This is a genomic window from Neobacillus sp. BP17 (assembly GCF_059579525.1).
Genome location: NZ_CM184198.1, coordinates 2,194,639 through 2,252,309, shown reverse-complemented (window position 1 = coordinate 2,252,309; position 57,671 = coordinate 2,194,639). Strand labels below are relative to the sequence as shown.

52 protein-coding genes are annotated in these 57,671 nt (G+C 37.8%); 11 read left to right on the top strand and 41 right to left on the bottom strand.

Going from position 1 to position 57,671, the window contains the following annotated elements; translation table 11 throughout:
* Positions 1–129: 129 nt before the first annotated feature.
* Entirely contained in the window at positions 130–924 is a 795-nt protein-coding gene (locus AC4QJR_RS10790) for a TIGR00266 family protein (RefSeq protein ID WP_098575250.1), read from the top strand.
* A 133-nt stretch (positions 925–1,057) separates the two neighbouring features.
* Here AC4QJR_RS10790 and AC4QJR_RS10785 read toward each other — a convergent pair whose 3' ends face one another.
* From AC4QJR_RS10785 to AC4QJR_RS10755, 7 genes are all read right to left on the bottom strand, one after another.
* Positions 1,058–2,047, bottom strand: a complete 990-nt coding sequence (locus AC4QJR_RS10785; protein ID WP_496526160.1) for an ABC transporter permease subunit — start codon at positions 2,045–2,047, stop codon at positions 1,058–1,060.
* Positions 2,044–2,919, bottom strand: a complete 876-nt coding sequence (locus AC4QJR_RS10780; protein WP_496526159.1) for an ABC transporter permease subunit — start codon at positions 2,917–2,919, stop codon at positions 2,044–2,046. Before AC4QJR_RS10780 ends, AC4QJR_RS10785 begins: the two co-directional genes overlap by 4 nt.
* Before the next feature lie 135 nt (positions 2,920–3,054).
* Positions 3,055–4,527 carry a DUF4153 domain-containing protein gene (locus AC4QJR_RS10775; RefSeq protein ID WP_496526158.1) on the bottom strand — a complete coding sequence of 491 codons (1,473 nt, stop codon included), beginning with the start codon at positions 4,525–4,527 and terminating at the stop codon, positions 3,055–3,057.
* 69 nt (positions 4,528–4,596) lie between these two features.
* On the bottom strand, positions 4,597–5,232 hold the full coding sequence (locus AC4QJR_RS10770) for an HAAS signaling domain-containing protein (protein WP_496526157.1): 636 nt from the start codon (positions 5,230–5,232) through the stop codon (positions 4,597–4,599).
* A complete protein-coding gene (locus tag AC4QJR_RS10765) occupies positions 5,213–5,560 on the bottom strand; it encodes a PadR family transcriptional regulator (RefSeq protein ID WP_496526156.1) in 348 nt (115 codons plus the stop codon). The genes AC4QJR_RS10770 and AC4QJR_RS10765 overlap by 20 nt, the downstream gene beginning before the upstream one ends.
* 110 nt (positions 5,561–5,670) lie before the next feature.
* Positions 5,671–5,844: a hypothetical protein gene (locus tag AC4QJR_RS10760; RefSeq protein WP_180230173.1), complete on the bottom strand. Its 174-nt coding sequence runs from the start codon at positions 5,842–5,844 to the stop codon at positions 5,671–5,673.
* A 93-nt stretch (positions 5,845–5,937) separates the two neighbouring features.
* Positions 5,938–7,380 (bottom strand): amino acid permease, encoded by a 1,443-nt coding sequence (locus tag AC4QJR_RS10755; RefSeq protein ID WP_098575246.1) that lies wholly within the window; start codon positions 7,378–7,380, stop codon positions 5,938–5,940.
* A 481-nt stretch (positions 7,381–7,861) separates the two neighbouring features.
* On the opposite strand from AC4QJR_RS10755, the gene AC4QJR_RS10750 reads away from it, so the two are divergent.
* Together AC4QJR_RS10750 and AC4QJR_RS10745 are read left to right on the top strand one after the other, a co-directional pair.
* The gene (locus tag AC4QJR_RS10750) at positions 7,862–9,280 is read left to right on the top strand and encodes a sigma-54 interaction domain-containing protein (protein WP_496526155.1); all 1,419 of its coding nucleotides are present in this window, start codon (positions 7,862–7,864) and stop codon (positions 9,278–9,280) included.
* A 303-nt stretch (positions 9,281–9,583) separates the two neighbouring features.
* Positions 9,584–9,790, top strand: coding sequence for a DnaJ-like cysteine-rich domain-containing protein (locus tag AC4QJR_RS10745; RefSeq protein ID WP_098575244.1), 207 nt, complete (start codon positions 9,584–9,586; stop codon positions 9,788–9,790).
* Between the two features lie 87 nt (positions 9,791–9,877).
* Here AC4QJR_RS10745 and AC4QJR_RS10740 read toward each other — a convergent pair whose 3' ends face one another.
* Positions 9,878–10,909, bottom strand: coding sequence for a VanW family protein (locus tag AC4QJR_RS10740; RefSeq protein WP_496526154.1), 1,032 nt, complete (start codon positions 10,907–10,909; stop codon positions 9,878–9,880).
* A 356-nt stretch (positions 10,910–11,265) separates the two neighbouring features.
* On the opposite strand from AC4QJR_RS10740, the gene AC4QJR_RS10735 reads away from it, so the two are divergent.
* Positions 11,266–12,408, top strand: a complete 1,143-nt coding sequence (locus tag AC4QJR_RS10735) for a polysaccharide deacetylase family protein (protein WP_496526153.1) — start codon at positions 11,266–11,268, stop codon at positions 12,406–12,408.
* A 58-nt stretch (positions 12,409–12,466) separates the two neighbouring features.
* Here the strand turns inward: AC4QJR_RS10735 and aspA are convergent, their stop codons facing one another.
* Together aspA and AC4QJR_RS10725 are read right to left on the bottom strand one after the other, a co-directional pair.
* The gene (aspA, locus tag AC4QJR_RS10730) at positions 12,467–13,885 is read right to left on the bottom strand and encodes an aspartate ammonia-lyase (protein WP_098575241.1); all 1,419 of its coding nucleotides are present in this window, start codon (positions 13,883–13,885) and stop codon (positions 12,467–12,469) included.
* A 208-nt stretch (positions 13,886–14,093) separates the two neighbouring features.
* Positions 14,094–14,516: a MarR family winged helix-turn-helix transcriptional regulator gene (locus tag AC4QJR_RS10725; protein WP_496526152.1), complete on the bottom strand. Its 423-nt coding sequence runs from the start codon at positions 14,514–14,516 to the stop codon at positions 14,094–14,096.
* A 198-nt stretch (positions 14,517–14,714) separates the two neighbouring features.
* On the opposite strand from AC4QJR_RS10725, the gene AC4QJR_RS10720 reads away from it, so the two are divergent.
* Positions 14,715–15,959: an MFS transporter gene (locus AC4QJR_RS10720; RefSeq protein ID WP_496526151.1), complete on the top strand. Its 1,245-nt coding sequence runs from the start codon at positions 14,715–14,717 to the stop codon at positions 15,957–15,959.
* 43 nt (positions 15,960–16,002) lie between these two features.
* On the opposite strand, the gene AC4QJR_RS10715 is transcribed toward AC4QJR_RS10720, so the two are convergent.
* The 8 genes from AC4QJR_RS10715 to AC4QJR_RS10680 form a co-directional block, all read right to left on the bottom strand.
* Positions 16,003–16,887 carry a YitT family protein gene (locus AC4QJR_RS10715; RefSeq protein WP_098575502.1) on the bottom strand — a complete coding sequence of 295 codons (885 nt, stop codon included), beginning with the start codon at positions 16,885–16,887 and terminating at the stop codon, positions 16,003–16,005.
* A 197-nt stretch (positions 16,888–17,084) separates the two neighbouring features.
* Positions 17,085–17,813 (bottom strand): sirohydrochlorin chelatase, encoded by a 729-nt coding sequence (locus tag AC4QJR_RS10710; RefSeq protein ID WP_496526150.1) that lies wholly within the window; start codon positions 17,811–17,813, stop codon positions 17,085–17,087.
* Between the two features lie 95 nt (positions 17,814–17,908).
* Positions 17,909–18,508 carry an adenylyl-sulfate kinase gene (gene cysC / locus AC4QJR_RS10705; RefSeq protein ID WP_375375727.1) on the bottom strand — a complete coding sequence of 200 codons (600 nt, stop codon included), beginning with the start codon at positions 18,506–18,508 and terminating at the stop codon, positions 17,909–17,911.
* Positions 18,509–18,523: 15 nt separating this feature from the next.
* Positions 18,524–19,672: a sulfate adenylyltransferase gene (gene sat / locus AC4QJR_RS10700; protein ID WP_251460540.1), complete on the bottom strand. Its 1,149-nt coding sequence runs from the start codon at positions 19,670–19,672 to the stop codon at positions 18,524–18,526.
* A gap of 111 nt (positions 19,673–19,783) precedes the next feature.
* A complete protein-coding gene (locus AC4QJR_RS10695; protein ID WP_251460538.1) occupies positions 19,784–20,497 on the bottom strand; it encodes a phosphoadenylyl-sulfate reductase in 714 nt (237 codons plus the stop codon).
* Positions 20,498–20,750: 253 nt separating this feature from the next.
* Complete coding sequence (locus AC4QJR_RS10690) at positions 20,751–22,787, bottom strand: YhgE/Pip domain-containing protein (RefSeq protein ID WP_496526149.1); 2,037 nt, start codon at positions 22,785–22,787, stop codon at positions 20,751–20,753.
* Between the two features lie 125 nt (positions 22,788–22,912).
* A complete protein-coding gene (ltaS, locus tag AC4QJR_RS10685; RefSeq protein WP_496526148.1) occupies positions 22,913–24,862 on the bottom strand; it encodes a lipoteichoic acid synthase in 1,950 nt (649 codons plus the stop codon).
* A gap of 260 nt (positions 24,863–25,122) precedes the next feature.
* Complete coding sequence (locus tag AC4QJR_RS10680) at positions 25,123–28,281, bottom strand: efflux RND transporter permease subunit (protein WP_496526147.1); 3,159 nt, start codon at positions 28,279–28,281, stop codon at positions 25,123–25,125.
* 153 nt (positions 28,282–28,434) lie between these two features.
* On the opposite strand from AC4QJR_RS10680, the gene AC4QJR_RS10675 reads away from it, so the two are divergent.
* Positions 28,435–29,295: a TetR/AcrR family transcriptional regulator gene (locus AC4QJR_RS10675; RefSeq protein WP_496526146.1), complete on the top strand. Its 861-nt coding sequence runs from the start codon at positions 28,435–28,437 to the stop codon at positions 29,293–29,295.
* Between the two features lie 110 nt (positions 29,296–29,405).
* A complete protein-coding gene (locus AC4QJR_RS10670) occupies positions 29,406–31,010 on the top strand; it encodes an MDR family MFS transporter (protein ID WP_496526145.1) in 1,605 nt (534 codons plus the stop codon).
* Between the two features lie 42 nt (positions 31,011–31,052).
* Here the strand turns inward: AC4QJR_RS10670 and splB are convergent, their stop codons facing one another.
* Positions 31,053–32,081 carry a spore photoproduct lyase gene (splB, locus tag AC4QJR_RS10665; RefSeq protein WP_496526144.1) on the bottom strand — a complete coding sequence of 343 codons (1,029 nt, stop codon included), beginning with the start codon at positions 32,079–32,081 and terminating at the stop codon, positions 31,053–31,055.
* Positions 32,074–32,322, bottom strand: coding sequence for a transcriptional regulator SplA domain-containing protein (locus AC4QJR_RS10660; protein ID WP_251460523.1), 249 nt, complete (start codon positions 32,320–32,322; stop codon positions 32,074–32,076). Before AC4QJR_RS10660 ends, splB begins: the two co-directional genes overlap by 8 nt.
* Before the next feature lie 190 nt (positions 32,323–32,512).
* Between AC4QJR_RS10660 and AC4QJR_RS10655 the strand changes: the two genes are divergently transcribed.
* The gene (locus AC4QJR_RS10655) at positions 32,513–32,848 is read left to right on the top strand and encodes a hypothetical protein (protein WP_496526143.1); all 336 of its coding nucleotides are present in this window, start codon (positions 32,513–32,515) and stop codon (positions 32,846–32,848) included.
* Between the two features lie 63 nt (positions 32,849–32,911).
* On the opposite strand, the gene brnQ is transcribed toward AC4QJR_RS10655, so the two are convergent.
* From brnQ to AC4QJR_RS10640, 3 genes are all read right to left on the bottom strand, one after another.
* The gene (gene brnQ / locus AC4QJR_RS10650) at positions 32,912–34,225 is read right to left on the bottom strand and encodes a branched-chain amino acid transport system II carrier protein (RefSeq protein ID WP_496526142.1); all 1,314 of its coding nucleotides are present in this window, start codon (positions 34,223–34,225) and stop codon (positions 32,912–32,914) included.
* 133 nt (positions 34,226–34,358) lie between these two features.
* Positions 34,359–35,570, bottom strand: a complete 1,212-nt coding sequence (locus tag AC4QJR_RS10645) for a GNAT family N-acetyltransferase (RefSeq protein WP_496526141.1) — start codon at positions 35,568–35,570, stop codon at positions 34,359–34,361.
* Between the two features lie 141 nt (positions 35,571–35,711).
* A complete protein-coding gene (locus AC4QJR_RS10640) occupies positions 35,712–36,482 on the bottom strand; it encodes a L,D-transpeptidase family protein (RefSeq protein ID WP_496526140.1) in 771 nt (256 codons plus the stop codon).
* Between the two features lie 43 nt (positions 36,483–36,525).
* Here AC4QJR_RS10640 and AC4QJR_RS10635 point away from each other — a divergent pair, with 43 nt between their 5' ends.
* Positions 36,526–36,858, top strand: coding sequence for a YczF family membrane protein (locus AC4QJR_RS10635; RefSeq protein ID WP_496526139.1), 333 nt, complete (start codon positions 36,526–36,528; stop codon positions 36,856–36,858).
* Between the two features lie 2 nt (positions 36,859–36,860).
* On the opposite strand, the gene AC4QJR_RS10630 is transcribed toward AC4QJR_RS10635, so the two are convergent.
* The 16 genes from AC4QJR_RS10630 to AC4QJR_RS10555 form a co-directional block, all read right to left on the bottom strand.
* On the bottom strand, positions 36,861–37,961 hold the full coding sequence (locus AC4QJR_RS10630; protein ID WP_496526138.1) for a GerAB/ArcD/ProY family transporter: 1,101 nt from the start codon (positions 37,959–37,961) through the stop codon (positions 36,861–36,863).
* Between the two features lie 17 nt (positions 37,962–37,978).
* On the bottom strand, positions 37,979–39,163 hold the full coding sequence (locus AC4QJR_RS10625) for a Ger(x)C family spore germination protein (RefSeq protein WP_496526137.1): 1,185 nt from the start codon (positions 39,161–39,163) through the stop codon (positions 37,979–37,981).
* Between the two features lies 1 nt (position 39,164).
* A complete protein-coding gene (locus AC4QJR_RS10620; RefSeq protein WP_496526136.1) occupies positions 39,165–40,697 on the bottom strand; it encodes a spore germination protein in 1,533 nt (510 codons plus the stop codon).
* A gap of 456 nt (positions 40,698–41,153) precedes the next feature.
* Complete coding sequence (kynA, locus tag AC4QJR_RS10615; RefSeq protein ID WP_496526135.1) at positions 41,154–42,002, bottom strand: tryptophan 2,3-dioxygenase; 849 nt, start codon at positions 42,000–42,002, stop codon at positions 41,154–41,156.
* A 44-nt stretch (positions 42,003–42,046) separates the two neighbouring features.
* Positions 42,047–43,459, bottom strand: a complete 1,413-nt coding sequence (locus AC4QJR_RS10610) for an amino acid permease (RefSeq protein ID WP_496526134.1) — start codon at positions 43,457–43,459, stop codon at positions 42,047–42,049.
* Between the two features lie 23 nt (positions 43,460–43,482).
* Complete coding sequence (gene kynU / locus AC4QJR_RS10605; RefSeq protein ID WP_496526133.1) at positions 43,483–44,754, bottom strand: kynureninase; 1,272 nt, start codon at positions 44,752–44,754, stop codon at positions 43,483–43,485.
* Positions 44,755–44,808: 54 nt separating this feature from the next.
* Positions 44,809–45,597 carry a 2-keto-4-pentenoate hydratase gene (locus AC4QJR_RS10600; RefSeq protein ID WP_496526132.1) on the bottom strand — a complete coding sequence of 263 codons (789 nt, stop codon included), beginning with the start codon at positions 45,595–45,597 and terminating at the stop codon, positions 44,809–44,811.
* Positions 45,598–45,641: 44 nt separating this feature from the next.
* Entirely contained in the window at positions 45,642–46,421 is a 780-nt protein-coding gene (locus tag AC4QJR_RS10595; RefSeq protein ID WP_496526131.1) for a 2-keto-4-pentenoate hydratase, read from the bottom strand.
* Positions 46,422–46,490: 69 nt separating this feature from the next.
* Positions 46,491–47,957, bottom strand: a complete 1,467-nt coding sequence (locus AC4QJR_RS10590) for an aldehyde dehydrogenase (RefSeq protein WP_496526130.1) — start codon at positions 47,955–47,957, stop codon at positions 46,491–46,493.
* Positions 47,950–48,426 carry a RidA family protein gene (locus tag AC4QJR_RS10585; RefSeq protein ID WP_496526129.1) on the bottom strand — a complete coding sequence of 159 codons (477 nt, stop codon included), beginning with the start codon at positions 48,424–48,426 and terminating at the stop codon, positions 47,950–47,952. The genes AC4QJR_RS10590 and AC4QJR_RS10585 overlap by 8 nt, the downstream gene beginning before the upstream one ends.
* Positions 48,427–48,446: 20 nt before the next feature.
* Positions 48,447–49,457, bottom strand: a complete 1,011-nt coding sequence (locus AC4QJR_RS10580; RefSeq protein WP_496526128.1) for an amidohydrolase family protein — start codon at positions 49,455–49,457, stop codon at positions 48,447–48,449.
* On the bottom strand, positions 49,442–49,981 hold the full coding sequence (locus AC4QJR_RS10575; protein ID WP_496526127.1) for a 3-hydroxyanthranilate 3,4-dioxygenase: 540 nt from the start codon (positions 49,979–49,981) through the stop codon (positions 49,442–49,444). Before AC4QJR_RS10575 ends, AC4QJR_RS10580 begins: the two co-directional genes overlap by 16 nt.
* A 35-nt stretch (positions 49,982–50,016) precedes the next feature.
* Positions 50,017–50,583, bottom strand: a complete 567-nt coding sequence (locus AC4QJR_RS10570) for an NADPH-dependent FMN reductase (protein ID WP_496526126.1) — start codon at positions 50,581–50,583, stop codon at positions 50,017–50,019.
* Positions 50,584–50,643: 60 nt separating this feature from the next.
* A complete protein-coding gene (locus AC4QJR_RS10565; RefSeq protein WP_496526125.1) occupies positions 50,644–51,168 on the bottom strand; it encodes an FAD synthetase in 525 nt (174 codons plus the stop codon).
* A gap of 32 nt (positions 51,169–51,200) precedes the next feature.
* A complete protein-coding gene (locus tag AC4QJR_RS10560; RefSeq protein WP_496526124.1) occupies positions 51,201–52,679 on the bottom strand; it encodes a 4-hydroxyphenylacetate 3-hydroxylase family protein in 1,479 nt (492 codons plus the stop codon).
* 173 nt (positions 52,680–52,852) lie between these two features.
* Positions 52,853–54,124: an MFS transporter gene (locus AC4QJR_RS10555; protein ID WP_496526656.1), complete on the bottom strand. Its 1,272-nt coding sequence runs from the start codon at positions 54,122–54,124 to the stop codon at positions 52,853–52,855.
* A 465-nt stretch (positions 54,125–54,589) separates the two neighbouring features.
* Here AC4QJR_RS10555 and AC4QJR_RS10550 point away from each other — a divergent pair, with 465 nt between their 5' ends.
* The gene (locus AC4QJR_RS10550) at positions 54,590–55,222 is read left to right on the top strand and encodes a Crp/Fnr family transcriptional regulator (protein ID WP_496526123.1); all 633 of its coding nucleotides are present in this window, start codon (positions 54,590–54,592) and stop codon (positions 55,220–55,222) included.
* Positions 55,222–55,878: a Crp/Fnr family transcriptional regulator gene (locus AC4QJR_RS10545; RefSeq protein WP_496526122.1), complete on the top strand. Its 657-nt coding sequence runs from the start codon at positions 55,222–55,224 to the stop codon at positions 55,876–55,878. Before AC4QJR_RS10550 ends, AC4QJR_RS10545 begins: the two co-directional genes overlap by 1 nt.
* 55 nt (positions 55,879–55,933) lie before the next feature.
* Here the strand turns inward: AC4QJR_RS10545 and AC4QJR_RS10540 are convergent, their stop codons facing one another.
* Complete coding sequence (locus AC4QJR_RS10540; protein ID WP_496526121.1) at positions 55,934–56,674, bottom strand: hypothetical protein; 741 nt, start codon at positions 56,672–56,674, stop codon at positions 55,934–55,936.
* A gap of 24 nt (positions 56,675–56,698) precedes the next feature.
* Positions 56,699–57,409 (bottom strand): rhamnogalacturonan acetylesterase, encoded by a 711-nt coding sequence (locus AC4QJR_RS10535; RefSeq protein ID WP_496526655.1) that lies wholly within the window; start codon positions 57,407–57,409, stop codon positions 56,699–56,701.
* Between the last annotated feature and the right edge of the window lie 262 nt (positions 57,410–57,671).

Below are 57,671 nucleotides of genomic sequence, written 5' to 3'. Positions count from 1 at the left end.
TTTCGCCTCAATACGCGAAGGACGTCTGTGTAAACAGGCGTCCTTTTTTATTGGCTAAAATTAGCACTTTATTCCTAAATTCCTTATAATATAAATAGATTTGCCATTTTAAAAAGTGGAGGGAATAGTATGAATAACCACGAAATTGATTTTAAAATCTTTGGAGATGACATGCAATTTGTTGAGGTTGAGCTAGATCCGCAAGAGACTGTAGTTGCTGAAGCGGGCAGCTTTATGATGATGGATGATGACATACATATGGAGACTATTTTTGGTGATGGCAGTGCTTCTGGGGGTGGTAGTGGCCTCATGGGAAAATTATTTAGTGCCGGAAAACGCGTCCTTACTGGTGAAAGCTTATTTATGACAACCTTTACCAATAATGGCATGGGCAAAAAGCACGTTTCGTTTGCTTCTCCGTACCCTGGAAAGATCATTCCAATGGACTTAAGCCAACTGGGAGGGAAAATTATCTGCCAAAAAGATGCTTTCCTTGCTGCAGCTAAAGGAGTTCAAGTTGGGATTGAATTCCAACGTAAAATCGGGGCAGGCTTCTTTGGCGGTGAAGGGTTTATCATGCAAAAGTTAGAAGGCGACGGGCTCGCTTTTGTCCATGCGGGCGGAACAATTATTAAAAAAGACCTTTTGCCTGGCCAGTCATTAAGAGTAGATACTGGTTGTTTAGTGGCAATGACCAGCAGCGTTAATTATGATATTGAATTTGTAAAAGGGGTTAAAACAGCGTTGTTTGGTGGTGAAGGGTTGTTTTTTGCTACCCTAAGAGGCCCAGGTTCGGTATGGATTCAATCCTTGCCATTCAGCCGTCTGGCAAGCCGGGTATTTGCGGCAGCCCCTTCACGCGGCGGTGCAAAGGATGAAGGTAGTATTGCACGGGGCATTTTCGATATGTTTAATGGTGACTGATTTAAGAGAGCGGGACCAATGGGTCCTGCTTTTTTTTATACTACAAAAAACCGAGCATCCGCCCGGTTTCCATAGAAAAATCTATTAATTAAAATCCCGATCATATCCCATGATCTTTGATTTTTACGAATGGCTATTTTTGAACAAACTCAAATTGTTCAGCAGAATAAGCGGCAACTTTTGAACTTAGATCTTTTTTCTTTTTCCTCTTAACCAACTTTACACCATTTAAATTACCTTCTAGTTCATTCTTCATCATATTTACGATGACGATCACTATAAAAAATCCGAACACTGGAGTTAAGATGGCCCATGGCGCACGTACAAATTCACTAAAATTTTGACCGATCAAACCTGCCCATTCATTTGTTATGGTTGCTGGCTTCTCTGGTTCCTCATACCCCATGACACCTGCCCTATTTCTTCCTCCAAGAAACATTCCAAACAGACCGAGCTGCATGGTAATATGGAGGGCACTTATAAATTGCTGGACTGAAAACAGAATTCCGTAAGAACGGATATATGGCATCAACTGTTTTCTGACAATATGTAATTTCCCAGCCCCCATCAACTTTGAGCTTTGTACAAATGAAGTTTGTAATAATTGATCCGTTACATCAGAGGCGAAAATAGTGACTGATGGAAATCCGATAAATACAAGAATAATAATTTGATAGGTTACGATTGATGAAATAGCAACATCATTAAAATCGCCCACAATCGGAATCATCAACAGTATCGCAATGAGAATTGATGGGATGTAACGGAAAGTTAGGAAAAAGTCTTTCACATAACCTTTTAAAAATGGAGCCCACATGGATAGAAAAATACCGAAAATCCCCCCGAGAAAAACTCTTAATAATGCAACTCCAAAAGCTGAAATTAAGGTGAATTTTGCACCATATAGTAATAACCAATGCATGTCTTCACCATTTCGGTTCGTTCCTAATAAATGTTGTTCAGAAGGTGGAAATGGCGCCCTTCCGATGATATCACCCTGTTCATTTTTAACAAGCACCTGATGATTAAAATCCTTTGGTCCATAATAAGGATATAAAAGACTCATGATCAATAGAAGAAGCAGTAAGGTTGATCCAATAATCGTCTTTTTGTATTTTCTCATATACTAACCGCCCCCTTCCCTTTGATTAACTTAGAAATAAACCAGCCTGCAGTTTCGATTATCACCAATGGAATGGATAACATAAGCAAACACATAACAAGGATAAAAAATTCTCCATCCATAAAAATGATTTTAAACAATTTTTGATTAAACCCGCTAATATTAAATAAAATTTCGACCAAATAAATATTGGATAGTAATATCCATACGATTGTTCTTAACTGCAATATTAAAAGTGGAAAAATGTTTCTCAGCATATGGACAAGTAATGTCCAAATTCTGTCCATTCCCTTTGCCTTCGCATAGAGAACATATTGTTGTTCCTGTTCCTCATCAATAATCTTAATGAGAAATTGTAGTAATAAGAAAAATGGTAGAAAAGAAACGGTCATAATTGGAACAAAATAAGGCTTATGACCAAATAATCCATACAGTTGTAAAAATTTTAATCCTGTTGATTTATATAGAGTGATAACAAAAAACTGGAATAATAAAATAATAAGTAAATCCGGAATACCTTCGAAGAAATTAAGTCCATTTTTCAATTTATTTTTTACTTTTTCTGGTGAGAGGAAAATCAATAAAGCCGAAATCATTGCAAGGAAAATGATAAATAAAAGACTGCATAATAGAATTGTCATCGTATACTGATAGCTCTCAGCAATATGTAATTTTTTAAGAATTTCTATGTATTTATCTTGATTTGCTTGAAGTAACAATTGAAAATCGGATTTAAGATTTACCCAAAAACTTTCGAAGTTAACTTCTATATGATCCTTTCCAATCCCTAATAATGAGGGAAGATTAAAAATAAAAAGAAATCCTCCTATTATTAATACAATTCTGACAAGTCCCCGAAAAAATCGCTTCATTTTATCCCACCCTAATATTTTTGTAAAAAAATTACAGTCCCTTTCCTTTTTACCATTTTATTATTATTTTTGCAATATTCCTAATTTATTTTAATAAAAAGACGCTTCGGCCCTCCCTCCGAAACGTCTTTTTATTCATTGGATATCTAAGTTCCTAAGTTCAGATTCTAGCTGCTCTCGTTTTAGATTATACGACTGCCAGGGGAGGTCTTCAGCAAGGACATCCTGTTTTCGTTCTAAGAGAACTGTTTTTAATTCCGGAAAATCCTGGTCTTTTTCATAGAGTTCGATTAATCCTAAAACTCCTGTAAAGGATAAGTTATTAAGGTAGCGAACATCAATTTTCCCGCTGAACTCGTACCGATCCAGATTCTCACTCACTACAATTTTATCTAAATCAATCATTGTAATAGCCGTGTAATAGATTAATGATGAAATAAAGTAAAAATGAAATAATGATAGCTTATCCACCCATATTTTCACAAGTGTATATGTAAAAATAATAACAAGATAAATCATAAACGAATGGACAAGAACCCTTGTGAACGTAAATCCATACGCATCTTCATACATACTTAACCGCATATAGGCAGAAGTAAGCATAACAGAGCTCGTGAGGACAAGGATGGTTAACATTATTTGTGTGGCTCTTTGCAAAAACCCTGTTGCCCTCTTTACGTACGTTACTACGATGACTGTTATTGATAAATTGATCAGTGTAACAAACAGGAGCTCAAAAAAACCCTTTCGAGCGTATTCTGCATAGGTAAAGTCTTCCGATAAAGACCCGCTAAAGAAATACCGAAATTGAACGAGTATAAACAAAAGATACACTAAATTAATGATCACAAGAACTGTAATGGTGATTATCCCATCTAGTTTAAGGGGGTTCTCATTTGTTGGCTGTCTCATTACATTGATACGTCGGGTATAAAGGATCTGCATGAAACCAAAGAAGGCAAACGCGCAAAATAAAATCACAATAAGTCTAAAGATTCGTTCCCCATTGATGACTTGAAACCATTGGGGGATGCCGCCAATTAATTGTTCGAATTGTGAATCTGCCGATATTAGTAAGTTCAATACAACAAATAAGATTGGCAGTGAGATCGCAATCCCGAGAAATACCTTTTTCCATACTATCAGTTTGTCATCATGACCGTTTTGTTTTAAGATCTTCCCAATCAATGATACAAAACCGATATTAAATTTTACTGATTGGATTAAGCGTATAAATATCAACGTAATAAAAGCAGGTTTATTCCATTGAAAATTTTTCGGACTAGTTATTAACACCAAATGAAAGATTACCAACCCAGGGATCACCAAGATATTTAAGCCATAAAAGAGAAAGTTATTAGTTAGGAAGTAGTTGGCCGACATCAGCCAAACACAACAAAGAATTAAGTATCCTAACCGTTGATGGGAAAATTGATAGCGTCGGTACCGCCAAAGAAACACTGAATAAAATGCGGAAATAAACACGAAATAGGATATCCCTATCTCACTACGAAAAAATGCTTCTTCTGCTAAAATACCAAGCAATAAACATAATAATAAGAAGATCCAAGCAGGCTTACCTATTTTTGTTTCTATTTTCGTTTCCATCTTCATCCCTCATTTTGTATAGATTTTCTATATATATAGTTTTACTAGGTATGTATCCAAAAAAAATGCTTATACCGAAGCTTTTCTTCCCCACTTATATCCAATCCAACTGATTGGATATAAGATGATGGTAAAAAGGATACAAGCAAAAATAAACGTTTTCGTTAACAATGGGGCAAACCATGAATGCGGAATAATTTGAAACACAGTAAGGATCATTAGAATTAAATTTGGAATAAGAGAAAGTAAAAACGTTTTATTTAGAAGCACCCTTCCATTATGGCCAAACCCCTTTCCTATTTCGTATCCTAATAAGGCCCAAAAAAATAGATACAAAATAGCAATCAAGGTGGGAATCGCTGTCAGGTGGTTCCAAGCAGCTGTGATCCATTTCCATTGATAGACATTGTGAGCAAGGGTAAGTAAACTCCCCCCTCCGAAAAAAAGTACATTTAAAAGGATAAACAACCACTTCATATTGCTGGGAGTAACAGAAAACTCATCTCTCCAAATTTGGATAATTTCCTCTGGAGTGCCTAGGCGGGATACAATTAAATCATAAACTATATCCACATCCTGAACTCCTAATTCAAACAGAATTTCATCGATATGTGACTCATATTCACGGAGAATTTCTTCTTTATCTAAATGGTCTCCTAATCCCTTTGCCAATTCATTCAAAAACCTATTCTTCGGCCGTTCCATGCTTCGATCTCCCTATCACCTTGTTCATCACTTTAACAAAGTCCTGCCATTCACGTGTTTTTTCACCCAATAATTCTTTTCCTGCTTTTGTGATCTTGTAGTACTTCCGTGCCGGCCCCTTTTCCTGTTCCTGCCAGTAACATTCAATGTAATCTTGCTTCTCAAGTTTATGTAGTGCAGGATACAAGGTTCCCTCTTTTACACTCAGATCATTATCACTTCGTTGTTCCAGCTCTTTCACGAGTTCATAGCCATACATATCTCGTTCGTTTAATAGCTGAAGCAGGATTAAGGACGTACTGCCCTTTACTAATTCGCGGTTAAACATCTTCTCACCTACCTAGATATTTTAGGTACATAGATATTCTATATTGAATCCTTCTAAATGTAAATAGCTTAAAAAAAAGTGACGATGCTTTCATCGCCACTTCACTTTGCTCATTTTACTCTTCCGTTATTTCTAAGCACCTTAATGTTTTGGTCACGCTCGCCTCCATCAGATAATTCCTCTGAAAACTCGTGTTTCGCTTCAGCTCCAACTACTTCACCATGCTTGATAGTCCTTGGTGGCAAATTATTATTTGGCGCCGCTTGTTCATTCCAATCTCCCATTACTATCACCTCGATACATAGTATTTAAAGTTTGGGTTTATCCTATGCAAAAAAACAAAACGCTTGGATTTTTCCAAGCGTTTTTCAAAGTAATTAGATCACCATTTTTTTATTTTCGATCAGTTCAATTTCGTGTTCATCAATCATATCCTGTTCACGAAGCTTTTTAATTCTAAAATGGTAAATCAAGTAACATGCACCCACAAATGGAACTCCTAAATATAGAGCTAAGCGTTGTGCTGGGTCAAATGCTAAACTTACTAAAACCGAAACGTTTAATACTAAGGCGATTAGTGGTAAAACCGGGTAAAGTGGTGTTTTGAACTTAAGGTCTGCGACTTTTCCACCTTCGCGGATAAATCTTCTGCGGAAGGCAATTTGTGAAGCAGTAATGGAAATCCAGCCAACTTGAGCACCCAAACCAGCGACGGAAAGAAGCCACATAAATACCGTTTCTTCTGCAAAGAAACCTGAAAGTAATGATAATAAAGCAATACCAATTGTGAAAAGTAGTGCGTTAATCGGTACGCCTCGTTTATTTACTTTTGTGAGAATAGGACTCGCCATTTTTTCTTTTGACATCGCATACAACATCCGGGTTCCCGCATATAATCCAGAGTTTCCAACAGAAAGCAGTGCTGTAAGGATAACAAAATTCATAATATCTGCAGCGTAAGGAATACCAATACTATCAAATACGACAACAAATGGGCTTTCAACAACCCCTGCTTTGTCCATTGGAATTAAACTAGATACAACAAATATAGCTAATACAAAGAACACAAGGGTACGCCATACAGTTTGTTTAATTGATTTTGGGATGGTCTTTTCTGGATTTTCGCTTTCCCCTGCAGCTATCCCAATCAATTCTGTTCCTTGGAAAGAAAAATTAACCGCGATCATGGTAACAATTAGTGCTGAAAATCCGTTGGGTAAAAGACCGTGTGCAGTAAAATTAGATAAATATGGTGCAGCTTGACCGCCATTCATGTCAATTAATCCAAACATGGCAGCGCCGCCTAATGCGATAAAAAGAATAATTGCTAAAATTTTTATACTTGAAAACCAAAATTCTGCTTCACCAAATGCTCTTGCAGATAGAGCATTCAGTAAGAATAAAATGACCGCAAAAATGCCACTCCAAATCCATACTTGAACATCAGGAAACCATCTTTGCATAAGTTGACCAGCAGATAAAAACTCTAAGGCAACTGTAACGGACCAGCCTAACCAGTATAGCCAGCCGAGTGCAAATCCTGTTCCTGGTCCAATAAATTTTGTCGTGTACGTTTGAAACGAGCCTGAAACAGGCATGGCTACAGACAATTCTCCGAGACAAAGCATGGTTAGAAACATGATAAAACCGCCAACTATATAGGCGAGGATGGCACCTATTGGGCCAGCCTGACTGATTGTGTAGCCAGAACCCAAGAATAAACCTGAACCGATTACCCCACCCAAAGAGATCATAAATAAATGTCTCGTCTTCATCGTCCGTTTTAATTCATGATTCGAATTGTTTTCCTGCAAATTCATTAAATTTCCCCCTTCTCCCCAAACTAAAGAATACGCTTCCAACTCTCAATATCCAAAAAAGTAGGATAATTTTTTGCTAAAGGCAATAATTAAACCTTTACCATTAGAAATTATAGAGAAATAGTAGTCTATTAACAACAGATAATAATTTCTAAATTATCACTATATTTTTATAAATGTAGAATGCAAATTTTGTGCCAAAATTAAAATCATCTAAAATGTGTATATTCTTTGAACAGACAAGCAAAATATTTTTGCATCTCAATAAAAATTTTGCACTTATGCCGCAAAAATAATTTTTCCATTAAAAAGGAAAACAATTTATCTACAAATAGCGAAAAATAAAGGAAATACCTAACTAATGCCAATATTCTTTGCAAATTTAACACTTTTTCAATAAAACTGCAAAACTATTTTGCATTATTAAGTTTTATTTGATTAAATAGTTGCATAAAGGATTAATCAAAGGGAATGAATCTAAATGGAGAAAAATAATCATACCGTCAATTATTTGCATTACCTAAATCGGATTTATAAACGGATCTTAGACGAGGTAGATGTGGGTGTCCATGCAGTAGATGAAACGGGGAAAACAATTATTTATAATAAAAAAATGATGCAAATGGAGTCCATGGACCTTCAAGATGTTATAGACAAAAACCTGCTTGATGTATTTATGTTTAAAGACGACCAATCTAGTACACTAGTAAAAGCGCTCCAGGAGGGCAAAGAAACAAGAAACGTCAAACAAACTTATTTTAATAATAAAGGTAGCGAAATTACGACCATTAACAATACCATTCCTATTTTTAACAACGAAAAACTACAGGGTGCTGTCGAAATCGCCAAGGATGTAACAAAGTTGGAACGTCTCATTAAAGGCAACCTGAATAAGGGGCAGACCAGATACACTTTCGATAAAATCATCGGAAACAGTCCAGCTATTAAAGAAGTTATTGAATCTGCCAAACGTGCAACTAGGACCTCTTCCTATGTTTTAATTGTTGGAGATACTGGTACAGGGAAAGAACTTTTTGCTCAGAGCATCCACAATGGGAGCACTCGGCTTTCTGGCCCGTTCATTTCACAAAACTGCGCTGCCCTGCCTGATAATCTAATCGAAAGTCTTCTGTTTGGAACAAAACGCGGTGCCTTTACGGGGGCGGTCGACACCCCTGGGTTATTCGAACAAGCCAATGGAGGTACCCTGCTTCTCGATGAGATTAACTCATTGAATCTAAATTTACAGGCAAAATTACTACGTGTTTTACAGGAAAAAACGATAAGACGAATTGGGGATACGAAGGATACGCCTGTGGATGTTCGAGTCATTGCCAATATGAATGAAGATCCGATTGATGCGATTGCTAATAATCGGATGCGCAAAGACTTATATTATCGTCTTGGAGTTGTCACTATTTTTATCCCTGCGTTAAAGGAGCGTAAAGAGGATATTCCATTATTAGTGGAGAGTTTTATTCAAAAATACAATGAACTGTTTCAGATGAATGTAAAAGGTTTATCAGAGGAAGTTAAACAGTCATTTTTCGAGTATGACTGGCTGGGGAATGTCCGCGAACTTGAGCATATCATTGAAGCTGCGATGAACATAATGATTGATGAGGAATGGATTTCCTACTCTCATTTACCCTACCAATATCGAAGCAAAATGCAGATGAAAGAGAGAATGATTCCCCTTTCCACGGTGGACACCTTTATTAAGGAACATTCAGATGCAGCAGTACCACTAAAATATCAAATGGAGCTATTTGAAAAATCTTATATTGATCATGTATTATCCAAAAATGATTTTAATATATCCCGGACTGCTAACCTTCTCGGACTAAGCCGTCAAAGCCTGCAGTATCGGATGAAGAAATTAAATATTACAGGAAAATGAGATTTTATTAATTGCTGTGTTAAAGGTTAATGCTGATTTTGGCACTCTGTTGATTGGAGCGGAAATCAACAGACTAGTCTAACACAGCCTATTAAATACGTCGGAAAGCTAGTATGCTTTCCGCTTTTTTTATACTGATCCAGCACAAAACTACCTTTTTTCACATAAAATTATTATAGAAAAGTAAATTAGTTTGATAAATGGAATCTTTATTCCACTGAATTCCCTATAGGCAATAAACTAATACAAGCATAAATATTCCATTTATTCTCCATACTAAGAAGAAAAGATGAGGTGAATAAAATGGGACTACTCAACTCGTTTAACCAATGGAAAGAGACTAAATATCAAAATCATGTCTCAAATATGAAAGAGCAAGGCAAATGTCCTGACTGTCACGGCCGTGGCTATACCGTATATCCTTATAATGAATTTGCTTACTTTAATTCATTTGAATGCCCAGGCTGCCAAGGTACAGGTCAATATACTGATTGGGAAGAAATGCAGTAAATTGAGAATAAATACAAATCCCTCCATTAATTCCTTTTGGATTAATGAAGGGATTTTTTTGATTTCATACCTTTATCATTTGGCTACTTAGATTCGTTTCTTAAGTTGACTTTGATACGTTTTTGACGTCCTAACTTCAACAGTTAGTGAACCTCCATTTACTGTCGCTTTTAAAATTAAAGGCACACCCGTAGTATTTTTAAATCTAAAATCTTTACCCCCATAAGAAACTGTCGCATCTCTTCCTTTTGGCACGTAACCTACCGTTAAAGAATGGTGGTGTTTTTCGATGTACTGGACGGCCAATTGATCGATCGCATTATATAAAGTAGAAGAAGTTTGACATATTCCCCCGCCATACCCTTCAACCAACTTACCGTAATTTATTTCCGGTGCTTTTTGGTAACCGTGTTCAGCATCACTCGGGCCAACTGTTGTATTATATGAAAAAGAATCATTAGTCCCAAGGATGACGTTATTTATTGCCTCTGCTGAGAGTTTAATATTTTCAGTTCGTCCCACCGTCCCACTATTAAAATGGGTCGTATATGAGGCGACTACTACGTCATCTAATTGGGAAGCCTCATCAGCCTGATACCCGCTTGCATTCACATATAATGGCAATTCCACATTGCCGCCTTTTTCTGAAACCAACATGATCTTATCCGCCAATTCTTCTTCATCAAGAATTTGTTGAGGGGTCCCTTTGATGATATTCCCTTCTTCATCAAGTTTATCAAGAATCATTCGTTTGTCGTAGCCAGGCTTTGATTGGGTTCCTCGAGCTAGTTCTCTTGTCAATTTTGATATTTCGACTTTATAATTGTCAGGATTCGTTATGTATCCTAAATCCTTTGTATTAAAAGTTTTTACGATGTCTTTTGTGTTTGGATCCACAATATTTACATATACAGGTCTTGCTTCTTCCCTTTTTCGTTCTTCTTCCCGTTTCTTTGCTTCAGCCAGCTTCTTTTCTTCTTGTAACTTCTTCTCTTTTTCAATTTGTTGTTGCTTTTCCGCTGCCTTTGCCTCTTTTACTTTTGCGGTTTGTCCAGAACACCCAGCGCCAATTAAACACACCGCTGCCAATAGTGATATTACCCAATTACGCTTCGCCATTTTCTCCCACTTTACTCCTTTTTGTATAGCCTTATGCCCTTTTATATTGTTAGACGATATTCAAGGGGATATGTTTCATATGACTCTCCTATTCTATTCCATTTTTTATGCCAATGTCCTGCTAAAAAATTGGAAATCCTTATATAAAAAAGGAGATTAAATTGATGTTCGGGATTTGTTAAGCTTTTTTTAAAAGGTACGTAGCAACTAAGCCCAAATTCTCATATGGTATTATTAAAGCAGAAATTAATTTAATATCAATACTCCTTTAGTCCTCAATTTACTCCATCAAATGATTCCTTGCAAACAAAATGATTCTGCTCCCTAGCCATAATGGAAATTAAGGGGGACATACCATGAGAGAAATCTTAATTTTAGTTAGCATTTTATTATTTGCTGTATCTCTAGTTTTAGGCTTAGTATCTCAGGTCCATCGAAAAAGCGGAAAAGGAATTTATTATTCTCTAGCCACAATCTGTCTAGTATGCGTTTTTTTCTTATTGTTTTTTCAAAACTGGAACATTGCTGGCCTTTGGAGTGGTGAACCTGTCGATCCCCCTAAAACGGAGTCACCTATATGGCCTGGACAAAATAATGATGGTAAGGACCCTGCTGATGAGGAACACTCCCCATCCGTGGAGCCTGAGGAAGAAGAACCAAATGACCCTCAACCCACTACTCCTGAACAAATTATTCTGGGTGATAATGAAATAGTTGAATACAAAGTGGTTAGGGGAGATACTTTATTTTCCATTGCCACTAGGGCCGAAGTGACGGTGGAAAAAATAAAGCAATGGAATAATCTATCCTCCGATGCCATCTTTGTAGATCAAATCTTAAAGCTTTATGGAAAGAATGTGGAGCCGGCTCCACCTAAGCAGGACCCTCCACCGACAACAGCTTCCTCTGTTATTATTTCAGAGGGAAGCCCTCAGCAAAAACAGATCTCATTTACCTTTGATGCTGGGAGTGATGCCGCAGGGATAAGAATATTGGATGTCCTTAAAAAGCATAAGGTCAAAGCTACGTTCTTCCTTACAGGTAAGTGGGTTGAGAAGTATCCTAGCCTTGCCAAGAAAATTGTCGAAGAAGGACATGAAATTGGTAACCATTCCTACTCTCATCCTGATGCCGTAAAAACAACTGCCAATGCGTTAAAACAGGATATCATCAAAGCAGAGGAAGCTATTATGGAGGCAACAGGAAAATCTCCACAGCCCTATTTTCGTTTTCCTTTCGGGTCGTACAATTCTACCGCTCTCAAAACTGTTGGTGCAGCGGGATATCCCTTTAGCATCCAGTGGTCACTTGATACAATTGATTGGAAACAGCCAGCCACTGAAGTCATCATTTCCCGTATAAAAAGTGGAACAAGCAACGGTGATATCGTCCTTATGCATATCGGAGGAATAAATACACCGGAAGCCGTCGACCAAGTCATTCCATGGCTAAAGGCCCAAGGCTACCAACTCGTCCCGTTAAGCGTTCTATTAAAATAAAAAATGGTGCCTGACACCCCAATGGGTGTCAGGCACCAAATAGATTTAAATCTAAATATTAATCTCTATCTAGGAGGGCTGCCCCAGATATTCCAGGCTTGGTCATTTCATATATGTTTAAAATCAGATCTAATTCTTCTTCAGTAAGGACATCATATTTTAAGCATAGTTCACGAACCGATTTCCCAGTTACAGTTGCCTCTCTGGCGATTCTTGCTGCAACTTCATAGCCGAGATGCGGGTTTACTGCCGTTATTATGCCGACACTCTTTTCGACATTCTCTCTTAAGCGTGCCTCATTAGCCTCGATACCTACTAAACAATGGTCGGTAAATGAACGAAAGCCGTTGTTCATAATGCTAATTGATTGAAGTAAATTAAATACCAATACCGGTTCCATTACGTTCAATTCAAGTTGCCCTGCTTCTGACGCAAGACAAATGGTATGGTCATTCCCAATCACTTGGAAGGCAATCTGATTAATTAACTCTGGCATGACAGGATTCACTTTTCCTGGCATAATCGATGAACCTGGCTGACGTGCGGGCAGTGAGATCTCACCTAAGCCAGCACGGGGACCCGAAGCCATTAACCGGAGGTCATTGGCGATTTTTGACATATTCATCATACATACTTTAAGGGCAGCTGAAACTTCAGTATATGCATCCGTATTCTGCGTGGCGTCAACTAAATGTTCAGCATTGACCAATGGAAGCCCACTAATGTCCGCCAGTTCTTTAACAACATCTTCGATATATTGAGGGTCTGCATTTAAACCTGTTCCAACCGCAGTAGCTCCCATGTTCACTTCATACAAATTTTCACGGGATTGGTTAATTCGCTTTATATCCCGTTCTAGCACACGAGAATATGCTTCAAACTCTTGGCCAAGGCGAATAGGAACAGCATCTTGGAGATGGGTACGACCCATTTTAATTACCGTTTCAAATTGCTTTGCTTTTTCTTTAAATACCTTATGCATATCTTTCATCGTCATAATTAACTTTTCTAATACTCTTAGTGTGGCAATATGAATGGCAGTTGGAAAAACATCATTTGTGGATTGCGACATATTGACATGCGTATTGGGACTTAAATGTAAATAAGCACCTTTTTCATATCCAAGCAACTCAAGTCCACGGTTGGCAATCACTTCGTTTGCATTCATATTCATGGAGGTCCCAGCCCCACCTTGGATTGGGTCTACAATGAACTGATTGTTCCATTTCCCTGCAATAATTTCATCTGCTGCTTGGCAAATTACATCCCCAAGTCCACTATACAAACGCTTCGTTCTCGTGTTTGCAATCGCTGCAGCTTTTTTAATCATCGCAAGAGCAATAATTAATTCTTCATGAATTCGATAACCTGTGATTGGAAAATTTTCAACTGCCCTTAGTGTCTGAATACCGTAGTAAGCATTTACTGGTATTTCCTTTTCTCCTAAGAAGTCTTTTTCGGTTCTTGTAGTTTCCATGATTACCTCTCCCACCCTTTATAAAAAACTCTTGATGTGTAAGTGTTACTCACACCAAAATAATAACAGTTAAAACAACCTTTGTCTCTCTTTTCACTGTAATTACTCTGTTAATATAAAAATATCCGTAAAAAAAAGAGGTTGATCAAAAAAAGTCTATCATAACTTTTGAGATCAACCTCTTTTTTCAATTAACTCGAAATAACTATTATTTAAAAGACCGATTGAATTTTTCCAAAAGTACCCCGAATAATTCACGTTCCTCATCCGACCAATCTTCTAGTAGTTCAGCAACTCTCTTCAAGCGTGCCTGTTGATAATCAAATAATTCCGTTGCACCCAGTTCAGTTAATTGAAGAGAATAAGCTCGACCATCCAATGGATCGGGAATTCGATATAAATATTCTTTATGTTCTAGAGCGGCTGCCTGTCTACTGACTGTAGAAATATCCAGATTAAATTCATCTGCTAATACTTTTACTCCGACAGCACCCTTTTCATTAATTCTTCGTAGGATTAAATAGGCCGATCGATCAAGATTCCCCAATTTCTTATTACTCGAAATTGACGTGGTTCGGCGGATCAGAATGGCTAATTCAAGCTCGATTAATTCTAAAGAATGTTCATGCATTTACTTTTCTACCTCACTGTTATTTCCTCATATAAATTATGATAACATACTCACATTCTCATTTGTAAGGAAACACTATTTGACTGATATGGCAAAAGCACTATTGACGTAGTGGAAATTGATTGTATAATACAATCATATACTTTCATCATACAACTAATTCAAGAAGATCGAAAGAATCACATAGGGGGAAATTTAATGGCATCAGCACCAAAAACTAATACCGCACCACCTCAACAGAGACAGTTGAAACCCAATGAAAAGGCAGGTTTACTTAGCCAGCCAAAAGCAGTTTGGGCCGTTTTTTTTGCAAGCATTATAGCGTTCATGGGGTTGGGTTTGGTTGATCCTATTTTGCCGGCAATTGCCGAACAACTTCATGCCTCACATAGTGAAGTTACCTTGCTGTTCACTAGTTATAATGCAGTTATGGCGGTTGCCATGCTTATTACTGGGGTGATTTCTACAAGGCTTGGCATCAAATGGACGTTATTGTCAGGAATTGTGATCATTGCAGTTTTTTCAGCACTCGGAGGATTTTCAAACGGGATTTGGACCCTGGTTGGACTTCGAGGTGGATGGGGACTCGGAAATGCACTTTTTGTAGCAACAGCTTTATCAGCCATTGTTTCACTATCAAATAGTGGAACTGCAAAAGCGATTATCTTATATGAAGCAGCAATCGGTCTTGGTATTTCTGTTGGCCCCTTACTTGGCGGATGGCTTGGTGGAATGTCTTGGCGAGGCCCATTTCTTGGAGTAGCCGCATTAATGATTATTGCCTTTTTTGGTCTCTTTATTTTAATGCCAAAGTCTACCACACCAACTGGCGTAAAATCACGTTCTTCGTTAATGGATCCATTCCGCGCCTTAAAACATCGTTCACTTTTAGTCTTCGGTATTGCAGCGGCACTTTATAACTTCGGCTTCTTCACTTTGCTTGCATATGCACCATTTGTTATGGGCTTGGATGAGCACGGATTAGGATTTGTCTTCCTTGGCTGGGGAGTTTTACTAGCTATTACATCAGTTTTTATGGCTCCAAAAATGACTGAATGGTTTGGAACCATAAAATCAATGTGTTTGATGTTAATATTATTCGCCCTGCTTTTGGTGGTTATGGGAATATGGACATCCACTCAATGGGTCATCATTGCAGCTGTTATTTTAGCCGGCGCCTTATTAGGTAATAACAATACTCTAATTACCACAGCCGTAATGAATGCCGCTCCAGTTGAACGATCAACGGCTTCTGCTGCCTATAGCTTCCTTCGATTTATTGGAGGCGCGATAGCCCCATTTACGGCAGGTAAACTTTCCGAAATCTATAACCCAAGTGTACCATTTATAGTTGGAGGCGGGTTTGTGGTTGTTTCGGTCCTATTTATTTGGGCTAATAAAAAACATATTAATCATGTAGATAATATCGGAATTGGCCATTAATATATAAAAGGATCTGTGAAAGAATCGCAGATCCTTATTTTCATTAGTGAATATCTTTTTTCTTAAATCGGCCTCCACGAACTTCTGAAATGTCACCAATCGCTAAAAATGCGTTCGGGTCAATATCCTGAACAATCGTATTTAATTTTGACTCTTCCAACCTCGTAATAATACTGAAGATGACCTTCTTACTATCACCAGTGAAAGCACCTTGCCCATTAATATAGGTTACTCCCCTTCCAAGTCTTGCATTGATTGCATTTCCAATTTCTTCTGCATCGTCACTGATAATCCACACTGATTTGGATTCTTCCAGACCGGCTACAACGGTATCAATAGCTTTGGATGCAATTACATAAGCTAGCAAGGAATACATGGCACGGTCCCAACTAAACACAAAACCTGCTGCACCTAATATAAAAATATTAATAAACATGATAATTTGCCCAACAGAAAATGGAACTTTTTTGGTAATCAAAAGTGCAAGTATTTCTGTTCCATCTAAGGCCCCACCATTGCGGATGACGACCCCTACCCCTGTCCCAAGAATCATACCGCCAAAAACGGTGGCGAGGAGAATGTCATCTGTAAATGCCGGAATGGGATGAAAAAATGAAGTGAAAATTGATAAAACAATAATTCCATACACGGTTGATATAGCGAAGGTTTTTCCCATCTGCTTATATCCCATATAAACAAATGGCAGGTTTAAGATGAGGAGGAAAATCCCTAATTTCCATCCTGTGATATGCGCAAGCATAATTGAAATACCTGTAATTCCACCATCAATAACATGATTTGGAACTAGAAATATTTCTAACCCTGTTGCCATTAATATTGCTCCTATGGTGATGGCGATTGCTCGGAGTACGATTTTCCTTAAAGGTAACTTTCGGTGTTGAACTTTTTCTTGTATAAGTTCTGTCACATCATCACATCTTTTCATAAAAATTTTCCATTAATTATTTCAATAATATGTGAAAAATCTATATCTATTGGTTAATTATATCACTTTTTCACAAAAAGATGAACTCGGGTTCATCTTTTAATAATTTACTTTGTTAATCTACCCTTTTTTTCCAAAAAAATAGCTAAAATCCTAAGATTTTAGCAAAGTAAATAAATTTACGACCCTTCTGTTGCACGTTCAGTGATAATATCTTCAATGACACGATGTTTACTTAGTTTACCGGTGTGAATGATCTGCTGACCTAATTTACGTTTCATCGATACCATTTGGTCCACTTCCTTTAAAAGAAGGCCGGAAAATAATAAATAAGGAATCACAATGATTTTTCCAGTCGCATTTTTTGAAATGGTCTCAAGACCTTCTGGAAGTCTCGGCTCAGTTGCTGCTAAATAACAAACTTGAATATTCTCTATTCCAAGTCGTTTACTAATCCCTCTAGCAATGTCGGCAAAGGCTGTGTGAATACTCTTGTCACTACTTCCCCTACCGACAATTAGAATCGAATCTTTAGGTGTTAGATCGGTGACCGTTTCCTTAACCATCTCAGCAATCCCATCGAGAATTTTTCCTTGAACCCCAAATGGATCTCTTATCTTTACATTGATGGTAGGATAGCGCTCGCTAAGAGAGGAAAGAGCTTGTGGAATATCTTCTTTAATATGACCAGCAGCCAATAAAAATAAGGGAACGACAGTTATCTCTGTCGCTCCCCTTTCTACACAGTGCAGAAAGCCCTCTTCAATACCTGGCTTGGTCAACTCGAGAAAACAGACTTCCTGAATTTCAACATTTATTCGTTCCATCACTCTATGAATAAAAGATTTGGCTTCTTCAGCTCCCTCTTTTGAACGTGTACCATGACCAATGTATAGAATTGCTTTCACCCTCACTGCTCCTTCCTTGCTTCCCTTACTATCCTTTACCATTTAAGACATGACCATACTTTCCCCTTAAACGAGAGAAGGAACCACTGAATCTTTTAGAGAATGTTCTTCTCTTTTAGATAAGCAAATACTTGTTCCACCGCTTCTTCAACTGTTACTTGATCTGAATGAAGAGTAATCTCTGGTTGTTCTGGTGCTTCGTACGGTGAGTCAATTCCGGTGAAATCCTTAATCTCCCCGCGGCGAGCTTTCGCATACAGCTGCTTTGGATCTCTACGTTCACATTCTTCAATCGGGCATTGCACAAAGACTTCAATAAATTCACCGTCTTCGAACAAAGCACGGACTTGGTCACGATCAGAACGGAATGGAGAAATAAAAGCAGTTGTCACTACTTTGCCACTGTCGACAAACAATTTGGCCACTTCGCCAATTCTTCTTATATTTTCAGTACGATCATAATCGGAAAAGCCAAGATCTTTATTTAATCCGTGGCGAATATTATCCCCATCTAGAACATATTCACTGATTCCCTGGCGGAATAATTCGTTAGATACCGCATTAGCGATTGTTGATTTCCCAGACCCTGAGAGTCCAGTAAACCAAAGAGCACAGCTTCCATGCCCATTTCTTTCACGTCGATTTTCTTTTGAAATAGATGTTTCATGCCATGTAATATTTGTTGGTTTAGCCATAGATTTAATTCCTCCTTACACGGTAGCTGTTTCTTTCATTCCTTCAATCAGTACTTCAACAACCTCTTTACGGCTAAAGGTTGATGGTGGCAATACGCCTGCGCGAAGCATCTCTCTTACTTTTGTTCCGGAAAGGATTACTCTGTCTTCCTTGCTATGCGGGCAAGTTTTATCAGAAGCCATTCCTTCACATTTGTTGCAATAGAAGCTATGTTCAAAGAACAATGGCTTAATACCAAGCTCTTCTTCTGTAAAATTACTAAAAATGTGTTGGGCATCGTATGTTCCGTAATAGTTACCAACACCAGCATGGTCACGGCCAACAATAAAGTGAGTGCAGCCAAAATTCTTACGAGCAAGTGCATGGAAAATAGCTTCCCTTGGACCTGCATATCTCATTGCTGCTGGGTACACACCTAACTGTGCGCGCTCCTTAGGATAATAATTATCTAGTAACACGCGGTAGCTTTTTAGACGAACATCTGCTGGGACGTCATCTGACTTCGTTTCACCAACTAGAGGGTTTACAAACAATCCATCAACAGTCTCAAGAGCCGCTTTTTGAATGTATTCATGGGCGCGATGAATCGGATTTCTTGTTTGGAATCCTACAACTGTCTTCCAGCCTTTTTCTTCGAAAATTGCACGTGTTTCCTTTGGTTCAAACCATACGTCACCAAATACACCTTTTTCTGATTTCTTAACTAAGACGATTTCACCTGCCACATAGACTGGACCTCTTTCATAAAGGCGTTTCACACCTGGGTGGGCAGTTTCTCCCGTTTTATATACTTCAACTGCTTCTTTATCTAGGTCAGGTTCATACCATTCTGAAACCTTAATCACTCCATAAACTTCGTTATTATAAGTAAGTTTGAATTCCTCACCTACAACGAGTGATCCAGCTACCTCGTAAGAAACTGGAAGTGTAACAGGGATGGACCATATGGTATTGTCTGCTAAACGCATATTGTTAACAACAGATTCATAATCCGCTTTTCCTAGAAAACCTTTTAAAGGACTAAATAAACCAATTCCGATTAATTCGAGGTCACTTAAGGCAATCGCATCAATTTCTAATTCTTTTATTACTGAAGTTAGATCGTAATTAGGGTCAAACGCTTGAATAAGTTTTCCTCCATGAGGTTTTGGTAAGTATGACATTTTTAATCAACCTTTCATTAAAGTTTTAGATTCTTGTTAGTATCGATTAACTTGAAGATGATTTCCCATTCCTCCCCAATGATCTCAGGTAATGGGAAGTGACTCTCTTTATTACGAGTGCAATCCACACTCGGTTTTACTGCTGCCTGACCAACGTCCAGCACGAGAATCACCATTGGTTCCTACCGCTTGGGTGCAAGGGAAGCAGCCAATACTTGGATAGTTTTGGTCATGCAATTGGTTATAAGGGAGGTCCTTTTCCTTGATGTACTCCCAAACCTCATCCCAGGTCCAATGAATGAGCGGGCAAATTTTAATATTTTGGAATTTTTCATCCTTATTTAAGAATTGAGTATCCTTTCTTGTTGGAGACTGCTCCCTGCGCAGACCTGAAATCCATGCCTCTCTTGGGGTTAGCGCCTCACGTAAAGGAATAACCTTTCTGATTTGGCAGCATTGATTAGGTTCCCTTTTCCATAAGGCAGAACCGTATTCCGCTGCTTGTTCATCTAAACTCAATTTAGGAGTTTTCCGCTCAATTTGAAGCTCCGGAAAACGTGCTTCTATTTTATCGATTACCTCATACGTCTCGGGAAAGTGAAGTCCTGTATCTAAAAAAACGATGTGCGCATCTTTTTTAACTTGATAAATTAAATCAATTAATACAATGGCTTCAGCACCAAAACTGGAGGCATAGACAATTTTTTCTTCAGGATACTGGCTGTATGCCCATTCTAAAACAGCACGTGCACCCTTTGTCTGGTCCTCTACGGAAAAAGTATCCGAAATTTGATTCCAGTTTTCATATGTCACTGCTTTTGTCATTCCTGTGGACCTCCTTGTTGAATTACTAGAATAATAGATCCATATTTTAATGGATCGAGTATGAGCTTAAAATGTCCTTGTATTTATTATTTAAATTTAATCCTACCATACGCATAGGAATTGTCAAGTTGATTTATTACAATATTTTAAAAAGTATTAACGAAGGCTAAGGGATACATTTGTTTACTCGATAAATAAACAAAGCAGACATAATTACATGTCTGCGAAATCCTACTTATTCCCTAGAAACTCCCTATGGAATAATCCTCGTCGTCCTTGCCTTTTCAGCTGTTCTTTGAATCTGTTTACTTAATGGTTTCTTTAACATCAATGCTAAAAGTAAGCTCAATGCAATAAAGATAACAAGCGCGAACAAATCTTTTATCACGACCTCGACAATCATGCCGCCTACTGTTTCACGAAGCATACTCACGGCATAGGTAAATGGCATATAAGGGTTGATCGCTTGAAAAAATGATGAGGTCAAGCTCACAGGAAATGTTGCACCAGAACTTGAGATTTGCAGAACCAAGAAAATAATCGCTAATCCTTTTCCAATATTGCCAAACACCGAACATAAGGAATAAGTGATTGTAACAAATACCATGCTGATAAACATACAAAATACCACAAACCAGAGTTTGTCAACCGCATATGTATGAATGAAAAACAAGTCACCAAGGGACACAATCACAGCCTGGAAGATTCCGATAGTAAGAAAGGTAATAAGCCTTCCTAAAAAAAGCTGGTACCCTTTAAAGCTATGGCCAGGATTATCAACATCTACTTTTAGTGAGGCAATTAATAATGTCGCACCAACCCAAAGAGCTAGCATCGTATAAAATGGTGTCATCGCCGAACCATAGTTTGGAATTGGAAAAAGCCGCTTTGTTTTTAATAAGATCGGATTCGAAAGGAAATTACTTTCTTTTTGCGGATCGTGCTTTAGAAATTCGATTAAGTCATACATATTTACACTGCTTTCAAAGCTTCTAATTTTATCGGCAGCACTCCTTATGCTTGACTCAAATCCCGGTAAATCGTTGCGTGCTAAGTCAGCTGCTTTGTGGACATACTTCACAAAGGCATAAAACCTCGTTCTAAATAAATCAGCCGCTTTTCGAATGTCATTTTCTAAAGATGGTAAATCCGTTCGCACAAAATCAGCAGCGCGATGGATTTTTTGCTCACTATTCGCAAAATCACTTTTAAAAAAATTAGCAGCTGTATTAGTCGCTTTTGTCAATTTATCAACTTTCTCAAGCAGCTCTTCCTGTGTTTGCACTATATTTCCATGAATTTTTACAAGTTCTTTGTAAATTCTGTTAACCTCTTCTTGTTCTCCTTTGGACTCAGTCTGCGATACAGAAGCTCCCTTCATTTGTTCAAGTGATTGAAGAAGCATGTTTTCTATTTCTGATAGATTGGTTGCAGTATCAGTAATGAGTTCCTTTGCTCTCTGTAAACTAGAAATTTTCTCTTGAAGGGTAATCACTTTAGCTCCTGTTTCTTTGATAAGCGGTAACCGGTCCTCAATCTTTAAAATACTGTCTGCTGCCTTTTCTATCTCTGGGATCCTCTGCTCCAATTCAATTACTTTCTGTCCCTTTGCTTGGATTTCTGGTAACTTCTTTTCTAGTTCAATCGCCGCTTTCCCCATCTTTTCTATTTCAGGCAAAGCTTTTTCTAATGCAAAGATCTGCTTTTCCACATTATGTATGGATGGCAATTCTTGCTCCAATTCAATGCCGGCTCTATAAAACCCCTTGAAAATAGCTTCACTTACTATTTTTATAAAAGCTTGGCTAATTTGAGCGGTTACGCTTGAGGCTCCTGAACTTACGATTTTCGGAGCTACAGCATTTATTTTTTCATTTACCGTAAACTCGATTTCTGGTTTTTGGGGATTTACCTCTAAAATACTGGATAACTTTCTCGAAAAATCCTTAGGAATGATGAGATAGGCATAATAAAGTCCCCTCTCCACTCCACTTTCTGCTTCAGTGCGATTAACAAAGACCCAGCCAAGTTGATGATTCTTTTTAAGATTCTTGACGGTATCGTTACCGACATTTATTTTTTTTCCGCGTATTTCGGTTCCTTCATCTTCGTTACTAACAGCCACACGAATCCCAGATGTATTACTATACGGGTCCCACATTGACTTTATGTTCACCCAAGCATAAGCCGACGGCAGAACGATAAGTGCGCCTATTAACAACACTACAGTAGGCACGCGAAAGATATTTTTCCAATCAGTTTTATATATGCGCCAAACCTTCCCGATCATAATCCCCCCTTACAGACTTCCTACTGCCTATATCTTTTCACCTTTTGAAAATAATGATGCAAGCGGAATGTGTTTGTCCAAATTGAAGGACAAAAAACTGCCTGAGGATTTCCTCAGGCAGTTTACTATTTAGAGTCGACATTTTCATCTTTATTATAGTTATATTGTGATCGGTCGACTGAAGTAAAGTTTGCAGGTTTGTAAAAACGTAATAAATCTCCATTTACCACTTTATCTGATAGCTTTAATTTATATTCGACGATCTTTTGATCTTTTTTGGCTTCTTCCGTTTTTGTTTCATCCAATTTCAGTCCCGTTTTAGAATCATAGAACTTTCCATCAATAGAAGTGATAGTTGAACTTACAAAATCACCATTTCTGAACGGCACTAAATCATCATGCTGTTTAGATAATAAGTCGGTTCCAAATTGGACATACTCTTTTGTGTCTGTACCTAGCAAGTGAAGTAGGGTTGGAAGAAGATCGATTTGGCCGCCATATTCGTGGTTTACTCCACCTTCCATTCCAGGGACACGAATGAATAATGGTACACGCTGTAAACCAGTACTTTCAAATGGGGTGATTTCCTTTCCAATTACCTGCTCCATAGCTTTATTATGATTTTCAGAAATTCCATAATGGTCGCCATACATTACAATGATCGAACGATCATATAAACCTGATTTTTTGAGATAATCAAAGAATTGCTTTAAGGCTTCGTCCGCATATCGTGCGGTTTGAAAATATCCATCGACAGATTTATCGCCTGTTGTACCTGGTGCAATCGTAGCATCCTCTTGATTAATTGGATACGGATAATGATTCGATACAGTAATAAATTTTGTATAGAATGGCTCTGGCAATGATTCCAAAAGTGGAATCGATTGTTCATAAAATGGTTTATCCATTAGCCCGTATTCAGCTAGATCTTTAGAATTGATTTGATAATAGTTTGAATCAAAGAACTTGTTGTAGCCAAATGATTTATAAATTTCATTACGATTCCAGAAGCTTCCTGAATTCCCATGGAACACCGCTGAAGTGTAACCTTGCTGACCTAAAATGGCAGGAGCTGCCTCATAGGTATTTAGCCCTTTTGTTGTATAAGCTGAACCTTGTGATAATCCATATAATGAATTTTCTAACATAAATTCAGCATCCGATGTTTTACCTTGTCCTGTTTGATGGAAGAAGTTATCAAAGTAAAGGGTATTTTGATCCTTCGTTAAAGAATTTAAAAATGGAGTGACTTCTTCCCCGTGCAACTTATAATTAATTAAGAAATTTTGCGTTGATTCAAGATGTAAATAAATTACATTCATTCCTTTTCCAGCCCCAAAGTAAGCTGGATTTGGCTCTGCATAATTAGACTTTGTATAGTTTACAACTTCAGTAGTATCATCGCTGCTGGCCATAACTCTTTGAGCGGATGCTTTCGTACTTTGAACAGCATCATAAATAGTGTAATTGTACATTCCTAAATATTTTACGATATAGTTTCTATCGAATCCTCTTGTAAGTAATTGAGGACGGTCCGTTTCAGCTAATGCTAAGTTCACACTTGAAATCGCAAGTGCCATTGAAAATAGTGCTGCAACTTTCCCGCGATTCATATCCTTGACTTCTATTTTCACAAATCGTAAAACAAGTAAACCAAATAACACTATGACATCAAGAAAGAATAATAAATCGTATGGCTTCAATAAGGAAGTGACACTGCCGCTTACATCGCCAAAGTTTTGAGTCTGCGTTAAGGTTGGTAAGGTAATAAAATCACTAAAGAATCGGTAAAATAAAACATTTGCATATAAAAGAAATGATAAAAGAAAATCTATAACCATTAGCCCTATATACTTTTTTCTACCTTTTAAAAAGAATGATACGCCCAAGAATAGTAAAGCAGATCCGAGCGGATTGATAAATAATAGAAACTTCTGAAGAGAATTTTCAATTCCTAAATCAAATTGCGTTAATTGAACAATATATGTTTTTATCCATAAGAAAAACACTGTCAAAAAGAAAAAGCCAACATATTTATTAAAAATACTTTGACCTCTTTGCAATAAGTTAATCATAAAGCACCTACCTTGTTATCTATGATTATAAACTTTTAGTTATTATTTTTATATTAATGAGAGACTACTGCCCTCAATGATCTAGCATCTATGTTAACAGCTAAATATGAACAATCCATGAACATTTAATAAAAAAACAAAATGACCAGCACAAGAACATTACTATACTCTCTTTTTTTGAAATGTCAAGGCTCTAAAAAAAATAACAGCAGCTGAATGTTATTTTAACATAAAATCAGCTGCTGTTTATTTTCGTTCCTTTATACTGCTTTCTCTTCTAGGTTACTCTCTTTTCGCTTCATTTTCATAAGCGTTTCATAAACAATCGGTACAATAACTAAGGTAAGAAGCGTCGAACTTGTTAATCCGCCGATGACTGTCACACCTAATCCTTTTGAAATAAGCCCGCTTCCTTCCATTCCGAAAGCTAATGGAATCAGTGCACCAATGGTCGCAATGGCTGTCATCAGAATCGGACGGAGGCGTGTCCCAGCAGCCTCAAGAATCGCTTCTCTTGTTGATAACCCATCATTCTCTTTATGAATGACACGGTCAATTAATACAATCGCGTTCGTTACAACAATACCAATTAACATCAACGCACCGATCATTGCAGATACACTTAATGTTTCTCCAGAGATCAACAAACCTAATAATCCTCCGATGATGGTAAACGGTAATGAGAATAGGATCGCTAATGGAGCTAATCCTCCTCCAAATGTAATAACAAGTACTAAATAAACTATCGCAATCGCTGCAAGCATGGCTAATCCTAACTGTGTAAAGGATTCTGCAATATCTTCTGATACCCCGCCAATCGAAACATCAACCGTTGAAGGAAGTTTTAGTTTATCTACCTCCTTTTGAACCGCAGCAGAAACTTTTGAAACATCTTTTGTCGTAATTTCAGCACTTACACTTGCATAAATACGGCCATCACGTCTGGTGATTGTATCCGATGTATGCCCCTTCTTAATATCAATAACATCCTTTATTGGGACTGCCATACCCATCGGAGATTGAATCTTTTTATCGGTTAAATCATTAATATTTTCAAAATCATCTTTTTCTACATCTAAATAGACATTCAATTCTTTGCCATCATTTTCAATGGTTGTCAGTACTTGACGCTGACCATTTCCTGCAAGTTCCATCCCTAGTTGCGCTGCGGTAAGTCCGAGTTGGCTTAACTTTTTCTGATCAGCGACAAGGGTATATTCTTCATAGGTATCAGCAATACTGGTTTTCACATTTTTAAGGGTGTCTTTACTTTTAAAAATTTTCTCTATCTTATTTACAACAGGTTCAATTTCATCCATATTGTCACCATACACATTAAATGAAAGTGCATTTGATGATCCCATACCTGAAAAGTCCTGACTTGCCCATTCTCCCTTGTCATTTCGTTGGTTTAGATCGTTAATTACATTTTCAGTTTCTTTTGAGAAGTTTTTGGTGTCTTTATCATATTCAACAAAAAACATGGCCGAATTGCTTTGTCCTGGATTCATTGGGTTTTCTCCGCCCACGGAAAACTGAATCGTTTTTACTCCGTCTCTGTTCCCAAAAAATTCCTCCGCATCGGTTGCAATCCGTTCCACTTCATCCAAGGTTTCTCCTGGTGCTGGTTTATAAGTGGCCACAACCATTTTTTGTTCATCAGATGGAAGGAAACTTACCCCAATTACAGGTACAAGGAACAAGCTCCCCACTAATAATAAAAGTGCCAGCCCGAAGGTAATGATTTTATGATTTAAGGACCAATTGAGAACCTTCTTATAGCCCAAAGCTAATTTACCTGGTTTATTTTCAACATGTACTTGTTTAGTGGAAATCCCTTTTTTAAATAAAGAATGCGCCATCATCGGAACAATTGTAATCGCTACTAAAAGAGATGCTAATAAAGCAAAAACAATGGTTAATGCGAATGGTAGAAACATCTCGCCTACTGGTCCTTTAACTAAACCTAATGGAAGAAACACAGCAATCGTTACCACAGTGGATGAAAAAATCGGCATGAACATTTCTCTCGTGGCAGCAACAATTAAGTCTTTCCCACTTAAGGTTTCATTATTAAGAGACATCCTTCTAAAGATGTTTTCGATGACAACAATCGAATCATCAATTACACGGCCTATTGCAACAGTCATTGCGCCAAGGGTCATCATATTAAGAGTAATATTCATTTGTTTTAAAAGTAACATCGCAATTAATATGGATAATGGGATAGAAATTACCGATATGATGGTAGTCCGGAAATTTCTTAAGAAAAGCAAGATGATAATCATGGCAAATATTGCACCGAAAATGGCTTTATTCAGCATGGTTGCAACCGATTCTTCGATCGGTTTTCCCTGATCAAAAATCGTAGTAACCTTTAACCCATCAATCTTATCTTCAAAATCACCTAATTTATCTTTAACAGCGTTCACCACATCCACTGTATTTGCGTCCTGTGTGCTTGTAATCTGTACTCCGATGGACTCTTTGCCATTTGTTCTTGAAATTGATTCTGCCTTCCCTACTACCTTAATGGTGGCAATATCTTTTAGTTCAACACTAGGAATCGCAGGAGAAGCTTGAGCCGATTGGGTGGCTTGGCCAGCAGGAATACCGGTTTGTTGGCCCTGGTTTTGTTGGCTGGCTGCTGTACCTTGCTGCGCTGTGCCTGCTGATGGAGTAACGGGAATTTTGATCGCTTTTAAGTCTTTTATTGTAGAAACATTCCCATCAATGACAACGGACTTTTGCGTATCTTTAAATGTGTACAATCCTAGTGGAATGGTAACATCCGATGCTTTGATTATATTCTTTACCGTATCTTCTGATAAGTTATATTGCTTTAATTTAGACTCATTAAATTTCAATTGAACTTCGTCAACCTGCTGCCCTGAAATTTGAACGGTTGATACTCCTTCAATACCTTCAAGTTCTGGAATAATATCCTCTTCGGCTGTTTTAGTTAATTCTGCCAAAGATTGTTTAGTATTTGTAATACTTAATGACATAACCGGGAAGGCAGAAAAACTCAATCGTGAGACTTCTGGCTCCTCTACCCCTTCAGGAAGTTCAAGATTTCTTAAGGCTTCCTTTACTTCATTTTGAGCCTTTTCCATATCCTTATCAAAATTATATTCTATTTGGATAGACGAAGCATTTTGAAAGGAAGAGGAACTAACAACTGAAACCCCATCTAAATTTTCGACTCGTTTTTCAATCGGTTCCGAAACTTTCTCAGCTACCTGCTCAGGCGTTGCCCCAGGATACACTGCCAAAACTGAAACAAGCGGTGTATTAATATTTGGAATGGTTTCTAGTTTCATGTTCATTCCTGAATACAATCCAGCAATTGTAATAATAATGGTTAATAGCCATACAGCAAACTTGTTCTTCAATGAAAACTGAATGATTTTCTTCATTTTTCTCTCCTTCTTATACCATGTTGACATTTCAATTTGATTCGAATAGGATTGACTATGCGGTCATAATAAATTCAATCATACTGACCGGCCAGTCATAAGTCAAGAATTATACGTTTCTACTTAGGAACAGCTATTAATGGAGGGTTTTTTTTGACAGAAAAGGAGAAAGTAATTATTCAATCAGGGATGAAGCTTTTTGCTCAAAAAGGTTTTTCATCGACATCGATCCAAGAGATTGCTACTGAAAGTAATATTTCTAAAGGGGCTTTCTATTTACATTTTAAGTCAAAAGATGATTTATTACTCTCGATACTGGAATATATTTTTGAGACAATAGAATCTAGCAGGTTAGTTTTTGAAAACCAGGATATATCCCCGCGAGAAAAATTCATCAAACAAATCACTGCATTTTTCAGAACATTTATTAGTCATAAAGAATTTATGATAATGCTCTCCAAAGAACAAGCAATCCCAAGGAATGAAGAAATCAAAAAACTTTTATTCAAAAAACGTTTTGACTCTCATTTATTACATCGCAAAGGATTAGTTTCAATCTATGGTCAAAAGATTGAGCCTTATTCGATTGATTTAGCCCTGATTCTAGAAGGATTGTTTCAAACATATGTGGGATTAATGATGCTTGAGCCTGCTGAGTTTGAGATTGAGAAACTATCCCATTATTTAATGAAAAGGATGGATAGTATCGTAAAAGACATTTCAAGTGATGAACCCTTCTTGACCGAAGAAAAGATGGAGAATATTATAAAAAATTCTAAACAATTTTTCGAATCCGCCAATGTAAATAATATTATCAAAAACATAAGAAAAAAAATTAATCTGATGGAAAATAGAGAAGTATTAGAAATCTCATTAGACGTTCTTGAAGAGGAAGTACACAAAAAAAGTCCTCGTATTCCAGTCATCAAAGGAATGCTTTCCAATTTTAAAGGAATAGAAACACTAGACCCATTCACTAAGGAAATGGCTGATTTTTATGGATTTGAATTATAAAGGAAATCTTTAGTAGCTTTCCTTTTCTACGTAAATATTGACTGACCGGACAGTAATATTATATATTTTATGACGGAACTTTTTTAATAACATCTAGATAGGAGAAAAATATGGCGATAGAAGATAAACGGATTAATACCAGATTAGTTATAACCGGTTTAATTATCGGGATGTTTTTCAGTGCATTAGAACAAACAATTGTCGGAACGGCCATGCCGACGATTATTTCAGAATTAAATGGCTTTACTATTTTTGCATGGGTTACGACGGCCTATATGATTACATCGACAACAATTGTACCCATTGTTGGAAAACTGTCCGACTTGTATGGGAGAAGATTCCTTTATTTACTTGGAACAATCATCTTTATTGTTGGTTCTGGATTGTGTGCAACTGCCACATCTATGGAACACTTAGTAATCTATCGAGGGCTTCAAGGGATTGGCGGCGGGATGATTATGCCACTGTCTCAAACCATTATTGGGGACATCTTTACAGCTGAGCAACGAGCTAAATGGCAAGGTATTTTTGGCGGACTCTTTGGGTTAAGTTCAGTCATTGGCCCTTTCTTAGGTGGAATAATTGTTGATAGTATAAGCTGGCACTGGATTTTCTTGATCAACGTACCTTTCGGGCTACTTTCTGCAATTTTAATCTTTATGGGATTAAAGCATGAAACTACCGCAGTTAAAGGAAAAGTGAATATTGATTATTGGGGAATTATCACATTAATTCCTGCCATTGTCTTATTATTACTTGGCTTAACATTTGGCGGGGATAAATTTGAATGGACCTCACCTATTTCTTTCCTTATTTTCGGAGGTTCGATTTTGCTTCTTATCGTTTTCGGCTTAATTGAGAGAAAAGCAGTAGAACCGATTTTGGATCTTTCATTCTTTAAAAATCGAACATTTGCAACGATGAATGCGCTAGGATTTTTGCTGGGTTTAGGCATGTTTGGAGCGATTATGTTCGTTCCAATGTACATGCAAGGAATTCTTGGTGTATCACCAACACAGGCTGGATCCACCATGACTCCTATGATGATTGCGATGATTGCGGCAAGTATCGTTGGCGGGCAATTATTACTTAGATTTAGCTTCCGTTCTGTACTAACAGCAGGCATGCTTCTTGGTGCTTTAGGATTCTTTTTAATGAGTACAATGGGTATCGATTCAAACGAATACACTGCCTATGCCTACATGGTAGTTCTTGGCTTAGGAATGGGCTTAGTTATGCCAACATTAATGATTGCAATCCAAAATGAATTTCCAAAATCCCAACTTGGAACTGTAACATCCGCCTCCACCTTCTTCCGATCAATAGGTGGTACAATTGGAATTACGATTTTAAATTCAATCATGAACCATACACTGAAAGGTGAAATGGTAAGTGTTGCTACTGATGCTGAAAATCCAATTGCACATAAAGCATTAACAGCCCTTTCTGAAAAAACAGATTCATTATTCAGTTTGCTGCTCAATCCGAGCCTATTAAAAATGCCAAAAGACATTCAAAATAGCGTAATTCATGGCATTCAAATTGCTTGGTCCGATTCTTTTTCTACGGTTTTCTTGACAGGATTAGTCTTTATAGCAATTGAAGTCTTTGTAGCATTGGCAGTTGGCAAAGGTCGGATTAAAAGGGATAACGAATTAACAGATGGTAGTGAACAATCAATCTCATCGTTTAAACCAGACCCAACGGAATCATAAAAATCCATAATAATAAGAGGGATTCCCCGGAATCCCTCTTTTCTATGTGAAATATTCTATTTTTGCCTGCGGGAAATAGGTGTTAATATATCCACCTAATGTATCCTTTATATCTTCTTGTTCTTCATTGGTATAGACAAATTTACCGATACCGTAACGCCCCCATTTCCATTTCCTCTTTGTCTCATCAAGTTCTAGTTTTGTCATCGGATAATTTTTTTGAATGACACGCTTCGCTGGTTTTGTAAACCGATGCTGAATCATTTCAAAGGTTAAATCTTTTTTAGCAGACTCCGGCAATTCAGCTTCCAGCTTTTCTAACATTTCTTTATACCCTTCTTTCCACCCTTCATGCAGATAAATCGGAGCTATAATGAAGCCTAACGGAAACCCGGCTCCGGCAATCTTTCCTGCAGCTTCGATTCGTTCTGGCAGTCTCGATGTACCTGGTTCAAAATTCTTAATGATATAATCATCGTTTACACTAAAGCGAAAGCGGGTTTTCCCATTATGCTTTGCATCAAGTAAATGATCTACATGGGCGAATTTAGTTACAAAACGAAGTTTACCATATTCCGATTGTCCAAAAAACTCAATGGCTTTTTTTAATGTATGAGTAAGATGGTCTACACCAACAATATCTGATGTACAGGATGCTTCGAACCTAGTAGGTTCTGGCGCACGTTCTTTCATATAATTATCAGCAGCTTCGAAGATATCTTCCAGGTTCACATAGGTTCGAATATAGGGTTTACTTCCCATCGTTGTCTGTAAGTAACAATAATGACAATGTCCCATACAGCCGGTTACAAATGGAATTGCGTATTCTGCAGAAGGTTTAGACGTATCAAACTTTAACGTTTTACGAACTCCTACCACCAGCGTCGATTTTGCGTTCCGATATTTTTGAAAATCATTATCACCAGGTAAATTTCGAATTTGATTATGTGATGTTGTTTCCCTAATTTCAATCCCCATATTCTCAAATTTTGCTATTAATTCTTTGCCAAGCGGGTACTCAAGTGCGCTTGGCTCAACATAGACGAGCTGCGGAACAAAGGGTTTAACCATAATACCCCTCCATCTCTGTTAATCCAAACGCATCTTGATAGGCATATTCAGCTTCCTCCGCAGATGAGTAAACCGCCACTTCCTCTGTTAGAGGATAATACGTTTCGTAAACAAACAGAGAAAGTTCATCCGGGTTCTCAGGATTCTGAACAACCGCTGCTTGTTGAACATTTGCCACATCTTGAGCATGTGGATTCCGAATGATAATATAGACTACTTGTCCTGGTTGATATGAAGTCATTTATTCACCTAATCCTTTCAAAGCTAAGTTTTTACTATTGATATTATTCTCCAGAGAAGATTTTTAAGTGGCATGAAATATTTCCATTTAAATTATGGAACAACCAGTTTGGTTGCAGTAGTATAACTATTGTCAAATTAGGGAAATGTAAATTTACGTTTGTATAATTACTATCTAGGGGATGCTGCTAATGGCAATTTTTGTATATCAGACATTTGAGATTAAGCAAGATAAATTTAAAGAAGGTATTGAAAATTTAAAGGAAATTAAGATATTCCGGAATGAAAATTATGATCATAATGTTGATATTTTAACACCTGTTTCCGGTGAAGATCATACATACGCCCTTCTTAGCAAATATGAAGGCCTGGCTGAGATGGAATTACAAAACAAAAAGATGTTTGAGGATGAAGAATATTTAAAACTGATAGGTGACTTTTTTCTCCAAAATATTGTTCAAGGCAGTATGTATACCCAAATTTATCGAGCCCTAACTGAGAAAAAAACAGACAAGAAACAATCCTAGTTTTCTAAGATTTAATTATGTTAAAAAACACGACTGAATTTAGCCGTGTTTTTTATTTGCAGTTCAAGCTTCCATTGGTTCTTTAGTAAATAATCCAAGTAAATATCCAATTATTAAACCGATTAGGGAAGGAATTATCCATCCAATGCCTTCGGAATAGAAAGGAAGGATTTCAAATGCCCCACTCCATTTATTAGCAAGGAACGTTTTATTAATTGTATCAATAATACTAAAAAGAGCAACAAAGCTAACAACCGTGATATAAATCCGACGGGATTTCTTAATTAAATCATCAAAAAGACCTAATAAAATAATCACGATGGCAATAGGGTAGATCATGCCTAGTATCGGAACGGAAATTTTTAAGATTTGCGTTAATCCTAAGTTCGCAATGGCAGTACTAAGAACTGCTAAAATCATAACCCATATTTTATAATTTATTTTTGGAATAGCATTTGCGAAAAACTGACTGCAGGAAGTGACTAAACCAATGGATACACAAAAACAGGCAATAGTAAAAACCAACCCTAAAATAAAGGTCCCACTTTGACCAAACAAGTGTGTCATTACATTCGCCAATATTTGTGCTCCATTTTCTGTTTTTCCTAAAGATGCGCTTGCAGCCCCTAAGTATCCTAAGATCAGGTAAATAACAGTTAGCAGCATACCTGCACCTAATCCGGCGTACATCATATATATAGATCTTTTTTTGTCATCGACAACACCTTGTGCTTTTAATGTGTTGGCAATTACAATACCAAATGCCAAAGCCGCTAGTGCATCCATTGTTAAATAACCATCTAAAAACCCTTGAAAGACAGGATTGGAAATATAATTATCTTTTGGTGTTTCAAATGAACCAATTGGATCAATTAAGCTTTTAACAAAAATAATGGCGATAAGAACTAGCAGAATGGGAGTCAATAACTTCCCAAAAAGGTCAATTAGTTTAGAAGGATACATACATAACCACGCGACTAATCCAAAGAAAACAATGCTATATACAAGCAATGACATTGGACTTTCGACCAAATTTTCGGATAAAAAAGGAGCTAATCCCATTTCAAATGCCAGACTGCCTGCTCGAGGAATCGCCAATCCAGGTCCGATTGCTATATAGATGAGAAATGGAAAGATAAAAGCAAAAAAAGGATGAACTCGTTGGTTAAGTTCGTTAAAGCTTCCTGCCTTGGCTACGGCAACAACTCCTAAAATAGGCAGTCCAACTGCTGAAATAATAAAACCAGCAAGAGCTGTCCAAAGATGGTCCCCGGCTGACTGCCCCAAAAATGGCGGAAAGATTAGGTTTCCAGCCCCGAAAAACATTGAAAATAACATAAAACTAATAAAGACAATTTGTTTAGCTGAAAAATTCATTCATAAACTCCTTTGCAAAAAATATTATTCCATAATAATAAACTAAATTTACTCCTTAATGGTATATAAATTTCAAACTTCTCATAATTTAAAAATTCCTCTTCCGTTCTAGAAAGAGGAAAATAACTATATTTTAAAAATAATCGGAGAAATATGGTGTCTCTCGTTCGATTAAATTCTCTAATATCTCCACCGTTAGTTCATTACAAGATAGGCGGCCAATTGCTGCCAAATAAGACGGACGTTTGTATCCGAGCAGCATCGTTGTTAATGTCTGAATAGTAATCGTTACATCTGGCTGTCCCTCGCTAGGCACCAATTCCCCCTTACCTACAGAAGACACTTGCAGCGAATATATGCCCTGGTTCCATTCTAGGATTGGATCATCCACCTTAATCCTCATATGAATTTCAGTCCCTAGGGCTCTAAATGGAAATTGTTCGATGAACTGTCTGACATCAACAATTCGCGCCATGAAATAGGGAGCAATTGTTTCTTTAATATCCCCGTCCTCTAACCAAAAAGCCAGTGGATCATTGGTAAAAATATTCCCAACAACTTTAGTCACCATGGAGAAATGGGCACTGATAAAATTCCAAAGTCCGTTTCGAGCTTCTTCATTGATATAGATCATTTCTTTTACATGCAGTACATCATGAGAAATCCAGTACAGCAAATACCCTTGTGGCTGATGAGAACGATCATAATAAACTGCGGCCGTTAATTCATCCAGTTCCCATCTCCAGAATTCTTCCCAAGCTAAGTTGTTTCGTCTCATGGCGACATGACGTGTGCTAGAAAACAGCTCGTAAACGGTTTTTATATCTGAATGCTCTGTATTTAGCCGATCGACGTAACCTGAAACTTTCTTTACTTTGGGTAATTGATAGTCTTTGATTTCAAAAGTCATTTTATCAGAAATAATCTCCCATCCCCTTTTACGATAAAAAGGCAATGAATAGGGATATAAATAACAAATTGATTGTTTTCTTTCTTTCATATCAGCAAGTGCCTGCCAAATTAACTTATTCATCAATCCTAAATTCGCATATTCAGGATAGGTACCAACCCCTGTTAGGCCTCCCATCTCAAAGGTTCTACCATAAATATTCACTTGAAATGGGTAAACCGCAATTTGGGATATCAGTTTTTCACCATCAAACCAACCTAACACATCAGCCTGTTCCAGAACTGGCAGTTTTGCTAATGCTATTTCACGCTCCTCCCACCCCACCGTCTGTAAGTCTTTTTTAGTTACTTGGAAAACATAACGTAATAATTCATTGAACTGCCGCCAATGTTTTGGTTCCACTTTTTCCATCTTGAGCCTGTCCAGTCGACTCATACCCATTCCCTCCAGCAAATTTCAGTTATACTCTATGTTCATATAATTTGAGAAAATTTATGTAAACTTTTCCGAAAAAAACTGTATCGATAAAAAAAGAGTGCTCAATAATTTGAGCAACTCCAAAGCAAATCTTTATTATTACTTTATTCCAAGAGCTTTTTTGGTTGCTGGACCAACAATCCCATCCGCTGTTAATTTACGCGCTTTTTGAAATTTGCGCACGGCAGTATCGGTGTTTGCTCCAAAGACACCATCTACACCCTTTGTACTATATCCAAGGGACGTCAACTTACGCTGAAGTTCTTGAACAGCTGGACCCCGACTGCCTTTCTTAAGGATTTCTCCAGTGGTACTAACAGGAACCGATGGTGCACTAGACCCACCCTTCACTTTATATCCATTGGCTGATGCAATCGCATTGAATGATTTCCCAGAAGAAGTAATAATCACTGGGGTGCCAGTTGGAACTTGACTATACAGCCATTCGACTTCGTTATCGTACATCCGAATACACCCGCTGCTAACATATCCTCCAATAGAGCTTGGGTTGTTGTTTCCATGTATCGCATAGGTTGTTCCCCAAGTCCCCCGAGCATTTAATCCTAGCCAGCGATTCCCGAGAGGATTGCGAGGATCTCCACCTGGAATATGGCCCTTATAGTAAGGCCGATTCTTAATCTTAACTACAATCTTGAACTTTCCTTCTGGCGTATACGATTTCTTTCTCCCAGTTCCAACTTTAAACTGCTTCTTAAACACACCGTTTTCATAGTACGCAAGCCGATTGATACTCTTGTTAATAATAATCAATTTTCCACTAGAAGCAGCTGAACTTGTCGGGACCCCCACAAAAAAACTAGACAACATAAAAAAGGCAAATATAAAAAATACTAACCACTTTCTGGGCAACCTAACCCCTCCTATACGACATAAATACTAATCCGTGTATCCTATGTCGGAAGGGCATGTCCACATTACAATTTTGTTAAAGATATTACAATTTGGGCTAAACTTACTATATATACAAATAATAAGAAAAAAATTCGGGGTGATACGCTTGAAGAAATTGTTATTTATAATCTTACTTTTATTTTCCCTTGTAATGGGTGTTAGTATAATAATTGATTTGCTTCAAGGTCTTAGTATATATGAGACGTTAAATTTGTTTAAAAAAATAAAACAAAAGATGACGGGTGAAGAAGTTATTCTGATTATTTTATCCCTCTTGCCACTTGTTTTTACAAAGATCAACAAATCTAGTAATAATAAAAAGAAGAATGCTTAATATTAGGCAGATACTGGCTTTAACTTTCTTTTAATTAAGGCAATTATCAATAAAAATACTGGGATTATTATTTGCATAGGAATATGCAAATAGTAAGGTACAATTTTTAATCCTTCGTTAATGTGCGCTATATAATTTGGTGCCATAACGACTGAGCTAATCAAAATAATGATTCCCATTGGATAGATTAATTTTTTTGGCTGTTTGATCTTAAACAAATCTATTGTCCCAATAAACGCACAGAAGAAAAAAACAGTTATTTTGACAAATCCTAATAGGACCATACTAATGATCACCACTGTATCGAGCCTTTGAACAAATTCAGCAATGTTAATGTAACTTACAGCCGTTAGGATAGGAAAGGCAGACCGGGAAGCAATATCGGCTCCGGTAATGGCGATATTCAAAAGGCTAAATAATAGAAGGCATAAACCACTCAAAACTATAGCTATTATACCCGCTTTTTTAGCCTTTTCTTGTTTATTTAAGTATGGAAGAAGCATGGTGAACGTAATCATTTCCCCGAAAGGGAAAGTTATAGTAGTCGGAAAGGATTTAATTATTGGATGCCAACCGTGTTCTAATATTGGACGGAGATTATGTAATTTTATTATTCCACTAGCCATTTCAAATAATATAATCAGGAGAAGCATGAACACGATGATGAAAAGGCAAAGCTCCGATATGCGAATAAATACTTCAATCCCTTTGAAAACTGCATACATTACACAAACCATCATGATGATTCCAAGTGTCAATAGTGTTGCGTGTCGATATGCTGCAATTACCAATAGTTCCTCGAAATCGCGCAAAACCCTAGAAGCGATGTAAATAAAATATGTTACATACATTAACCCAAATAGCCAGCCTAAATAACGCCCCAGAATTTTTTGAAGGTAACTGGTCATTGGTAAGGTAGGATACATCGTATATAATTTTGTGAAAATAAGATAAAGAATACAGCCTGAAGCAATTCCAAATAGAATCGTAATCCAAGCATCCTGCCTCGCTTCACCAGCCATCCCCACAAGAATTGCACTTCCTAATTCAAATAAAAAGATGACACAAAAAAACTGAAACCCATTGACCTTAACTTTCTCCATCTCTTTTCCCTCCTAGATCAATAAGGATAAGGCTTAATTCGCATTCCTGTCCCTTCAATATTCATATTCACCTGGACATTTACCTTCGCTTGTGAAAATAATTTATTCCATTGCTGCTTGGATTTCCTCCATTTTTCGGGATGAGTGTTGCGTAAAATTTCCCCAAAGCCGAACACATCACTCTCCAACTTCTGTGCCACAATAATTCCATCCTTTATCTCTTTTTCCAGTTCTAGTTCACTTTTACGCTCGTATTCTTTTATTACTTCACGTTTACTTATATCCTTGTTACATAGCAATTCAGAAAGAGTACCGAAACCATTCACCTGAATTGTAATGACTGCTTGACTGTTTTGCATATTAACTTTTGACTTACTTTTCAAGTGATTCACGAGTAAATTGTTATAGCGCTTCTCGTCACAATGAATTCTCAAACTGCTATTTTGTATATTATTTTTGATAATTTGAAGCGACTTTGTCTTTTTTCCATCGATCCATCCAACTAATTTCCCTTTTCTAAATACAGCAATTCCATTGAGAAATACGAAGGTCTTTTGCATACTTTCTATGTTTTTCTTGCTAGCACCATTTTTGGGATTACCCTTTATGGATATCCCACTTATTGTTGGTTCTGAACCTGCGTTAGTTAAATTCTCAATAATATCGTAAATTTTAATCTCACCATATTCCCCTAGGACTTTTGAGGCATTCTTTACCTTGCTTACAAGTGTCCGAACAGGAATTTTATCAATAGAAGAAAGTATATCCATTGTCGTTTTTATGTCAGCATTACGGGTAATTAATACAGGTACATTGACACGTACTCCTGCATCCCGCTCAAATACATCAAAAATAAAGTTCAAACTCTCCTTTTTTGCCAGTTTCTCACCAATGAGAACTAACTGAATATGCGAATAAATATTTTTCCGTGGAAAAATATTTGAGGCATTACCAGCCGCTTCAGAAAGTGTTTTACCTCTGCTTTGGTAGTTAACTACTGGCGTACCGCCGGAACCCGTCCCTCTTGCAGCATTTTCACTTGGATTAACTACTTGGTAGGTGACTTCGTACACATCTTTTTCAGGGATATAATCAATCCCTATTCCGAGGACAATCGCTATTTCATTTAATTCCGTATAATTTGAACATCCCGTGAGTCCGACTAATAAGAATATAATCAAGAACGATATTTTAGTTCTCATTCTATTCTCCTTCATTCCTTTTCCCTATCCTTACTTTATTATTTTTTTTTGCAGGCGTTGGTCTGTTTATTAAGTTTGGTAAAGCAAAACGAAATAGGACGTCCTTTTGCTCCTTTAGATTGAATGGTGCTATAGGAGATAGATATGGAACTCCAAATGAGCGTAACGAGCACAAATGCATCCCTATAATAAGGGAAGCAGCTAACACACCATATAGCCCGGCGTATGAGGCAACGATCAATAATAAAAAACGAAGAGAGCGAGCAGCGATTCCAAGATTATAGTTTGGCAGTGCGAAACTAGCGATGGCTGTTACAGAAACGATAATAACCATAGCTGCAGATACAAAGCCTGCATCTACAGCCGCTTGTCCAAGGATAAGCGCTCCTACAATCGAAAGAGCTGATCCAACTGCTCTAGGCATTCTAATACCTGCTTCTCTTAGAACTTCAAAGGTAATCTCCATGATAAAAGCTTCCACAATGGCAGGAAAAGGAATAGCCTCTCGTTGGGCAGCAATACTGACAAGTAATACAGTAGGAACAAGGGCCTGATGGTGTGTAATCATCGCTACATATACAGCCGGTGCATATAAGGCTAAGAAAAATGCCCCCAACCGTAAAATCCTTAAAACACTGCCTATATATTGATTCTGATAATAATCCTCTGGAGATTGGAAGAGTTGGGTAAAGGTAACTGGGACAATCAGAACGTAAGGAGTGCCAGTCATAAAAATGGCCACGCGTCCTTCGAGTAAATTTCCAACCACTGCATCCGGGCGCTCTGTATTTTGAATCGTTGGAAAGGGAGTTTTTGGTTCGTCTTGAATAAAGCCTTCAATATAGGCTGATTCAATAATGCCGTCTATTTTTATTTTCTCAAGACGATTCTTCACTTCTTTTACAATTGACTCGTCTGCAATGTCCTTGATGTACATGATTTCAACTGCAGTTTGTGTCACATCACCAATTACCATCGAGTCCAGTCGTAAATTGGGACTTTGGATACGGGATCTGACGAGTGAGGTGTTGGTTCTAAGGTTTTCTGTAAAACTGTCTTTTGGTCCGCGAATGACAGTTTGTGTGGTTGGTTCCACAATTCCACGTGATTCAATTTCTTTAGTATCAAGGATCAGTGCACTCGTATCACCATCTATTAAAATCACTGTGCCACCAGAAACAATCGCTGAGAGGATATCTTTAAATGTGTTTTTTTCCTTAATATTTGTAACTGCGATTACCTGTTGTAATTCATCTTTTATTGTTCTAGAAGCTGGATCAAACTTGTTTGATAATATAGGTTCTATGACATGCTCGTCAATTTTAGGTGTATTTGAAATCCCATCAATATGAATGACTGCAAAGGCAAACGGATTTTCTTCATGCTTGATCATACGAACAATCAAATCGGAGCAATCGCCTAAATCCGCTTTAATTTGTCCTACATTCTCAATCAAATTTTTGTTTAATAGGTCATCGGAGGAAGTAGTATTCCCTGAGCTTTTTTGCGGTTTTAGACTAGCTTTTTTCCACATAGGTATTCTCTCTTCCTCCTCTTTCCTCAGATTCTTTTATATTTACCAAAATACACTAATTTATGTAATATGTACCCCATCATATTAAAACCAAAAAAACCGCATACCTCGTAAAATACAAAGGTCTGCGGTAAATTAATAAGTAATCTTATATTTCTATGTCCATCGAAAGTATAATAAGTTCCTTCTAGAACATTTCTTTTACTTTTTCCTAAGTAGGTAGATTCTAAGATTTCCACCAGTTACCACTGAACCAGGTTTTTCCCTCTTCAAGGGCTTCTACTAGTTACCGGTGATCCCTTTTTTCTGCCTTCACGGGCATCATACGCTTTATATGGTTACTATTGAACCAATTTTCCTTCCTGACTGGAACTAGAAACACCGATTAATCTAATAAAAAAACCGCAAACCTAATAACAAGGTTTGCGGCCAATTGTACCTTATAAGCTATTCAATTTAAAGCTTCGTTCTTAAACTCCAAAGCTCTGGGAAAAATTGTTGGTCTAGTGCTCGTTTTAAATAAGACACTCCAGACGACCCGCCAGTCCCCTGCTTATGACCAATGATTCTTTCTACTGTACTCATATGATTAAAGCGCCATAATTGCTGTTGGTTGCCGATATCGACTAACTTCTCTGCCAATTCGTACAGGTCCCAGTATTGATCCACATTCCGATAGACAGTTAGCCATGCTTCTTCTACACTCTCATTTGGTTCATAGTTTTTTGACAAATCCCGATGTCGAACCTCATGGTCAATAGGTAGTCCACGTGCAACTAGGGCATTTATCGCAGCATCATAAATACTTGGCTGATGCAGGGCCGCTTGCATTTTTTCATATAGCTCTGTTTGATGTTGATAGACTGCTAGTGTATGAGCATTTTTGTTTCCTAAAGCAAATTCAATCAAACGATTCTGATAAGATTGGAATCCTGATGATTGACCCAATTTATCCCTAAACTCCAAGTATTCTGAAGGTGTCAGCGTCGAAAGAACACTCCATGACTGAATCAATTGCTGCTGTATCCTCGAAACACGTGACAGGATCTTGAATGACGGTTCTAAATCATTGTTTTGTATATATTCAATTGCGGCTGTCAATTCATGAATGATTAATTTCATCCATAATTCACTAGCTTGATGGATAACAATAAATAACATTTCATCATGGTGATCAGATACCCGATGCTGACTAGTTAAGATCTTATCAAGTTGAAGATAATCTCCGTAAGACATAGATTTTTGAAAATCAGTTTGAATCGTTTTCTCTAGACCGTTGTTCGTGTTTTTTTCTTGTGAGTTCATGGTATTAGTCCTCCATCATTCTAATGTAGTTATATTTTTAGGAATTAATTTACCTTTTTGTTTAAAATTGCTTCAGACTCATTCTTTTTAGGGTTGATTCTTCTTTTAAAAATAAAATAGGCTGCCGTTAAAAATAATAACCATGGAACACCGAATTGAAGCATGATTTTAAAACCTGTAAACCATGTGGTGATCATTAAACTGAGCAGAAGAATTGCTCCTAAAAGCGTCAAATAAGGAAATCCTGGCATTTTAACTGGCAATTTCCGTCCTCCTGATTTTTCCCACTTTCTTCTGAAAAATAAATGAGAAACAAACACCATAAACCATGTAAAAATGGCACCAAACATAGATATTCCCATCATAAAGGCATATGACGAGTCAGGTAATAAGGCATTGACTGCTGCAGCAAGAAATATTCCCAAAGTAGAAACGGTAAGAGCACTTAACGGTACTCCTTTTTTGCTTAATTTACCTAAAAAGGCTGGTGCATAATTTCCCCGTGATAATGAAAACATCATTCGCGTAGAAGCATAAAGCTGACTGTTCATTGCTGACAATGCAGCGGTTAAAATAATAAAATTCATAATTCCACTTGCACCCGGAATATTTAAAAGTTCCATCACTTTAACAAACGGACTTTCTTCAACTCCAGCTGATTTCCACGGAACAATCATTAACATAATGCCAATAGTAATAATATAAAATGTCGATAAACGGAAGACGGTTGCTTTCAAAGCTTTTGGTACCGCAACATCTGGATCCTTGGCTTCTCCAGCAGTAACGGCGATCAATTCCGTACCTAAAAAGCTAAATAGAGAAATAAAGATAGCGACCCACATTCCCCACATGCCGAACGGTAAGAAACCACCTTCATTAACGAAGTTCTCAGGTCCCATTTCCGGCTTAGCCGACCCTCCTATGAAAACATATGCTCCAAGGAGAATGAATCCAACGATGGCACTAATTTTGATCATAGAAAACCAATATTCAAATGTTGCAAAAGTATTGACACTTGTTGCATTTACATAAATTAGGACAGCGGCGAACAATAAAATCCAGACAAACCCAGGGACACCTGGAAACCAATATTTCATATATACTGCAATGGCACTTACTTCTACTCCAACAGCAAGAACATTTGCAATCCAATACGAATAGCGGACCAGATAACCTGCGAACGGGCTTATATACTTCTCAGATATGGTTCCAAACGACCCTGAAGTTGGATGGGCCACCGTCATTTCTGATAAACATCCCATTAAAAGTAAGACAATGAAGGCACCAATCGCGTAACTGATTAATACACTTGGGCCAGCAGTACTGATTGCAAGACCGCTGCCAAGGAAAAGACCTGTTCCAATCGCACAACCCATCGCAATCATAGTCAGTTGACTGGTTTTTAATTCACGCTTTAATCCTGATCCATTTCCGTTATTAAAATTATTATTCGCCATATATTTCCTCCTCGACCCTTTAGTTAAGCAACGACTTCACGTTCATTTTTAAACTTTTCATATTGCTTTTCATTCATAATCTTCTTAAGAATCTGGACAACTTCCCAAACATCCGTATATGAGGTATAAAGCGCGACAGGAGCAAGACGAATGATGTTTGGAGCACGGAAATCTGGAATGATCCCATTTTCTTTCAACGCTTTACAAATTCGTGCTGCCTCTATATGCTCTAAGCTTACATGACCCCCACGGCGGAAATCCTCAACTGGGTTTCCAATTGTAAATCCCATGCCTGCTGCCTCTTGATCCAGTAGGTCCATTAATAATTGATTAATCTTTAATGACTTAGCACGAATATTTTCAATTCCTGCTTCTGCAAAAATCTCCAATGCGCCTAGTAACGGAGCAAGACTCAATACATGTGGTGTCCCAATTTGATAGGCTCCTGCGGAATCAGCCGGTGTTAGTGTGTGCTCCATATCAAATTGTTTCTCTTTTTTCGAACCGAACCAGCCAGCCAAACCTGGGGCTGTACCAAAATGTTTAGAATTCACATATAAACCGCCCACACTTCCAGGACCGCCATTTAAATGTTTGTAATTGCACCAATAGGCAAAATCAACCCCCCATTCACTAAACGAATGCGGAATCGCTCCAATCGAATGACACCCATCAAAACCAATTAGTATTCCTCTCTTATTGGCCTCTGCTGTTAGACGTTTCATATCTAATATTTGGCCGCTTCGATATAGGACTGTCGGCAAAATGATCAGTGCAATCTCATCTGTCATTGCATTAATAATATCTTCTTCCTCTAAAAAGCGTCCATCACGGCTTTTTACACGTACAAGATGTGTCTCTGGATCCAACCCATGAATGCGAAGTTGGCTTTGCAGTGCATAGATATCTGAAGGAAAAGTTAATTCATCAGCCAAAATTTTTGTCCTTGTACCTTCTGGCTTATAAAAAGTAGCAACTAACTGATGCAAATTGACCGTTGTGGAACCTGTTACAATTACTTCATTAGCTGAAGCACCTACTAATGGAGCAAGCATCTCTCCTAGTTTTTCCGATAAAAAAAACCAAGGGTGTTTCCCATTTGTCCAGCCGTCAATCCCATGCTCTTTCCAATCATTTAATGACTCCAACAGCGTCCGCTCTGCTCTTTTCGATAAAAGGCCCAATGAATTCCCATCCATATAGATGGAATTCGGTTTTATGTAAAATTCTTCTCTAAATCTATTAAGGCTATCTTCTCTGTCTAATTGTTTTGCATATTCTAAAGTTATATGCATATGTATCTCCTCCAATCTTCCACACCATGTTATATAAATTATGAAGCAGTCTGATTATTTGCTAGTAAAAGAAACACTGCCTAGTTCCGCAAATTGTGCCAAAATGGTATCACCTGGTTGAAAGCTAATTGCTTCTGTAATAGCACCACTAAGAATGATATCACCTTTCTTTAATCCCCGATCAGTTTCGCCGAGCTTATTTACAGCCCAAGCAACGGCAGCAGCTGGATCTCCTAATACAGCAGCACTGCTTCCCGTTGTTGCAACCTGTGAATTCTTAGACATATACACACCAATTTCTTTCAGGTTTAAAGCATCCGGCGATACCCATTTGCTGCCTACAATAAATTTTGCGGAAGAACAGTTATCCGCAATGACATCTACTAGTGTAAACTTGAAATCTAAATAACGGCTATCAATAATCTCGATTGCTGGTGCGACATATTTCGTCACCTTTAGAATATCCTCAGTTGTAACACTAGTTCCTTGGATATCTTCATTAATCAAGAAAGCAATTTCGGGTTCTGCCTTAGGATGAATAAAACTGCTAAATGGAACGGGTTCCCATTCAGGTACAAGCATATCATCCATTAAATAACCGTAGATAGCTTCATGGACACCCATCATCTCCTGCTTTGCCTTACTTGTTAAACCTAGTTTTACACCAATTCGGCGAAGCCCCTTCTGTTCTTTTTGCTCAATTAATTTTTGTTGTATTTCATAGGCTTGCTCAAATGATAGTGTCGGATAACTAGTGGTAATTTTTTCGACTTCCAGCTTGTTCTTTTCTGCAGCTAATAGGTAGTTTACGATTTCTTGTTCTGTTCCTTGCAACAGCGACATAATGGTACCTCCACTTTTAATATTTTTATTCGAGAAAAACTCACTTACTCAAATGTTACAGATACAGTTCCTAATGGACCAAAATCTGCACCAATCATGTCACCTTGGTTTACTGCAATGGCACCAGAAAGTGCACCAGGAAGAATTAACTCACCTGCTTTAAGAGTAATCCCAAATTCATGTAATTTATTGGCTAACCATGCGACTGCTTGTGCGGGGTGTCCAAGAGCGGCCGCTCCTGATCCTGTAGCCATAAGCACATCATTTTTATAAAGTACCATTCCTTGGGTTCGCAAATCAATGCCTTCTATAGGACTCATTTTTTTCCCAACTACTACTCTCGCAGACGAGCCATTATCTGCTACCGTATCAACCAATTTAATTTTCCAGTCAGAAATACGACTGTCAATAATTTCGATGGTAGGAACTACATATTTGGTAGCCATTAACACATCTAGATAATTCACATTTGGACCAACCAAGTCATGTTCCAAAATAAAACCAATTTCTGCTTCAACCTTCGGGCTGATAAAATCAGCAATTTTCACTGTTGCTTCATCTGCTATTTTCATAGTATCTAACAGGTGGCCGTAATCAGGCTCATCCACGCCCAGCATTTGCTGCATTGCAATACTGGTTAGCCCAACCTTTTTCCCAATTACTTTATGTCCTTCTATTAACTTTTTATCGATGACTGCGAGTTGAATTTGATAGGCATCGCCTACAGTTAGTTCCGAATAGCGCTCCGTTAGTGGTGAGACAGAATATTGATGACTTTCTGCATTGATTAATTCATTCGCAATTACCTCTACTAATATTTCCATTTCCTCCTCCACCTTCCTTTTCAATATTCATAGTTAAAAAGTGGCCTTCAAGCCACCTTTTACTTTATTTTATAATTTCATTGTAATTGTTTTGGCCTCTGTGTAAAATTCAAAACTATGACGACCGCCTTCACGACCAATTCCGCTCGCCTTTGAACCACCAAATGGTGTTCTTAAATCACGATAATACCAGCAATTGATCCAGAATAAGCCTGATTCGATTTGAGAGGCTACCCGATGAGCACGTCTTAAATCATTTGACCAAACGACACCCGCTAAACCATAAATCGAATCGTTAGCAATTTGAATCGCTTCTTCTTCCGTTTTAAATGGAATGACGACTAATACTGGGCCAAAGATTTCTTCCTGTGCGACTCTCATTTTGTTATTTACATCATAGAGCACGGTTGGCTCGTAAAAGTTCCCTTCTGACAATCCAGCCACACGCTTACCGCCTACAGCAAGTTTCGCCCCTTCAGAAAGTCCAATTTGGACATAATTATCAACAGTTTCTAAATGACCTTTAGAAATCAGTGCGCCCATATCGGTCTTTTCATCCAATGGATCGCCCACTCTAATGTTCTTTGCTGCTGCAACAAATTTTTCAAGGAATTTATCATAAACCGATTCTTGCACTAGTAATCGAGAACCAGCTAAACAGATTTCCCCTTGATTTCTAAAAATCGCTTCTATGGAGCCCGCTACCGCTTCATCTAAGTCTGCATCCTCAAAGACGATATTGGCAGATTTGCCGCCCAATTCTAATGATACGGGAATTAGTTGTGATGCTGCATTTCTCATTACCGTTTTACCAGTAGAACTTTCCCCGACAAAGGAAATTCTGCGAACGTATGGATGAGTGGTCATTGCCGTTCCCACTGTTCCACCTGGACCTGTCAGTATATTCAACACGCCCGGTGGTAATCCTGCTTCGTTGGCAATTTCACCTAACATGACTGCACTTAGTGGCGTATAGGATGCTGGTTTAACAATCACGGTATTACCAGCCGCTAACGCAGCGGAAGCTTTCCATGTCATTTGCATGAATGGTAAATTCCATGGAATGATTAAGCTTGTGACACCGGCTGGAGCGTATTTGGTATAGCTCATATGCTTGGATTGTTCGTAATGCTCATGATTCATGTATTTTGCCATTTCTGCAAAGAATCTTAAGTTTGACGCTGCGCGAGGGATATCAAAATCTCTGCTTTCTCTTATCGGCTTCCCTACATCCAATGTTTCAATTAATGCTAATTCCCCGACTCGTTCCATAACAAGATCCGCCATTCGGCAAAGAATCTTTGCTCTTTCTTCAACTGGCATTTTACTCCAAATACCACTATCATAGGTGCGCTTGGCAATCTGTATTGCTCTTTCAACATCTTGCTCACTAGCACTAGCAACTTCGGCTAATTTTTGATTTGTGGCTGGATTAAGTGTGTCAAAAGTTTCCCCTGAAATAGCGCTTACATATTCTCCATTGATAAATAACTTGGCATTGTTAATTTGTATTTGTTTTTCTATGACCTTACTCACCAATTTCACCTTCCCAAACTTCTACAATCATCTCGACCTCGACTGCATTATTGTGTGGCAGTTGTGCCATACCTATTGCTGATCTCGCATGCCTTCCCTTTTCACCAAACACTTCCACCAACAAATCGGATGATCCATTCATTACTTTTGGATGGTCTTTAAAATCAGTAGTGCTGTTGACCATACCCAGGATTTTGACAATCCGTTTCACTTTGCTAAGGTCGCCAAGTTCATTCTTGATTACTGCTAATAGATTAAGCATACATTGTCTTGCCGCTTGGTAGCCTACTTCTATCGATACATCGTCACCAAGTTTTCCTCGGTATTCATCAGTACCCTGACCTGATGTGAAAATTAGATTCCCTGTCCGTACACAGCTAACATAATTACCTGATGCAGGGCGGAGAGCCGGCAGCTTTATTCCTAGTTCCTCTAATCTTTCTTCTGGAGTCATCACTTTGTCTGTCATTTTTTCATCCTTCTTTCTGGTTATATTAGTTGATTAACTGGTAAATTTAAAAATCTAAGTGCATTTTCACCAAGCATCGCCCGTTTCTGTTCTTCACTTAGGGTGAGTGTGTCATCAATAATCCTTCCAGGTGGAGTTTCTCGCAGTAAAAATGGATAATCAGACCCCATGATGACTTGTTCAGCACCAAATTTTTCGACTAAAAATTTGATATTAACAGGGTTATTTACGATTGAATCATAGAAAAATTTCTTGGCATAAAAGCTTGGCGGATTTTCTGTAAGCTGTAGATGCGGCCACACATTCCAACCATGATCAAGTCTTGGGAGAATGTAAGGAAGTGACCCCCCGCCATGAGAAAAACAAATTTTTAGTCCTGGAAATTTCTCGATAACACCACCTAGGATTAAACTGGCAGCAGCTAGTGCTGTTTCACTTGGCATTCCAACCGTATACATTAAGTTATGTGAGGAAAAACGGTCTCCGCCCAGTGTTTCCCATGGATGGATAAATATAGGGACATTCCATTTCTCACACATCGCAAAGAAATCAATTAACGATTCATCGTCTAAATTTTTGCCATTTATATTTGTGCCAATCTCAACCCCTTTTAAGCCAAGTTGATGTATACAGCGGTCTAGTTCAAGAATCGCTTCTTCGACATTTTGCAGAGGAACCGTCCCTAGACCAATAAACTTGGTTGGATGTTTAGCTACAGTTTCAGCAATGAAGTCATTTTGAAATCTAGCCATAGCTACGGCTTCTTCTATAGGTGCCCAATAGGAGAACGTAACGGGAATTGGCGATAAAACTTGTACATCTACATTTTCTACATCCATATCGTGAATCCTTTTTTCTGGACTCCAAACTTGGTCGGTCACTTCACGGAACACTTTTCCGGATACCATGATATTGGCACCGCATGAGCATGTAGGCTTTAGGACCGGCCACTTATCATTTTGGAATTTCGCCGCAAAATCAGGGAAATTTTCAGGGATGATATGTGTATGAAAATCTACTCGCATTTCCATTCACTCGCTTCTTCAGGCATAATATGTCCACAGTTCTTACAAGTGCGAAGTTCTAAATTACTGTTAAATCCATGAATTGCTTCTTTTACCTGCACTTCAATATTCGTTAATTGGACGGTAACGCGGTGCATTTCATGATCACATTTATCACAGAACCAAACAAAATCCTCTAATTCCCCATCTGCTCTGTCACGTTCAATAACAATCCCGATTGTATCAGCGACACGGTGTGGAGAGTGGGGAACATTTGGTGGGAGATGAAATACTTCTCCTTCTTTCACGGTAATTACTTCTCTTTTACCTTCTGCATTAATAATTTCAACGTAGCAAGCACCTTTTAATTGATAAAAAATCTCTTCAGATGGGTCCACATGAAAATCACGTCGTTTATTTGGACCACCGAGCACCATAAACATTAGTTCAGAATCCTTCCAAACAACTTTATTATTTACAGGCGGCTTAAGAGAATCCTTATTTTCGTTTATAAATCCCCACAGGTTAATTGGTTTTAAAGAGTTTGTCATTGAAATATTCTCCTCTCAAATTTTAATACATATACTTATCCATTTACTGTTGCAAATTCTTCCTTTGCTGATTTTAATGCCTCCTGCATAAAGACCACTTCTTTGGCTAAAGCAGTAATTCTAGTCAGCACCTCTGCATCGATAAGTTCATTTTCTTTATTAAAATGATCGTTATTGACATATACATAGCCAGGTGCAACAAAGGCTCGTAAAAATCCTGCGATCGGTTTTAATTGATTTTCGATAACTAGGTAATGCTGGTATGTACCTCCTGTTGCGACAAAACCCATTACTTTGTTGCGAATATCCTTTGGATTGATTAAATCAAACAAATTTTTGAGTGGCCCTGATAAAGACCCCTGGAATATCGGTGTTCCGATAATATAGAAGTCAGCAGAATTAACAATATCGAGAACTTTTTTTGTGTCTCCTGTATAGTTTGAAGGATTTCGTCCATCACAGAACTGCACATCATAATCTCTTAAATCAAGCAATTCTACTTCAACGTGAGGATGATGTTTCTTTACTTCCTCTAGTACCTTTTGAACAACTATACTTGTTTTTGCTCCAATAATGGTGCCTGAAATTCCTAATAACTTCATAGTGTGAACTCCTTTCTATTACTGAGTGATATCAAGTAGTTTCATTTACTTTTCTCCTGATTATAATCCTAGTAACGAGTAGGACTGCTGGAGATCTCCCTCTGAAATTAACTGGCGGATTCTCGTCGATGAAATAAGTTTTCCACTTTTACAATAAACAGGTGGAGTGATATTGATATGAAAATACTTTTCTAAAAGATTCACATCGCCTTCTCTATTTTTTCCAAAATGAAAATCAGCCCCCACTGTAACCTCTACCGGGTTTAACTTAAATAATTCACAGATAAAATCCTCAGGGGGCCTGGTCGCATACCATTCATCGAAGCTGGCAACAATTATATAATCAACACCTAACTTCGCGATCCTGCTAACCTTTTCATGAATGGGTGTCAAAATTTGAACGCCCTTAAAATAATTTCGAGGAGGCGGATCGAAAGTATAGACAACGCTAGGAACCTGATTATCCCGACTCGTTTCCACTGCTTGCTTAATCACGGCTTGATGTCCTCTATGGACACCATCAAATGCACCAATGGCAATCACAGAACCTGCGAGTTTCAGAACTCCATCTTTAAGCGTTTGCATCGTTCACACCTCCTCTTCCTATTAATTGACGTTTATAAGCTAGTAACCTCATTTTTTTGATTAAATATTTTTATAGCTTCATCAGCCAGTTCAAAGGAATTTTTCCTTTTGTGGTTGTTATAGAAAATCGCTCTTTTACGAATTGGATCTCCAGTATAATAGCGTTCATATTGAAGTACCCTTTGTCCGAATGCTTCACCGCATAAATCCCATGCTAATTTAAAGAGATGGACACGCTCTTCCGCTGAAACGCCCTCTCTTCCAAGATAATACTTCTCTAAATCCTCTCTTAATTCCGGATTCTCGAAATCGGCATCTGTCGGTGACATTAATAGTCCACCTGCACCAATGATTTGCATCACCTCAATCGCACGTGGGTACATTTTCGGCAGCAATCCTCTAATGGTTTCAAGTGGTGCATAGGCTGGCATCGCTTCGCCAGTAGCAGTTAATTCATGTTCATACTCTGAAATTCGGAGCAATGCCCTAATCGATTCAACTGATTGGACTAATTCTCCTAAATCATTTTGTACATTAAGGAAACTATCAACTCCAATAGAGTCGGCGATTTTACAAGCCACTTCGGTTGCAAATTGTAGTTTGATTAATCCTCTTACACCAGACTGATGAGCTGGCTGCTGAGCGATTCCTGTTTTCGGGTAAAGTAAATTGGCTGCTTCTACATTGTTATAAAGGAATACACGCTCCCAAGGTACTAAAACATCATTAAAAACTAGGACCGCATCCATTTCTTCAAATCTTGATGCTAATGGGTGATCATAAACAGAACGCTTTCCATCCTGCATCGCTTCTCGGCAGATAATGCGAAGGCCTGGCGTATCTAGTGGAAGTGCAAACGCGAGCGCATAACGTTCATCTCCAGGCTTAAAGCCAGGGAAAGAATAGACAATTACTTCGTCAGTAATTGGTGCAAGAGTAGCCAGCATTTTCGCTCCTCTTACGATTAATCCATCAGGCGTTTCTTTAACCGCTCCTAAATGGGTAAACATATCTTGTTGTTCGTGTGAAGATTTACTCCGGTCATTCTGCGGATTGATGATGGCATGTGTTAAAAATAAGTCATTATCACGGATATGCTTAAAATAAGACCGAATGTTTTTTCCCCATTCAGGATTGTATTTATCTAAAAACTCGGAATTACTCGCCATCGAAGTTACGACGACATTTAAGAAATCAGGAGTCCTGCCCATTAACCCAAATGTTGCTTTGGCAAACTCTTCGAACGTTCTTCTTCTAGCTTGCAAATCTTGATAGCTTTTAGGTACTAAGAATGCATTCGAGATTCTTTCTCCCGTTTCTTCACAAATATGAGTAATCTCCTCTTGATACTTGGCATCATGCTGCATATCATATAACTTTGCAATTTGAAGAATGGGCTGATGAAAAACTGGTTCATCAAAAATATTTTTTACTTTTTTTCCTGATAACCAAACTTCTGGTGTTCGGGCTTTTAACGCCTCGATATACTGTGCTCCTGTACGAATTCCCATAAAACATCCTCCTTTTAATTTATATTTTTATTATAAAATTGAAATTTTTGAGTCATTGTAGTCTGATTAACATTTTTTCTAAAAAGATATAATTTTCACTTTATTAGGACTAATAAAACAACCCACATCATTCTTTATACAAATGATGTGGGCTGTTTTTCTATTGATAATTGTTAAATTTTCAGGTTGCCTTTTTTAGGAATAAATAGAATAGTGATGGATGCAAGAACTCCTGCTACAGCAAAAAGATAAAAATTGATGGAAAAATCCAAATTTGAGCTCATAAAAAAGCCAATTAGAATTGGGCCAGAAATTGCACCAATCCTTCCAAATCCAAGCGCCCATCCAAGTGCTGTGGCTCTGTTTTCTGCTTCAAAATATTTGGAAATATAGGCATTGAGAATAAGTGTTGTCCCAATTGTTCCAAACCCTGCCACTCCTACTAAGCAATACACCAACAACATCGATGATTTAATGCTTAAGAGAGCAATTGAGACACCTGCTAAGAAATAAGAAATACTGATGATTTTCTTGGATCCCCAGCGGTCTGCTGCAGTTCCCGCTATCAAAGCACCAATCGCTGCAGATAAATTTAGCATCAGCAAAAATCCTAGGCTCGGTCCAAGTGGATATCCAGCCTCTCTCATCATTTTTGGCAGCCATGTACTCAAACCATAAATCATAAGCAGGCCCAAAAAGAAAGTGATCCAAAAAAACATGGTTGCCCGAATATTCTTTTTGGCAAAGAGACTCGCGATTGCCGAAAATTTGTTTCTGGAGCCTTTCTCTTCCTCCATATGGCTTTGGACAAAGTCATCGGGAAGATGATATTTTTGAGCAATACTTTTAGCTTTTGCCAACTTTTTCTTTGCTATTAGGAAACTAATCGACTCAGGTAGGAATTTAATAATAAAAGGAATAACCAAAAGTGGAGTCACACCAATCCAAAACATTAATCTCCAGCCATAATTCTCTAATAGAAACATAGAGAATAATGCACCAAGGACTCCACCAATTGGATAACCTGTATACATAATAGCGTACAGTTTTGATCGATGCTGTGCAGGGGAATACTCAATTGTTAATGCGGATGCAGTAGGTATTACCCCGCCTAGACCAAGACCTCCAATAAATCGAAATAATCCAAACATTCCGGGAGATGTTGATAGAGCAACAAGGCACATCGATAAGGAAAATACTATGATACAAAAAACCAAGGTCTTCTTTCGGCCGATCATGTCCGTAATTGTTCCTACACAAATTGCACCGATAAGCATTCCCACTAGAGCATAACTACCGATAGCCCCTGCTTGTGCAGGTGTCATACTCCAATCTTTGTACTCCATTAATGATGGTAAAACTGCACCATAAATTCCTAAATCATATCCATCCGCTAACATCGCGAACCAGCACAACACAACTACAAGTAGGGTTGCTTTAGGCATACTCTTCAATGAAAGATTAGTAGCGTTTAGATTGTTTGTTTGAGATAAATCTTGGGTTACTACTGATTGTACATCCTGATTCATTCAACCATCCCCTTTTATAATTTGCTCCAATAGTCTATTTTGTTATGTCTAAGGTGCAAACCCTCCTTGTCCCTCCTTTTATTTGATCTAACCATAATGTTCTGCCCTTGATTTGATCCTTGGGAGTTATAACAGGATCGTAAATCGAATCGGGTAAACCATGGTTTTGGCTGAATTTTAAAAATTCAATCACAATGTTGATTTTATATCTTGAATCTTTTACACTACTGTTAAGTGGTTAACACAAATAAATTTTTTTACACTTAAATGTAAGCGCTAACAAATAATTACAAATAAGTCATAGCACTAGATTAATTACATATTTCATAGATTTACAGTTTTATGGATTAGATTTCACCATTTCACTTAGGAGTTGATTAGTTGGCAATCTTGTTTGACAGTGATATCAATTGGGATTCTTGCTTACAGTTTGGTACTAGGCAATTCTTCAAAGAGAAAGCATCTATTTACCAGCAAGGTATGATGGGGGATGGATTTTATTATATCCAAAAGGGATTAATTAAAGTGACTACTACCACTTCGATTGGAAAAGAGCGCTTGTTAAACATCGCCATTCCTGGGCAATTATTAGGAGTGCAAGCGATGGACCGTCAGCCCCATTTTACGACGGCAACAGCGGTAAATGACTCTATACTTTATTTTTTCTCTTGTGAACATTTTCAAAAATTAATTAAGGATCAGCCTTCAATCCTTAACATTTTTATCAAAACCGTCATTCATAAAATGCACATCCTAGCTGATAAAATATATTTGGACTCTCTCACACCAGATCAACAATTGGCGGTGATTCTTCTAAATATTTGTTACGAGTTTAAGAATTATGAAGTTCCTCTTACACAACAAGACCTTACAAAATGCACTGGCTTAACGAGAATCACATTATATAAGATTTTAAAACAATGGAAAGAAGAAGAAATCCTTGAGATCCATAAGAAAAAGTTTTTAATAAAAAAACCGGATGAATTAAAAAAACTTCTTGGTAAGGTGTTGTAATGAAAAATCTGCGTTATTCATGGCGACCATTTTTAAAATACGGAAAAAAACTTGAGGTAGAAGAAAATGAAATCGTTTACCATCAGGGCAGTGAAGGCAAGGGCTTTTTCTATTTATCTAGGGGTGGTATAAAGATCACTCTCCTTTCACATGAAGGTGTAGAGCGAACGGTGAATTATGTTCCAGAAGGTATGTTATTTGGGGAGCATGGAACTAGAAATGGACCCTATTTAACCTCTGCCATCTCAAACTGTCAATCTGAAATTTATTTTTTCTCTGATGAAGCTTTAGTTATGATTTGTAAAGAACATCCTGAGGCGGCATGTATTTTTACTAATTCATTAATCTATAAATTTAGGATTCTGGCAGAAATTATTGCCTTTCTTAATTCACCTATAGAACAGCAAATGGCTCATTTCCTTTTAAAACTAGTAAGTGAAAATGGTAATTTTTCAATCGACCAAACATCGTTTGCCCGCTACATAGGGACTTCCCGGATTACCGTAAATAAAATACTTAATAAGTGGAAAAATCAACAATGGATCCAAATCTCAAACCGTACGATCGACATCCTTGAAATCGATCGATTAAAAGAACTCAGAGACTCAGGTGTGATAAACATTTTAAACTTGGATGTATTAATGTTATCCAATTAAGAATAAAGATAAATGAATAGAAGCAGGAACCCTTGTAGGGTTTCCTGCTTCATTTTTAAAGATTTACTTTTACATATTTAGCTATATAGATTTGTCCTTTTTGCTTGTAGTTTAGGAGAAATCCGGCAGGTACACAGTTGGACGTGATGGGTAATCCCACATCCGCGATAAGCCTATTACCTTCTACTTTCCAGTTTACAGATTGATAGAGCGGGAATCGATGGTGATAATGAGTATTTTTACAAATATTGGCTACCTTCCATTTTTGACCTCTCCCGGAAATTTGAATGGTTTTATTAGTTGCGGTAATTTTGAAATCACGTTCTATGGTGTGGACGGGGTTGTCGATGTCCATCTCCTCGTAAGCCTGCCTTCCATTTGCAGTTTCTACTCGCTGGAGAATGTGTGCTTCCTTCTGTACTACCCATGTCCCTGTGCCAAGAGTTATTATTACGACGACTTCTTTTATTCCATCATTATTGAGATCTATTACATGTAGTTCGGGCGTCCGTGATTCACTCATTGCCACTTCCCATCCGAATGTTTCTACCACTTCTTTCCCTATTTTGACTCGAAAATCAGTATACAGTTCTTCTTTTGGATAAGGAGTAGCATATAAATAAACCTTTTCCTTCTCATTTGCTACGACGAGAGTTTGTCTCGGTTCGGTTGGTACCTCAGCAGATACTATATTTGATGCGATAAATATCATACAAGCTAGGATAGCCAGGATTCTTTTCAATGCTTGCCCTTCTTTCCATTCTTGTTGTAAAGTTTGTGGCATAGCTAAAAACATACTGTGAAATGCTTCCAAATTAATTTATTTTATTATGTGATTTTGAAGTGGAACTAGCTTGGTTTCCTTGATGCCTTCTAGCACTAGTCTTGCTATTTTCTTGGCACCGGTCTCCTTAAAATGTGTGTTGTCCTGAACACCATTTGGATAGTTCTTGTTCTCCCCAGGTTTTAGCCAAAGAAAAACATCCTTCGTCCTATCGGGTCCAAGCTCTTGAAACAATTCCTTGCTATTGGCAGTAAGGTCAATCACAGGTACATGTTCCTCCAAACCAAGTTCTTTCATAGCTGTTGGATACTCACCATGTGAATTACGTGCTCTACCTTCTTTGGTAAAGTTCCTTCGTTCAACGGGTGTAACAAGGACAGGAATAGCTTGTTTGGCACGCGCACCGTCAATATATTGTTTTAAATAGCTTTTATATGTAGAGTACGGTTCAGTATAACGGCTCGGATCGTTTATTTTTTCGTCATTATGTCCAAATTGAATAAAAAGGTAATCCCCTTTCTTAATTTGCTTCAAGATGGATACGAGTCTCCTTTCAGCAATAAAACTTTTTGAACTCCTTCCTGGTATAGCGGCATTTTTCACCACAATGGTATCATCGAAATAGCGTTGAATAAATTGTCCCCAACCCGCTCGAGGTGCATACGAACTTGAATATTCAGAAACAGTTGAGTCTCCCGCTAGATATACTGTTATACGTTTTTTGTGGGGGTATTCGTTATTGGCCATTTTGGCAAAGCTATTTATTGATATTAATCCAAAAACTAGTAATAGCAAGGTTGCCATTACTATTTTCCCATTAACTTTTTTTCGCATACCACCACTCCTTGATGTTAACCTCTAGGTATATTATATCGGTGATTATGTACCGATTATGCATTATTGGTGACTTTAATCGTTCGAGCGCCCCCTATGTCATGAAAAAAATATTGGCGACAAGACCCATCAAAATGAAGGGGCCCAGTCGCCAATTGAGATGGATCCATTTCTC

Excerpts from the sequence above, each read along its gene's own strand:
- AC4QJR_RS10790 (WP_098575250.1), top strand. The coding sequence starts at position 130 with ATGAATAACCACGAAATTGATTTTAAAATCTTTGGAGATGACATGCAA.
- AC4QJR_RS10785 (WP_496526160.1), bottom strand. The coding sequence starts at position 2,047 with ATGAGAAAATACAAAAAGACGATTATTGGATCAACCTTACTGCTTCTT.
- AC4QJR_RS10780 (WP_496526159.1), bottom strand. The coding sequence starts at position 2,919 with ATGAAGCGATTTTTTCGGGGACTTGTCAGAATTGTATTAATAATAGGA.
- AC4QJR_RS10775 (WP_496526158.1), bottom strand. The coding sequence starts at position 4,527 with ATGGAAACGAAAATAGAAACAAAAATAGGTAAGCCTGCTTGGATCTTC.
- AC4QJR_RS10770 (WP_496526157.1), bottom strand. The coding sequence starts at position 5,232 with ATGGAACGGCCGAAGAATAGGTTTTTGAATGAATTGGCAAAGGGATTA.
- AC4QJR_RS10765 (WP_496526156.1), bottom strand. The coding sequence starts at position 5,560 with ATGTTTAACCGCGAATTAGTAAAGGGCAGTACGTCCTTAATCCTGCTT.
- AC4QJR_RS10760 (WP_180230173.1), bottom strand. The coding sequence starts at position 5,844 with ATGGGAGATTGGAATGAACAAGCGGCGCCAAATAATAATTTGCCACCA.
- AC4QJR_RS10755 (WP_098575246.1), bottom strand. The coding sequence starts at position 7,380 with ATGAATTTGCAGGAAAACAATTCGAATCATGAATTAAAACGGACGATG.
- AC4QJR_RS10750 (WP_496526155.1), top strand. The coding sequence starts at position 7,862 with ATGGAGAAAAATAATCATACCGTCAATTATTTGCATTACCTAAATCGG.
- AC4QJR_RS10745 (WP_098575244.1), top strand. The coding sequence starts at position 9,584 with ATGGGACTACTCAACTCGTTTAACCAATGGAAAGAGACTAAATATCAA.
- AC4QJR_RS10740 (WP_496526154.1), bottom strand. The coding sequence starts at position 10,909 with ATGGCGAAGCGTAATTGGGTAATATCACTATTGGCAGCGGTGTGTTTA.
- AC4QJR_RS10735 (WP_496526153.1), top strand. The coding sequence starts at position 11,266 with ATGAGAGAAATCTTAATTTTAGTTAGCATTTTATTATTTGCTGTATCT.
- aspA (WP_098575241.1), bottom strand. The coding sequence starts at position 13,885 with ATGGAAACTACAAGAACCGAAAAAGACTTCTTAGGAGAAAAGGAAATA.
- AC4QJR_RS10725 (WP_496526152.1), bottom strand. The coding sequence starts at position 14,516 with ATGCATGAACATTCTTTAGAATTAATCGAGCTTGAATTAGCCATTCTG.
- AC4QJR_RS10720 (WP_496526151.1), top strand. The coding sequence starts at position 14,715 with ATGGCATCAGCACCAAAAACTAATACCGCACCACCTCAACAGAGACAG.
- cysC (WP_375375727.1), bottom strand. The coding sequence starts at position 18,508 with ATGGCTAAACCAACAAATATTACATGGCATGAAACATCTATTTCAAAA.
- sat (WP_251460540.1), bottom strand. The coding sequence starts at position 19,672 with ATGTCATACTTACCAAAACCTCATGGAGGAAAACTTATTCAAGCGTTT.
- AC4QJR_RS10695 (WP_251460538.1), bottom strand. The coding sequence starts at position 20,497 with ATGACAAAAGCAGTGACATATGAAAACTGGAATCAAATTTCGGATACT.
- AC4QJR_RS10690 (WP_496526149.1), bottom strand. The coding sequence starts at position 22,787 with ATGATCGGGAAGGTTTGGCGCATATATAAAACTGATTGGAAAAATATC.
- ltaS (WP_496526148.1), bottom strand. The coding sequence starts at position 24,862 with ATGATTAACTTATTGCAAAGAGGTCAAAGTATTTTTAATAAATATGTT.
- AC4QJR_RS10680 (WP_496526147.1), bottom strand. The coding sequence starts at position 28,281 with ATGAAGAAAATCATTCAGTTTTCATTGAAGAACAAGTTTGCTGTATGG.
- AC4QJR_RS10670 (WP_496526145.1), top strand. The coding sequence starts at position 29,406 with ATGGCGATAGAAGATAAACGGATTAATACCAGATTAGTTATAACCGGT.
- splB (WP_496526144.1), bottom strand. The coding sequence starts at position 32,081 with ATGGTTAAACCCTTTGTTCCGCAGCTCGTCTATGTTGAGCCAAGCGCA.
- AC4QJR_RS10660 (WP_251460523.1), bottom strand. The coding sequence starts at position 32,322 with ATGACTTCATATCAACCAGGACAAGTAGTCTATATTATCATTCGGAAT.
- AC4QJR_RS10655 (WP_496526143.1), top strand. The coding sequence starts at position 32,513 with ATGGCAATTTTTGTATATCAGACATTTGAGATTAAGCAAGATAAATTT.
- brnQ (WP_496526142.1), bottom strand. The coding sequence starts at position 34,225 with ATGAATTTTTCAGCTAAACAAATTGTCTTTATTAGTTTTATGTTATTT.
- AC4QJR_RS10645 (WP_496526141.1), bottom strand. The coding sequence starts at position 35,570 with ATGAGTCGACTGGACAGGCTCAAGATGGAAAAAGTGGAACCAAAACAT.
- AC4QJR_RS10635 (WP_496526139.1), top strand. The coding sequence starts at position 36,526 with ATGTCGGAAGGGCATGTCCACATTACAATTTTGTTAAAGATATTACAA.
- AC4QJR_RS10630 (WP_496526138.1), bottom strand. The coding sequence starts at position 37,961 with ATGGAGAAAGTTAAGGTCAATGGGTTTCAGTTTTTTTGTGTCATCTTT.
- AC4QJR_RS10625 (WP_496526137.1), bottom strand. The coding sequence starts at position 39,163 with ATGAGAACTAAAATATCGTTCTTGATTATATTCTTATTAGTCGGACTC.
- AC4QJR_RS10620 (WP_496526136.1), bottom strand. The coding sequence starts at position 40,697 with ATGTGGAAAAAAGCTAGTCTAAAACCGCAAAAAAGCTCAGGGAATACT.
- kynA (WP_496526135.1), bottom strand. The coding sequence starts at position 42,002 with ATGAACTCACAAGAAAAAAACACGAACAACGGTCTAGAGAAAACGATT.
- AC4QJR_RS10610 (WP_496526134.1), bottom strand. The coding sequence starts at position 43,459 with ATGGCGAATAATAATTTTAATAACGGAAATGGATCAGGATTAAAGCGT.
- kynU (WP_496526133.1), bottom strand. The coding sequence starts at position 44,754 with ATGCATATAACTTTAGAATATGCAAAACAATTAGACAGAGAAGATAGC.
- AC4QJR_RS10600 (WP_496526132.1), bottom strand. The coding sequence starts at position 45,597 with ATGTCGCTGTTGCAAGGAACAGAACAAGAAATCGTAAACTACCTATTA.
- AC4QJR_RS10595 (WP_496526131.1), bottom strand. The coding sequence starts at position 46,421 with ATGGAAATATTAGTAGAGGTAATTGCGAATGAATTAATCAATGCAGAA.
- AC4QJR_RS10585 (WP_496526129.1), bottom strand. The coding sequence starts at position 48,426 with ATGACAGACAAAGTGATGACTCCAGAAGAAAGATTAGAGGAACTAGGA.
- AC4QJR_RS10580 (WP_496526128.1), bottom strand. The coding sequence starts at position 49,457 with ATGGAAATGCGAGTAGATTTTCATACACATATCATCCCTGAAAATTTC.
- AC4QJR_RS10575 (WP_496526127.1), bottom strand. The coding sequence starts at position 49,981 with ATGACAAACTCTTTAAAACCAATTAACCTGTGGGGATTTATAAACGAA.
- AC4QJR_RS10570 (WP_496526126.1), bottom strand. The coding sequence starts at position 50,583 with ATGAAGTTATTAGGAATTTCAGGCACCATTATTGGAGCAAAAACAAGT.
- AC4QJR_RS10565 (WP_496526125.1), bottom strand. The coding sequence starts at position 51,168 with ATGCAAACGCTTAAAGATGGAGTTCTGAAACTCGCAGGTTCTGTGATT.
- AC4QJR_RS10560 (WP_496526124.1), bottom strand. The coding sequence starts at position 52,679 with ATGGGAATTCGTACAGGAGCACAGTATATCGAGGCGTTAAAAGCCCGA.
- AC4QJR_RS10555 (WP_496526656.1), bottom strand. The coding sequence starts at position 54,124 with ATGCCTAAAGCAACCCTACTTGTAGTTGTGTTGTGCTGGTTCGCGATG.
- AC4QJR_RS10545 (WP_496526122.1), top strand. The coding sequence starts at position 55,222 with ATGAAAAATCTGCGTTATTCATGGCGACCATTTTTAAAATACGGAAAA.
- AC4QJR_RS10540 (WP_496526121.1), bottom strand. The coding sequence starts at position 56,674 with ATGTTTTTAGCTATGCCACAAACTTTACAACAAGAATGGAAAGAAGGG.
- AC4QJR_RS10535 (WP_496526655.1), bottom strand. The coding sequence starts at position 57,409 with ATGGCCAATAACGAATACCCCCACAAAAAACGTATAACAGTATATCTA.